Raw genomic sequence first — 57671 nt, 5'->3', positions numbered from 1 at the left:
CCGACGCCGCGCCGGTGCTGGTCGGCCGTTCGGTGGGCGCGTGGCTGGCGCTGGCGACCGCCAGGGAACTGGAACGGCGGGGGGCCCGGCCCAGCGCCGTGGTGCTGATCGACGGCTACCCCGACGACCTGCCGGGTGTGCTCACCGGCATGCTCGACGCCGGCCACCAGGTCCAGCCGGTCGACGACGACCGGCTGGTGGCCATGGGCCGTTACCTCGATCTGGCCGGCGCTCCGGAGCCCGTCACCGCGCCGGTGCTGCTGGTGGGCACCGGGAAGCGCTCGTCGCACCGGCTGTCCACCACCGCCCAGGAGGTGCTCACCGTCCCGGGCGACCACTTCACCGTACTGGAGGAGCACTCCGCGGCCACGGCGCTGGCCATCAGCACGTGGCTCCTCGACTTCAGCGGATACGGGGCCGGGTTGTCCGCACTCAGGGGAAAGGACGACGCATGATCTGGGACAACGTCTACATCGGCGGAACGGGGAGATATCTGCCGCCCCGCACGCCCGCGACGCAGGCGGTGCCGGACACCGAAACCATGCGGCGGCTGCTCGCGCTGTCGGACTTCGTGTCGTTCACCCGCTCCGACGACGTCACCGAGCACGCGATGGCCGTGCACGCGGCGATCGGAGCCCTGCGCGAGTCCGGCCTCAGCGGCGCCGACATCTCCATGGCCGCCTACGCCCAGATGGACCACCAGGACCACATGGCGTCCTCCTGCCACCTGCAGCGCGTCCTCGGCCTCGGCCACGCCCTCGTCTACGAGGTCGAGGCGACCAGCAACGGCGGCTCGGCCGCGCTGCAGTCCGCCGCCGCGCACCTGGTGGCCGACCCGGCCGCGACCGCGACCCTGGTCACGGCCACCGCCCGGTTCCTGCCGCCGCGGTGGGAACGCTGGCAGCCCTCCATCGGGATCTTCCTGGCCGACGGTGCGGTCGCGGCCGTGCTCAACCGCGAGGGCGGCCGGGCGCGGCTGGTCGCGACCGCCAACAGCTCCGCGACCCAGATGGAGGTCCTCGCCACCCCGACCATCCCGGACCCCGAGGGCCACCGCAACCGTACGCCGATCGAGGTCACCGGCCTGGCCCCGTATCTGACGCTGATGAGCGGGGCACTGGTCACCGCGGTCGAGCAGGCCGCCAAGGAGGCCGGCGTCAGCGTCGCCGACATCACCCGGTTCGTCGTCACCGGTCTGGGCCTGGCCCAACTGGAGGTCGTCGTGCTGGAGCCGCTCGGCATCGACCTGGGCCGCACCACCTGGCCGATGCTGCGCGAGCTCGGCCACGTCGGGCCGTGCGACCAACTGCTCGGCATGGACCACCTGCTGCACGACGAGACCCTCAAGCCCGGCGACACCATCATGTCGATCGGCCTCGGCATGGGCTCGCGGTTCACCGCGTCCCTGCTGGAGGTCACCGAGCCGCCCAAGCCCCGTACGACCACCACCTTCACCGAGCCGGTGCGCGCACAGGCCCCGCCCACCGACGCGTATGTCATCGACCCCTCGGGCGGCGACATCTTCGGCGAGGCCGCTGCCTTGCGCGAGCGCGGCCCGGCCACGCCCGTCGAACTGCCCGGTGGCGTGTCGGCCTGGGCCGTCACCGGGCACGACCTGGCGAAGAAGCTGCTGCTCGACCCGAGGGTCTCCAAGGACGCGAACAGGCACTGGCCCATGTGGCGCGACGGCGACGTCCCACCGGACTGGCCGCTGATCATGTGGGTCGCGATGCAGAACATGTTCACCGCCTACGGGGCCGACCACACCAGGCTGCGCAGCCTGGTGGCCAAGGCGTTCACCCCGCGCCGTATCGAAGTGATGCGGCCGCGCGTCGAGGAGATCACGGCCGGTCTGATCGCCGACCTGGCCGCGGTGCCGCCGGGACAGACGGTCGACCTGCGCGCACGGTTCGCGTTCCCGCTGCCGATCCAGGTCATCACCGGACTGTTCGGGGTGACCGCACAGACGGGCGCGGACCTGCGGCGGCTGGTGGACGCGGTGTTCAGCCTCGACGCGGACCCGGCGGGCGTGCACGCCGCCTCCGGCGAGCTGTACATGCTGCTCAAGGACCTCGTGGCCGCCAAACGGCGCGACCCCGGCGACGACATGACCAGCGACCTGATCACCGCGCGGGAGGCGGACGGCTCACGACTGTCCGAGCGGGAACTGCTGGACACCCTGCTCCTGACCATATCCGCCGGCTTCGAGACGACGGTCAACCTGCTCGACCACGCCGTCCACGCGCTGGCCACGCACCCGTCTCAGCTCGCCCTGGTCCGGTCCGGGACCAGCACGTGGGAGGACGTGGTGGACGAGACCCTGCGCTGGCAGGCGCCGGTGCCGAACCTGCCGCTGCGGTACGCCGTGGAGGACATCTCCGTGGACGGCGTGCGGATCCGCAAGGGCGAGGCGATCCTGCTGTCCTACGGCGCGGCCGGCCGCGACCCGGCGCAGCACGGGGCCGACGCCGAGGACTTCTCCGTCACCCGGCCGTCGCGGGCCGACCACCTCACCTTCGGACACGGCGTGCACTACTGCCTCGGCAGCCCCCTGGCGAAGCTGGAGGCGACGACGGCGCTGTCCGCGCTGTTCTCCCGGTTCCCCCGGCTGCGGCTGGCCGTCCCGTCGTCCGAACTCAAGCCGCTGGGTTCCTTCTTCACCAATGGACACAAGACCCTGCCGGTCGTCCTGGAGGAGAGCTGATGGCCCATTTCGCCTTCGTGAGCGCGCCCGCGTCCGGTCATGTGAACCCGACCCTGCCGCTGGTCGAAGAGCTGGTCCGGCGCGGTCACCGGGTCAGCTACGCCACGGGACCGGCCACCATGGACGGCCCCGTCGACGCCGGGGCGTCGCCGGTGACCCTGCCCTCGCAGCTGCCACCCGACATGGCGGCGCGGGGCGAGTTCACGGCGGAACAGCTCGCCGTGACGATGGAGTACTACCTCGACGACGCGCGTGCCTCCTTCCCCGTCCTGGCCGAGCACTTCTCGGCCGACCCGCCGGACGCGGTGTGCTACGACTCGGTGACCTTCACCGGGAGGATGCTGGCGAACCTGCTCAAGGTGCGGGAGATCTCCCTGGTGCCGACCTTCGCGGAGAACGAGTCCTTCTCGGCGGCGCAGGTGTACTTACCGGCCGGCTTCGACCACACCGACCCCCGGCTGGTGGCGGCGATCCAGGACATGGGGAAGTTCGCGCAGGGCCACACCTTCCTGGAGGACCCGAACCTGATGTTCGGCCACGTGGCCCCGACGAGCCTGGTGTTCATCCCCCGCGAGTTCCAGATGTCGGGGGAGACCTTCGACGAGCGCTTCCACTTCGTCGGGCCGTCGCTGAGCAGCCGGCAGACCACTGAGGAGTGGAGCCCCCGGTCGCAGGCCCCGGTGCTGCTGATATCGCTGGGAACCGTCTTCAACGACCGGCCCGAGTTCTACCGGACCTGCGTCGAGGCGTTCGGGGACAGCGACTGGCAGGTCGTCATGGCGGTGGGTGGGCTGGACCAGGAGTCGCTGGGCCCCATCCCGGCGAATGTCGAGGTGCACGCACATGTGCCGCAGGTGGCGGTGCTGCGGCACACCGAGGTGTTCCTGAGCCACGCCGGGATGAACTCGGCGATGGAGTCCCTCTACCACGGGGTGCCCTTCGTGGCGGTGCCGCAGATCCCGGAACAGCGGGCGATCGCCCGGCGGGCGGAGGAGCTGCGGGTCGGCAGGACGCTCGCCGAGCCGACCGTGCAGGGCCTGCGCGACGCCGTCCAGGACGTCCGGTCCTGCCGCCCCGGGGCGGCGGCCCTGAGCCGGATCGTGCGCGGGGCGGGCGGCGCGTCGAAGGGCGCGGACGTCCTGGAGAAGCTGCTGACGCGGTAGCGGCCGGACTCCACCGGGCAGCCCGCAGCCGCACCCCGCCCGGTGGAGCCCTTACCGCGTGAGAGCGCACGCTCCTAGCGAAAAGCCTTCTCGGCGTCTTCTGGTTCCTCGTGTGCCGGTCCGGCGGCATAGGCCAGCGGGGGTGCGATTGCTTGGGCGTCGGCCTCCTCGCCGACCCACAGCCCGATGAAGAGCGCGGCGGTCGCTTCCAGGAGTCCCGCTCGTTCGAGACCACCGCCGGCCACGGGCTCGCAGCCGGCCTGCCGCACCAACTGGTGTACGAGCGCGAGGGCCGTCTCGTCGTCTCCGCAGACCGGAACGGCCAGTGACCGCCCGTCGAAGACGGGCGGTGTCATGCGCCACACGTCCTCATGGCAGAGATTGAACGCCTTGACCACATGAGTTCCCGGTGCCGCCGCAGCCAGTTGCTGTGCGGCCGAGGGGCCGCCCTGTGTCAGCAGCAGGAAGCCCGGACCGACCGGATTGGAACAGTCGATCAGCACCTTGCCGTCCAGGGCCGTCCGCAGTTCCCGCGCCACGCTCGCCCCCGCGCCGAAGGGCAGCGCGGCCAGCACCACCTGACCGAACTCGGCCGCCGCACGCAGACTGCCCGGCTTCGCGCTGCCCCCGAGGCGCGTGGCGAGCCGCTCCGCCTTGTGCACGTCCCGTCCTCCGACGACCACGTCGTGCCCGGCCCGTACCCAGTGGGTGGCGAGCGCATCCGCCATGTTGCCCGTGCCCAGTACACCGATTCTCATCACGCTTTCCCTCCCAGGACCTGCTCGGACCGTTCGCAGCGACACTAGAGGGCCTGTCGGGCACCATTTGGTACGTGACGACCGACGCCTTCCTCGCCGACTGCCGTGCCCGCCTCGCCTTCGACCTCCTGTCCAACACTTGGAACGCCGTTGTGCTCTGGGCACTGCGCGACGGCCCCGGACGCCCGGTCGAACTGCGCCGTCAGATCGGGGGGATCAGTTCCAAGGTCCTCACCGAGACGCTGCGGCGCTTGCAGTCCAACGGCCTGGTGGAGCGGCAGGCACACCCCGGAGCACCACCGCGCGTCGAGTACCGACTCACCGCCCTGGGGCGGACTTTGCTGGCACCCATCGACGCTGTCGGAGCGTGGGCCTTCGAGCATGGCGACGAGCTCATGGCCGCCCAGGAAGCCGAATGCACCACTACCCTCCAGTCCTCCTCAGAGGGCGGTTCGTGAGTCCTTGAGATGCCAGTGGGCCTGTCTCCCGTACGACCTGCCGCAGTCTGCGCCGCCGCGTGAGCCGGGACCCCGCTCTGCTCGCAGGGAGTAGCACGAGCCGTGGGTCGCGGCCCCGGCGTCACGTTGCCCTGAGTGTCACTTCAGGTAGGGGCCGGTGCCGGTTCCGGATGCTGCTCGTCCTGGACGGTTCGGGCGCCTGCCCGCCGGCCGAAGCCCTCCTCGCGCAGCAGGTCCCCGACCGTGTCCACGCCGGCCCTGCGCCCCTGCCGAGTGACCCGGCCGCGGGTTCCAGGTCGACTCCACCGTCCAATGCGGCGGCGACAAGACGCAGGTCAGGGGTGCGTGTGGTGGGGCAACATAGTTCGGGGCTTGCCTATGCGTGCGGCCACTATGCCGGTCCGCGGAAGGGGCGTTGAGGAGCACGAAGACGGTCGGAACGAGTGCTGTCCGTGACGCGAAGTCGGGGAACACCAGTGCCATCTGACCTCTTGTCAGCACGTTCGGCTCCTCCCTACCTTTGTGCGGCGAGTCCTCGGCCCAGCGGGTCCACCGGCCCGGGCCGGCCGTTCCTGTTCCTCAGTGCCGGACAGACAATGGAGGCGTCACATGCCCGTAGCCGTGCCGGATCTTCTGAAGACCGACGGTTTCCGCGACGCGGGTCCGCTGGAGATCGACGACGAGACCATCCCGTTCGAGGACGACGACCGCGAGGACCGCGAGCACACGGCGTGTCTCTCCGATCCGTGGGTGACCGCCACCACCCGCTTCGCCTGCGACCTGAACTCGTAGCGGTGGCCGTTTCCATCGTCGGCCGCAGTGGCTGGTCGGACGACACGTGGTCGTACCTGAACGATCCACGCATGCCGGCGATGGAACACGGCTGGAAACTGCACGTGTCGGCGCGTTCCGCCGAGCTGGACACCGTGACCCGGCTCGTCCTGCCGGTGCTGTCCCGGCACGTCTGCCACGCGAAGTTCGCCCGCGACCCCGGCACGCTGCGCCGCCTCAACTCCGGTGCGGTGAGCGCGGGGGCCGTCGGCAAGGCGATCACCGTCTACCCGCTCGCCGGTACCGTGGTCGAGATCGCCCGGGAACTCGTCGCCGTACTGCGTGACCGGGAGGGCCCGCGGGTCGTCAGCGACCGGCGCGTCGACCCGAGGGCCCCGGTCTACTACCGCTACGGCCCCTTCACGGGCGACTACCGGACCGGCCGCAGCGGGCGGCTCGAATCCGTCATGACCGGGCCGGACGGCAGGCTCTTCGACGGCCTTGCCGTCGGCCGCTACCGTTGCCCGCCCTGGGCCGAGGACCCGTTCACAGCCGGCCGCGGACATGCGGACGGACCCTCCGCGGCCGGCTTCGGCGGCGGACGCTACGCGATCACCGCCGGCATCACGCGCTCACCCCGCGGCAACGTCTACCGCGCGGTCGACCGCACCACCGGGCGACCGGTGGTCGTCAAGCAGGCCAGGGCCTTCGTCGGCGAGGACGAGTCCGGTACGGACGTCCGCCACCGGCTGCGCAACGAGCGGACCGTCCTCACCGTGCTCGACGGCGTACCGGGGGTGCCCCGCGCACTCGACTACTTCGCCCACGAGTCGGACGAGTACCTGGTGACGAGCAGCTGCGGCGACCGCGACCTGCGCAGGGAGGTCCTGCGCGACGGCCCCTACCGGGACGACGGCACCCGGCCGGCGCGCGCCCTGTCCGTCCTCGCCTGCCGGCTGCTGCGGATCCTGGACGCGGTCCACGGCCGGAACGTGGTCGTCCGCGACCTCAAGCCCGACAACGTGGTGCTCGACGACTCCGGCCCCGGCCACTGCCACCTGATCGACTTCGGGATCAGCGAGCGGGACGGCGCCGGCCCGGGCGGGGCGACCCCGGGATACAGCGAGCCGGTCCTGCCCGCGACGGGACCGGCCACCCCCGCCGACGACCACTACGCCCTCGGCGCGACCCTCTTCTTCGCCGCCACCGGCCTGGACCCGGTGATCGTCGACACCGACCACCGGGTCAACCGGGACCGGACCCTGGCCTGCCTGGCATGGGCCCTGCCCGGGCGCGCCCACCGGGAGATCCGGTCGTCGATCACCGGCCTCCTGAGTTTCGACCCGGCCGACAGGGCCGCGGCCGCTGACCGCCTGCGCACCGGCACCGCCGGCCCCGCACACCGGCCCGCCCGCCCCCGGATCGGCAGCGACCTGCTGGACGAGATCATCGAGCACACGACCGCGTACTGCGTGGGGGAAGCGGACGCGATCGTGGACCCGGTACGGGCCGCACGGCTCAACGTCCCCACCCCGATCGACGTCTACGGCGGCAGTTCGGGACTCGGTCTGGAACTCCTCCACCACGCGCACCGGCCCCACGTACGGTCCACCGTCACCGCCTTGGCGCGGTGGACGGCCGAACAGTCCAGGAACCTGCCAGCCGGTTTCTACACGGGGCGCACCGGTGTCGAACTCTTCCTCGCCGAGGCGGGGCCGGACGCGGGAAGAGTGCCGGGGACGGACGCCGGCGCCGCGTCCGCGTACCCCGTCCTGCCGGACCGCGCGCCGGACGGCGGAGCGCCGGAGGCGGACCTGATCGCGGGCGCCGCCGGCATCGGCCTGGGCCGGCTGCTCCTCGCCCGGCACGCCCTCCGGTCCGGTGACCGGCACACGGCGGACCGGCACCTTGCCGTCGCCGCCGACTGCGACCGGATGCTGGCGTCCGGCACCGCCCGGCTGACCCCGGCCGGTCCGGACACGGCGGGCAGCGCCGCCCTGCGCGAGGGCGCCGCGCACGGCGAGGCGGGCGTCGTCCTGTTCCTGCTCGAACACGGCGGCGTGACCGGCGACCCGGACGTGATCAGCCGCTCCGCGAAGGCGGCCGCGCATCTGGCCGCCGTCACCCCGGACATCATCGCGGCGGCCGCCGAGCCGGGGGCCACACGCCGCTACGGCTCCTGGTGCCGGGGCCTGGCCGGGATCGGGACCGTACTGGCCCGCGCCGCCGTGCGCCTCGACGAACCCGGGTACCTCGGCCTCGCCCAGCGGGCCGCACGCGCGTGCGCCGCACTGGCGCCGCGGATGCCGCTGGTCACGCAGTGCTGCGGCCTGGCCGGAGTGGGCGACCTGATGGTGGACGTCGCGGAGGCCACCGGGTCGCAGGAGTTCCAGGACGCGGCTGAGACCGTCGCCCTGCTCATCCTGAGCCGCAGCGGCGGCACCTGGTCCCGGCCCGTGTTCCCGGACACCGGGCTCGCCCGGCCCAGCGCCACCTGGGCGGGCGGCTCCGCGGGCGTCCTGGCCTTCTTCAGACGGCTGCGCCATGGGGGCGGACCGCGGCTCGGCCTCGTCACCTGACCGGCAACGGTCAGAGCACGGCGAGGCCGGTCACCGGCCAAGCGGTCGGCGTAGGTTCGCCCCCGGCGGGACTGCTCGCCGTCGCCGAACGTGTCCTTCAGCGTGTGAGTGAGCAGTTCGCCGACGAGCGTGCCTCGGCTGCACCGGCGTCGGGCAGGCGGGCGGCCGTGCGGTTGATGCTGATCCCGCCGCACGGCGGGGATGCGGTGGAGGGCCGGGGTCCCCCGCGTGGTCGCGGGGTGGCGCACACGCGCCTGGTGGGGCGTCACCGGGCCGGGGCCGGATCACCCTGGCCCGGTGGTGGGGATTCGGGGTTCTCGGCGCACAGCCGTTTCTCCCGGCGAGGCGGTTGTCAGGGCCGACGGCCTTTTGCGGGTGCCTCGTTCGAGGTGGTCACCGCGTCCGCGTCGGTGGAACGTCGCGGCGTCGCGGCGCGTTCTGCGGGCTTCGACCTCGCCAGCCACAGGGCGGTGAACACGGCGGCGGCCGACGTGACGGTGCCGGCAGCGAGGAAGGCGCTGTCGAGGCCCGTCTCGAAGGAGGCGCCGCCGGACTGCCGGGTACGGACGACGGCTCCGAGCACCGCGACGCCGAGCACCGCGCCGATCTGCCGGGTGGTGCTGCTGACGCCTGATGCGAGGCCGCCTTCCTGCGGGCTGACCGCTTGGATGGCGGCGCCTGTCAGCGGCGACATGGCCAGGGCGAAGCCGATGCCGGCGAGTCCCAGCCGCCACCACACGGTCCCGTAGCCGGTGTCGGCGTGCACCATGCCGAGCGCCAGCAGCCCCAGGCCGGCCAGGGCCAGGCCGGTGGTGACCACGATCCGGAAGCCGTACCGGGCGGCGAGCCGGCCCGCGTACGGGCTGACGAGCACCATGGCGAGGGACAGCGGCAGGGTCTGCAGCCCGGCGCGCAGGACCGAGCTGCCCTGGACGTACACGAAGAACTGGGAGAAGAAGAACGACGAGCCCATGAGCGCGAACCCCACCACGACCATCGCGGTGTTGGACACGGTGAACAGGCGCTGCCGGAACAGCCGCAGCGGCAGCATCGGAGCGGAACGACGGGCCTCGACGGTGACGAAGGCGGCGAGGAGGATCACCGCGGCGGCGAAGCTGCCCAGGATGACCGGTGAGGTCCAGCCTCGGGCACCCCCCTCGATCAGCCCGTAGGTCAGTGCACCCACCGCCAGGACGGACAGCACCGTGCCCGGGACGTCGATCGCGAGGGCGCTCGGGTTGCGGGACTCGCCGAGGCGGCGCAGGCCGAGCAGCAGCAGGACCACGCCGATGGGCAGATTGACCAGGAAGATGGCGGGCCAGCCGAAGGCTTGGGTCAGCACGCCGCCGGCCACGGGGCCTGCGGCCAGACCGATGCCGCTGAGTCCGGCCCACAGCCCGATCGCCTTGATCCGTTCTTGCGGCACGGGATGGGCGGCGGCGAGCAGGGCGAGCGAGGCGGGGCTGAGCGCCGCGGCCCCGATCCCCTGCAGCACCCGGCCGGTGACCAGCCAGCCGAGCGAGGGCGCGAGGCTGCACAGCAGCGACGCGGCGGTGAACACCGCCACGCCGGTCAGGTACACCCGCTTGCGGCCGAACCGGTCGGCGAAGACACCGCCGGACAGCAGCAGCATCGCGACGAGCAGGACGTACGCGTCGACGATCCACTGCAGTCCGGTCAGCTGGGTGTGCAGCCGGTGCTGCATGTCGGGCAGTGCCGCTCCGACGATCGTGTTGTCGAGCAGGACCATGAACTGGCCCAGGCAGGTCACCGTGAGCAGCACGGTCCGGTTCGGTCGACTGCCTGCGGTCGCATGCGGTGCGGCCATGTGATCCCCCTCGATCGTCGCGTGCGCCCGGTCGCGGCCGGCGTGGGTGGCGTTCCACCCGGGCGCCCTAAAGCAGTCGGCGACTGCGTTAGGTGACTGTAGAGACGGTTGCCTAGCAAACGCAAGTCTTGACTGCGTTAAGGTGGGGGCATGAACGAGGGACAGCGAGCCCGGCGGCCCGGCGGGCGCAGTGCCCGCGTCGGCGCGCAGGTGCACCAGGCCGTCACCGAGCTGATCGGTGAGCGCGGCTACGGCAACTTCACCGTCGGCGAGGTCGCGGCCCGCGCAGGCGTGGCCGACAGCAGCATCTACCGCCGGTGGGGCAACCTGGAAACCCTGCTCACCGACGTGGCGCTCACCCGCCTCAACGCGCGCTCGCCGATGCCCGACACCGGCAGTCTCGCCGGCGACCTGCGCACTTACGCGGCCCAAGTGGCCCGCGAGATCACCGGACCCGACGGTCCTGCGGTGCTGCACCTGGCCTTCGCCCTGTCGAGCAGCGGTCAGCAGGGCCTGCGGGCCGGTGCCCAACTCCGCGCAGAACGCACCCGGCAACTGCAGTCCATGCTCGATCGCGCCCGCGACCGTGGCGAGCCCGCACCCGACGCGTTCGACGTGCTGGACCACATCCTGGCCCCGATGTACATCCGCGTCCTGTTCGGCATGGTCCCGCTCACCCCGGACTACATCGACGGACTGGTCGACCGATTGCTGTGACCTCGACCCGGTCTCCGTGACGGGACGCGCGCACCCCGGCCCCGGGACGCGGGGCCGGGGTGCGCGCGTCCCGCGTCACGGATCCTGCGGGCGCCATTCGAAGAGCAGGATGGTCGCGTCGTCCCGTAGCTGGTTGCGCTGGTAGTCGAGGATGGCGTGGATGAGCAGCCGCAGCACCTCGGCCGGTCGCTCGCCGGCGGCGTCGGAGCGGATGATGAAGTCGGTGAACCGGCCGAGCCCGAACTCCGCACCGTTCTCGTCGCGCGCCTCCACGACACCGTCGGTGTACAGCAGGACGCAGTCACCCGGTTCCAGCTTCGTCTCGTTGATCTGCCGGGCCGTCGGGAAGAGCGGGCCGGCCAGGCCGATCGGCGGTTGCGGGGGGCTGTCCAGCGCGCCGGTGAGCACCCGCTCGTCACGGATCAACAACGGTGCGGGGTGACCGCAGTTGACCCAGCGCAGTACCCCGGTCTCCGCGTCGAGCCGGCACAGCACACCGGTGCAGAAGTGGTCGGGCAGCCACTCGGCCAACGCCCGGTCGACGGAGCCGACGACCTCGGTCAGGTCACCGCCGCGGCGGCGGGTGTTGCGCGCCGCCGCCATGGCGACCGAGGTGGTCAGGCCGGCGGTCAGATCGTGCCCCATGCCGTCGAGGATCATCGTGTGCAGCACGTGCTTGACCACCGAGTGGTCGAAGGCGTCGCCGGCGATGTCGTACGCCGGTTCCAGGACCGCGGTCGATACGCACCTGCTGCTGCCGATGGTGCGCGGGGGCAGGAAGGCCCGCAGCATCTCGGCGGGCAGCTGCATGACTGCGCTGCGCGTGCGGGCGGCGAGCCAGTCGCTGTAGGCGCGCTTGGAGGTGATCAGCATGGCGAACAGATCGGCCAGCATCCGGCTGCGGCGCATCAGCCGCCCGTCGAGCGAGGCGGTGCGCACCGCCAGCACGCCCAGCCGCTCCGCACCGTCGACGAGGGGCATCCAGACGATCAGGCCGTCATCGGCGTCGACCACCCTCGGGGCGACCGTGCGGTACGCCCAGCCTGCCGACGAGTGGTCCACGGCCAGCGATTCCACGGCCTCGTCGAGGGGAACGAGCAGCCGCTGTTGCAGGTCGGCGAGGTAGATCAGCGCGGTGCCCAGGCCCAGCGCCGAGGCGCACTGCCCGGCCAGTGCGGGCAGTTCCACCGGCAGGGCCGTCTGTGCCCGGGAGATGAGCTGTTCGAGCCGGTTCTCGTCGACGGCGGGGTCGGGATGGGGGCCGCGGTCGGTGTGGGCGTGTGGCGGATCCGGCACGGGGATCACCTCTTCCTCGCCCAGTCTCACACCGATCCCGTGCTTCCTCACGTGCGCGCCGGCCGCGCGGCACGGCCGCCCGGGCGGCGCCGTGGACGCTTCCGCGCCTCGCGGCTTCCCACCCTGTCGAACCCTCCCGACCCGGCCGGTCAGCGTCTCCAGAGGAACGCGGCGGCGCCGGTCACCGCGCTGGACACGAGTGCCAGGAACCGCACCGGGAGGCGGTCGGAGGTGGCGTGGAAGCCGCCGATGCGAAGCTCGAAATAGGGCTTGGAACGCGTGGTCTGTGGCATCTGTGTACCTCCCCGCCTGAGGGGCTGGTGATGCAGAAGCCCTGCATGATCCCATTTTGCGCTTCCAAGAGCCCTTTGCACGCACGACACAGCCCCGCGGCGCAGGAGAGTGTCCGCCACCGGACTGCACGGTGTTCCACGCCCAAAGCCCGGTCGGCGACGGCGCCTTGCCCGCCGGACCGGTCGGACGGCCGCCGAGCCCCGCGCCACCCGCCGCCCGGCGGTCCCGACCGCGCCGGCGGGCACCGCGGCGAGGGCGCTCCGGCGCGGCGCGGTACGGTGCCGCCCGCGCCGGCCGTCCCGGACCAGGACCCGACCATTCCGCCGCACCGCATCCCGGCGCGCCCGCGCAGCGGCTTCCGCGCTGTTTGCCGTCCGTGCGGGGGGAAACCCGGCCGACCATGAGTACTACGCCACGCCGTCGTTCGCGGATGCGGCAGAGCCGCCTCCTGCGCATGCTGGACCGCCTGGAGCGGGAGCCCATGGCCGACACGGTGATCGACGCGGTCCGCAAGAAGGTGCAGGCCCTGCCGCTCGGCAACGGGCGGGACCTCCTGCACGGCAGGTGGCTGGGGCACCCGGTGCACCCGCTGATGGTGCAGGTGCCGATCGGCAGCTGGCTGTCGGCGGCCGTACTGGACCTGTACCCCGGCCGCTCCCGCGAGGCGGGTCTGCTGGTCGGCGTCGGCCTCACCTCCGCCGCGCCCGCGGCCCTGGCGGGCTGGGTCGACTGGGCGGAGCTGCACCGCCAGCAGCAGCGTGTCGGACTCGCGCACGCCCTCGCCAACTCGGCGGCCGTCGGCCTGTACGCCGCCTCGCTCACCAGCCGCGTCCGGGGACGGCACGCGGCGGGCCGGGCCTACGGCTTCCTGGGGCTGACGGCGGTCGCGGTCGGCGGCATGCTGGGCGGCCACCTGGCCTACCGCCAGGCGTCCGGCGCGAACCACGCCGAAGAGGTCCCGCACGTCGTCACCCAGGGCTGGCACCGGATCGGAGCCGTGGCCGAGTTCCCGGTCGACCGGCCGGTGCGGCGCAGCGTGGACGACGTCCCGGTCCTGGTCGTCCGGGAATCCGGAGGGGCGGTCCACGCCCTGGCCGAGCGGTGCAGCCACCTCGCCGGGCCGCTCTCCGAGGGCACGGTCAGCGACGGCTGCGTCCAGTGCCCCTGGCACGGCAGTGTCTTCCGGCTCTCGGACGGCTGGAACGTCCGCGGCCCGGCCACCGCACCCCAGCCGTCCTTCGAGACCCGGATCGCCGACGGCCACGTCGAGATCCGCCTGCGTCGCCAGGGCCGGGACGGCCAGGCGCCGGACGAGGGGCAGGCGCAGCGGCGGAGCACGGGGACGGAGACCCGGCACGGCAGCTGACGGCGGGCGGCCCGGACGACCGACGGTGTTGGTCAGGGCATGGTGCTCTGGGCGAGGATCAGGTCGGTGACCGCGGGCAGGCCGCCCTGGGCGAGGGCGTCACGTTGCCGGTCCGCGCCGGTGCCGCTCTGGAGGAGCCGGTGGACCAGGGCCGTCACCTGCCGGCTGTCACCGGACGCGTCGAGGGCGGGGGCGACGTGGCGCAGCAGCTCGTACAGCATCTCGCCGGCCCGGCGCTGCCGGCCGCCGGGGTCGACCAGAGTGCCGCTCAGCCCGTGCCGGGCGGCGTGCCACATGCTCCCCTGCAGCAGTTCCTGGTCACAGTCCAGCTCGGGAGCGCCGGCGGCGGACTCCGCCAGCGCGGTCTGCACCAGAGCCCGGACGAGGCCCGTGAGCATCACCGCGTCGTCCGCGCCCAGCTGCACGTCCAGGCACCGCACCTCGATGGTGGGGTACCGCGCCGAGAGCCGCGCCTGCCAGTACAACTGCCCGGTGTCCGAGATCAGACCGCAGTCCAGCAGCCGCTGCACGCGCCGGTCGTGGTCGGCGATGTCGGCGAAGTGCGGGGGCATGCCGCTGACCGGCCACCGGCTGAAGATCACGGTGCGCCAGCTGGCGAAGCCGGTGTCGTGGCCGTCCCACAGCGGAGAGTTCGCGGACAGGGCGGTCAGGGCCGGCAGCCACACCCTGATCCGGTTCAGGATCTGCAGGGCGGTCTCCCGGCTGGGGACCCCGACGTGCACGTGCATGCCGTTGACCAGCTGCTCCGCCACGAGCTGGGGCGCCTGGGTGAGCATGGCCCGGTACCGGGCCTGGTCGGTGACGGCCACGGGGCGGCCGTGGCGCAGCGGGGGTGTCGCGCAGGCCGCGATCCGGCAGCCGTGCGTCTCGGCGGCCGCCCCGACGGCATGCCGTAGCCGGAGCAGGTGTCCGCCGACCTCCTCCAGCGTGCCGCACACCGGCGTGGCCACCTCGACCTGCGCCTGCAGCAGCTCGCACTGCACCTCATGGTCGGCCACGAGGTGCCCCAGGCCCGCGGTGGCAAGCACCTTGTCCCCGAGGGGCACCGGCAGTCCCGTGACCGGGTCGAGCAGCAGGTACTCCTCTTCCACACCGATCGTCGTCATCGATCGCCTTCTGTTCCGCCCGGCTGCGCCGCCGGACTGGCTCCCGATGCGCCTGCCCGGTGCATCGCACGGCGAGGACCTCTCCGAGGGGTCGCCCGTGGCGCCCGAGTGCCGCGCCTGATGCGCGGTAAACCATCACATGGGGTAAACCACCCCGTATCGGCTCACGGGCCCGGCAGGGGCAGCTCCGCCCAGATGATCTTGCCGTCGTGGGTGTAGCGGGTCCCCCAGCGCAGGGCGATCTGGGCCACCAGGAACAGACCGCGGCCCCCTTCCTCGCCGGCCGTGGCCCGACGCAGGTGGGGGGAGGTACTGCTGTGGTCGGACACCGCGCAGACGAGCCGGGTCTCGGTGCGGATGAGGCGGAGCTCGACGGGGCCGCACGCGTGCCGGATGGCGTTCGTGACCAGTTCGCTGACGATCAGTTCCGCGGAGAAGGCCAGTTCGTCCAGCTGCCACTGGGCGAGGCGCTCGTCGGTCAGCACGCGGGCCCTTCGCACGGACGTCGCCTGGAAGGCCAGGTCCCACGTGGCGACGTTCTCGGGGGCCAGCGGGCGGGGCCGGGCGACGAGGAAGGCGACGTCGTCGCGGGGGCGGTCGGGCAGCAGGACGCGCTCCACGGTGTCGCAGATGTCCTCCAGGGGACGGTCGGGGTGAGCGAGGGCGAAGCTGAGCCGCTCCAGCCCGGTGTCCGTGTCGCCGTCGGAAGCCGTCAGCAGGCCGTCGGTGTAGAGGGCCAGGACCGAGCCCGGCGGAATGTCCACTTCAGCCGACTCGAACGGCAGCCAGCCCATGCCCAGGGGCGGGCCGGCCGGAATGCCGAGGAACTCCACCGGCTGCTCCAGGTGGGCCAGAGCCGGGGGCGGCTGGCCCGCGCGGGCGAAGGTGGCACGGCGGGTGACGGGGTCGTAGACGCCGTACAGGCAGGTGGCGCCGACCACGCCCTCGACTCCCGACGGATGCGCTTCCTCCGCCTCGTCGGCCAGGCGGCTGACCAGGTCGTCGAGGTGGGAGAGCAGTTCCTCCGGCGCCGGGTCGAGGTCGGCCAGGGTGTGCACCGCGGTACGCAGGCGTCCCATGGTGGCCGCGGCACGGATGCCGTGGCCGACGACGTCGCCGACGACCAGGCCCACGCGGCCGCAGGCAAGGGGCAGCACATCGAACCAGTCGCCGCCCACGCCCGCCTCGGTGTCCGCGGGCAGGTACCGGTAGGCCGCCTCCACCGCCGAATGCGCGGGCAGCCTGGACGGCAGCAGGCTTCGCTGCAGGGTGAGTGCGGACCTGTGCTCGCGGTGGAACCGGCGTGCGTTGTCGATGCAGATGGCGGCACGTCCCGCCAGTTCCTCCACGAGCAGCAGGTCTTCGGGGACGAAGGCGAGCGGATCACGCCAGCGCATGAGGGTGGCCACGCCCATGGTGACTCCCCGGGCCCGGAGCGGAACCACCATGTGGGAATGGATGCCCAGCTTGTGCATGCGCGCACTGCGTACGGGGTCGTCGAGCAGCCAGGGGCCGGCCGACTTGAGCGCGGCGTTCAGTACCGGCGCCCCGGTCGCCAGGCACTGCCACTGCGGTGAGCCTTCGGGGTAGTCGGCCCGTTCCCCCGGTACGACGACGGCTTCGGGCAGGTCCTCCCGGACCGAGCGGTGCACGACCCGGCGCAGGTCGCCGGATCTGCCGGGGCCCCCGGTGTCGGGTTCCCTGCCGGCCAGTACGGCGCCCATCAGGTCCACGGCGATGAAGTCGGCGACCCGTGGCACCAGGACCTCGGCCAGTTCCCACACCGTGTGTTCGAGGTCCAGCGTGCTGCCGATCACGGAACCGGCCTCGTTCAGCAGGTCCAGCCGCCGCTGGGCCCGGTACAGGTCGGTGACGTCCACGGATTCCTCGCAGACCCCCAGCGGCCGTCCCTCCTCGTCCTGCAGCCGGTAGTAGGAGAGCGACCACACGTGTTCCCGGCCGGGATCCGACGGGGGGCAGCCCCGGTAGTGCAGGTCCACGACGGTCCGCCCCGTGTCGAGCACTTTGCGCATCACCTGGGTGACGGAGGGCGGGTGCAGTGCGGAGAGCACCTGGCTACCCGGGTACAGCTCGTCCTCGCGGCGTCCCAGATACTGCGCGAAGGGCCCGGGCAGCTCCTGCCGGGCCGCGTGGTTGGCCCATGCGACGCGCAGATCGGTGTCGTAGATCGTCAGGCCGACGGGAGACTGCGTCGCCATGCCGTGCAGCATCGCCTGCTGCAGCTGCCACTCCGCGAGTAGCTCGGCATCCGTCAGCAGCAGCAGGGTCGCCGGGCCCGCGACCGTGTCGGGAAGGCCGCGGCACTCGGCGGCCACCCGCACCAGACGCCCGGAACGGTGACGCAGGGTGACCTCACGGACGCGAGGGGAGGGATTGTGCGGGCTGAGCCAACCTTCGTCCTCATCCGAGGCGGCCCGCGCCGACACGGCGTCGACCGGACGGCCGAGCATCTCCTGCGCCCGGTAGCCGAGCAGCCGATCGGCCTCCGGACTCCAGCCGGTCACCACTCCGCGGTGATCCAGTATGACGGTGGCGGCCCGGGTGACCCTCAACGGGTCGACAAGGCCATCGGCCCTGGGCCCGTTCGATGGTGTCTTCATCTCACGTCCGTTCTCGCGAGCCCCGGTGCCTGGCACACGCCCTCCCCTTCCTCAAGAATCAACCCGCAGCGAGTGCGGCACAACCGCCCCGGCACGGGGCGGCCGTGCCGGAGCGGTGGTGCCGGGAACCGGGCCTGCTGCGGTGAGCCGGGCGGGACGAAGCCGATGAGGCGCTGCCGGGCCCTGTCATCCGTTCGGCGGGCCTTTGCCGGTGCGCGCGAGTGGCCAGGGATGCGTGAACGCCGCCGCGCGCCGATGCTCGGAGCCAGGGGTTCCGGGACGGATGGCGAGGGCGATGATCGTAACGGTGGTGTTGATGCCGGAGGCGACCGTCATCCGCACGGACGTCGCGGGGGCCCGGGAGCGGATGGCCGTGGAGCCCTTCCTGCTCGTCGACGTCGAGCTGCCCCGGGACGCGCCGGAGCGGAACCCACCGCTCGCCGAGCAACTGGGTCTCGACGCGGAGGAACTGGACTGGTTCGGCAGGTTCGGCGAGCCCGTGCGGGCCGACTTCCTGGGGGAGCGGGCCGGCTTCGTGGTGCCGGTGGTGCACGGCGAGGAGATCGACCACGTCCACGCGGTGGTGACCGAACGGATCCTGGTCACCGCGCACCGCGGCCAGGCGGGCCTCGCGCGGAGCGTCACCGCGGCGCTGCGGCACGACCGGCCGGCCGACGCGGTGACCATGTTCTTCCTCCTGCTCCAGGAGGCCCTGGACACCTTCCGGCAGGCCGCCGTGCACAGCCTGCTGCGGACCGAGGAGCTTGAGGACGAGATGTTCGAGGACCGCCACCCGCAGCAGATCTATCTGCTGGCGCAGCTGCGAAGGCGCTCCGCGCAGCTGCACCACGCCCTGCTGCCCTACCTCCAGGCGACCGACGCCGTCCTCACCCGCCGGATGATGAACCCTTCCTTCCCCGAGGAGCGGCAACGCTACGCCCGGGAGTTCCAGACCGCCGGACGGATGGTGCTCGCCGACATCGAGTCCTTCCAGGACGCCACCCGCCGGGCCTTCGCCAGCTACTCCTCGCTCGTCGCGGGCGAGCAGAACGGCGTGCTCAACCGGCTGGCGATCGTGTCGGTGATCTTCCTGCCGCTGTCGTTCCTCACCGGGTTCTTCGGCATGAACTTCACGTTCCTGACGAACAGGCTGGAGACCAGGGACGAATTCTGGCTGCTCGCGATCGGGCTGCAGGCCGTCGTCCTGCTGGGCTCCCTGTACCTGCTGCACCGCACCCGCATCTGGCGCCGGCTGCTGGACTGACCCCAGGAGCCGCCGGACGCGTCGGGGCAGGTGCGTCGGCGTGGCGTCAGCCGGCCGGGCTGCCCGCGACCCACTCGCTCCACGGCATGTTCCAGTCGCTGAGGCCGTTGTCCGGGGCCGGCGTGGTCGTGTCGTCGGAGTTCTTCACGGTCACGACGTCGCCGATCATCGAGTGGTCGAAGAACCACGCGGCGGGCTTCCTGGCGTCGCCGCCGCCGCGGACGTCCTTCAGGCCCACGCAGCCGTGGCTGGTGTTGGCCTTGCCGAAGACGGAGTCGGCACCCCAGTAGTTGCCGTGGATGAAGGTGCCCGAGTCGGTCAGGCGCATGGCGTGCGGTACGGCCTTGATGTCGTAGGAGGGCTTGCCGTCCTTCTCCGTGAGGCCGACGCTCGCACCGTTCATGTGGATCTGCCGGAACTTCTCGGAGATCACCATCCGCCCGTTGTACGTCGGGTGCTCGCTGCTGCCCGACGAGATCGGGATGTTCTTGATCGTCTTGCCGTCCCGGACGACGGTCATCCGCTTCGTCTTCGCGTCGACGGTGCTGATCTGGCTGCGGCCGATCTTGAAGGTGACCGTCTTGTGGACGCCCTGCTGTCGGCTGAGCGTGACGGTGACCGTGGAGCCGGACTTCCAGTAGGTCTCGGGACGGAAGTCCAGGCGGTGGTCGCCGAACCAGTGACCGACGACCCGCTGGCCGCTGCTGGAGCTGACCTGGATCTCCGACTCCACGGCGGCCTTGTAGGTGACCGCCTTGTCGAAGGTGACCGTCACCGGCATGCCCACGCCGACGGTCGAGCCGTTCGCGGGGGAGACGTGCCCGATGAAGTCGTTGGCCGGGGAGACCGTGGTGATCGTGGCGTTCCCGGAGGCGGAACGGCCCTTGGCGTCGTCGGCCTCGGCGGCGATCTGGTACTTGGTGGCAGGCTTCAGCCGGCCGTCCGGCTTCCAGGAGGTGCCGTCCGCGGACAGCGTGCCCGGGACCTCGGTGCCGGTCGCGACGGCGGTCATGGTCACCTGGGTGAGCTTGCCGTCGCCGACGGTGACACCGACCGGGGCGTCGGTCCCGACGCCGTAGGCGCCCTGCCCGGGCGTGATCGTTATCCGGGCGTCGGAGGCTTCCTGCGCCGCCGAGCTGTTCCCGGCCTTGTCGCCGTGGCCGTTGCCGTTGTCGGCGGCGTTGCTCGTACCGCCGAGGGCCGTGACCGAGAGGACGCCGCCGAGTACGCCGGCCGCAGCGACCAGTCCGGTGCGTCGTTTACTCCGCGTGGTCAAGTGCTTCTCCCATGTCGTCGCTGGTCGTGTGCATTCCCGCGCCGATCGCCACAGGAGTGCGACCAGCCATAAAACCACTTATAGACATACCTCTGTCCAGAAATGGGCACATTGTGGGGAACCCCACGCAAGGTCGGGTACAGGTGATTCGCCGCCTGCCGGTTGGCTAAGGTGGCGGGCGGATCACTGATGCCGGCCGGACGCGACGGGGGGCTCCCTGGTGGGGAGGAGCGGGCGGGGACTCGGAACGGTCGCGGCGCTCGCCGCGCTGATGGTCGTCGTGCTCGGAGTCCGGTACGCCGGCGACGGCATGCCCGGCAGGGTGGACGCGCGGATCGCGGCGGCGGTGGACGGTGCCGGTCCGCCGTGGCGGCACCTCGCCCTGGCCCTGGACTTCCTGGGCGAGCCCGCCGGATCGACGTTGCTCGTCGTGGCCGTCGTGACGGTCTGCCTGCTGCTACGGCGTCCTCGCGCGGCGGTGCTCGTCGTGGCCGGCGTCGGCGCCACCGTGGGGACGGCGACGCTGCTCAAACACGTGGTGGGACGCACCATCCACGGCGCCGGCAACCTGTCCTATCCGAGCGGGCACACCGCCTTCCTCACCGCGCTCGCGGTCATGGCGGCGCTCCTCGCCACGCACCGGCTCGGCCTCGGCGGGGCGGCCGGCACACTCCTGGTGCTCGCCGCGGCGCTGGTGGCCGGCGCCGCCATGGGCTGGGCGCAGGTCGCCCTGGGCGCGCACTACCCGACCGACGCGCTCGGCGGCTGGTGCACCGCGCTGGCGGTGACACCGGTGACCGCGTGGCTGGTGGACCGGACGGCCGGCCGGCTGACGGCCCGGACGGCCGACGCCCGTCGCCCGGAGCGCCGCTGACACCCCGTCACCTCACGTCTCCCCGTCACGCCAGCCGGCGGAACACCGGCTTCACCGGCCGTCCGGACAGCCACGGGGTGGGGTCGGCGGCGTCCAGTGCCTTCCGGTACACCGCGCACGCCTGGGCCACCACGTCGACGGTGTGCTCGATGTCGGCGTCGGTCAGCGCGCTGCTCACCACGAACGACGGGGCCAGCACCCCGCCCATGAGGAGCCGGCGCAGGAACAGGGTGCGGTACTGCTGCGACGGCTGCCGGTTCTCGTCGAGGGTGGCGAAGACGAGGTTGCTGGCCCGGCCCCGGACGACGAGGTGCTCGCCGACGCCCATGGCGGTCGCGGCCTGGCGGACACCGTCGGCCAGCCGCTCGCCGAGGGCGTGCAGCCGCGCGGTGACGCCCTCCTCGGTGTAGGCGGCGAACACGGCCATCGCGGCTGCCAGGGAGTGCGTCTCCGCCCCGTGGGTGGTGGACAGCAGGAAGACCCGGTCGCCGGAGTGCCGCAGCCCGCCCAGCTCCATCAGCTCGCGGCGCCCGGCCAGCGCGGACACGGCGAAGCCGTTGCCCAGCGCCTTGCCGAACGTGGAGAGGTCGGGGACGACGCCGTACAGGCCCTGGGCGCCCGCCTCCGACCAGCGGAAACCGGTGATCATCTCGTCGAAGACCAGGACGCAGCCGTGCCGGTCGGCCAGCTCGCGCAGCCCGGCGAGGTACCCGGGCGGCGGCTCGGTGTGGGTGGCGGGTTCCAGGATCAGGCAGGCGACCTCGTCCTGGTAGCGGCTGAGCAGCTCCTCCGTGGCGGCCAGGTCGCCGTAGGGGAAGGTCACGGTCAGCTCACTGGCCGACTCGGGGATCCCGGCGGACATCGGCGTGGTGCCGATGAACCAGTCGTCGACGGAGAAGAACGGGTGGTCGGCGCAGAGGGCCACCCGCGGGCGCCCGGTGGCGGCGCGGGCGAGGCGCACCGCGGCGGTGGTGGCGTCGGAGCCGTTCTTGGCGAACTTCACCATCTCGGCGGTCGGCACCGTGGCCAGGAAGCGTTCCGCGGCCTCCAGCTCCACGACGGACGGCCGGACGAAGTTGCTGCCGCGGTCGAGTTCGCGCCGCACCGCCTCGGTCACGCGGGGGTGGGCGTGGCCGAGGCTGACGGAGCGCAGGCCGGAGCCGTACTCGACGTAGCGGTTGCCGTCGACGTCCCACACGTGGGAACCGCGGCCGTGGCTGATGACCGGGGCCAGGTTCTCGGGGTACTGGTCGTCCCCCTTGGCGTAGGTGTGCGCGCCGCCGGGGACCAGGCTGTGCAGTCGTTCGTTCGCTGCCCGCGACCGGGGCAGGTGGAACTCTCCAGTGTCCAAGCCGACTTCATCCTTTCCGGTGTTCCAGGACCGCGGCGAGGCTCGGCGCCTCCCGGTCCCGCTGGGACATCGAGCTGACCGGCAGCGGCCAGGGAACGGCGAGCTGCGGGTCGTCGTAGGCGATCGTCACGTCCTCGGCCGGATCGTGCGGCCGGTCGATCCGGTAGGAGGTGTCGGCGGTGTCGGTGAGCGCCTGGAAGCCGTGCGCGCAGCCCGCCGGGATGTACAGGGTCACCTGCGTCTCGCCGGACAGTTCGAAGAAGGCCCGGCCCAGGTAGGTCGGCGAGTCCGGCCGCAGGTCCACGACGACGTCGAAGACCTTCCCGTACGAGCACCGCACCAGCTTGGCCTCGCCGGCGCCGGAGCGCAGGTGCAGGCCGCGCAGCACGCCCCGGACCGAACGGGACAGGCTGTCCTGGACGAAGGCGTCCGGGTCGAGGCCCACCGAGCGGACCACGTCGGCGTCGAAGGTGCGGCAGAAGAAGCCGCGTTCGTCGGTGTACGGCGTCGGCTCGAACAGGTAGGCCCCGTCGATCTCCGGAACCTGGATCGCCTTCATGGAGCCTCCCGCAGGGTGTGGGCGTGGCCGGCCGCCGGGAACAGGGCGGTGGTCAGGGCGGTGAACTGGTGGTCGAGTCGCCGGGCGGCGGCCCGGTTCCGCTCGGCGAGGGTCTGCCGCAGCTCGGCCGACTGCTTCTCCAGCGCCCGGAACTGCTCCAGCAGCCGGTCGGCGTCGACCTCGCGCGCCGGGTGGCAGTACGCGGCCAGCCCCATCCCGGCCATGAGCGCGTCGCTCTTCGCCGCATAGGTGACGGCGAGCGTCGGTGTGCCGGTCTTCAGCGCGCAGATCAGGTTGTGGTAGCGGATCGCCACCACGGTGTCGGCGGCCGCGGTCTCGTGCATCAGATCGGTCAGTGAGGCCGTTCCGGCGGCGGTGACCAGCGGCGAGCCGACCGCGTCGAGGATCGCGGCGACCACCGGCGCGTCACACCGGTCGCCGGTGAGCAGCCGGACCGGCCTGCCCTCCTCCACCAGCGCGCGGACGAACCGGATCGTCCCGTCGAGGTAGCGCCGGTGGATCTCCTCGGCCCGGGCGCGGTCGTCGTTGCCGCCGCGGAAGTCCATGACACCGACGCAGACCCGGCCGGGCGCATCCGAGGGGACGCCGGCCGGCGGCGTCGGCAGGGAGAACGCGAGGTCGGGGTAGACCTCGTCGCGCCTGGTGTCCACGCCCATCGCCCGCATCGCGTCGCGGGACTGGGCGTCCCGGTAGGACCGGTACGCGGCCAGCCGCGCCGACCAGCGCACCAGGGCCCGGGTCGGCCGGTTGCCGATCTCGGCGGCGCCGACGCTGACCAGCGCGACCCGGGTGCCGAACAGCCGGCCGCTCGCGCAGAGCAGGAACAGCGCGTACGGGAAGCCCCACGGCCGCAGTGGCAGCGTGGCCTCCAGGACGCCCATGCCCGGCACGATCACCACGTCGTGCCGGCGCACCCAGGCGGCGGTGCGGAAGGCGTCGACGAGCTTGCCGAGGCCCTTCGCCGCGATGGCGCCCGCACGCGACGCGGTCCGGTACTCCGCGCGGTTCCAGTGCAGCCGCGTGGCGGGGATCCCGAACCGGGCCGTGACGGCCTCGGGCCCGCCGCACAGCGCGTCCACGACCGCCTCCGGGTGCTCGGCGCGCAGGTACCCGAGCACGGCCTCCAGCGACCCGTCGTTGCCGAGGTTTCCGGAGCCCAGCAGGCCGAACACCCCCACCCGTGCCGCGGCCCTCATGCCCGCCGCCCCTCACGCCCGGCGACCAGGGCGTCCACGGACACGGTGACGCCGTCCGGGTCGACCGGGGCGCGGTCCTCGACCCGTTCCCCGGCGCCGGGCCGGACCCGGCTGGTCATCCACGCGCCCAGGTGGCGGTAGCAGGCGCGCCGGTCGGCCGGGGACAGCGGCGCCCGCCGGATCGCCGCGACGAAACCCCAGACGTACTCGGCGAGCAGCCGGGGCGTCGGGTGCAGCGGGCCCGCCCGGCGCGGGTCCAGGTTGACGCACCGGGAGCGCTTGGAGGGGTTCGCCCGCTCGGCGCGGGTGGGGTGGTCGCGCCGGAAGTACAGCAGTTCCGGCACCTGGTGGAAGGCCCCGTGCAGGGTGATCTCGGCGACGAACGTGCGGTCCGCGTGGTGGTAGCTGTCGAGCGGCTTCACCCGGCGCAGCACGTCGGCCCGCATCACCCCGTAGAAGTCGTCGCCACCGGGCTCGAACAGCAGGCTGCGGAAGCGCTCCGGCGCGTGCGGCGAGTCGGTGGCGAGCGTGTACGTGTAGGGGACCTTCACCCGGCCGGCGCCGTCGACGACCGCCTGCTCGGTGTGCGCGAGGATCACGTCGGGCCGTTCGTCCAGCGCCGCCACACAGCGCTCCAGCAGGTCGCGGCCGTACAGGTCGTCGTGCGAGGCCCACTTGAACAGCTCGCCGCGGGACTCGGCGAACACATGGTTGTGGTTCGGCGTGGCGCCGATGTTCCGAGGCAGCCGGAGGTAGCGGATGCGGGAGTCCTTCGCGGCGTACCGGCGGCAGATGTCCTCGGTCCCGTCGGTCGAGGCGTTGTCGGAGACGACCAGCTCGAAGTCCTCGTACGTCTGGCCGAGCAGGGCGTCGAAGGACTCGGCCAGGTACTCCTCGCCGTTGTACACGGGCAGGCCGATGCTCAGCCTGGGTCGGTCGGTCATGCGGTCCTCACTTCGGGAATCGGGTTCCGGCGGTGCTCGCGCAGGGCGGACCGCAGGTGCAGCCACCACACGGCCGAGCCGCTGACGGTCGCGGCGGCGACGCCCCAGGCCGAGCCGACCGCGCCGGCCGCGGCCGCCCCGCCCAGCCCGCCGCCGACGTAGCAGACGGAGGCGAACAGCTGGCAGCGCAGGCTGCGCCGGGCCGCGCCGAACGCGCGCAGCCCGGCCGCCGCCCCGGTGCCGAGGCCCGCGCCCGCGACGCCGAGGGTGATCGGCACGATGAGCTGCGAGGCGGAGTGCCAGACGTCGCCGAGCACCAGTTCGCCGAGCCGGTGCGGCAGCAGCAGCAGCGCCCCGCCCCACAGCAGCGCGGCCGCGGCCTGCCCGCCGCCCAGCAGGAGGCAGAACGAGCCGACGCGGTGCGGGGCCTGCCGCAGCACCCGTGCCGCCTCCGGGACGGTGACCAGCGACAGCCCCATCAGCACGGCGAGGAACGGACCCATCAGGAGCTCGGCGCCCCGCACCGCGCCGACCGCGCCGACCCCGACGATCGCGCCGAGACCGTACGCCCGCAGCTGGCTGGCGCCGCTGAGGCTGACGTTCTCGACCAGGTACCGGTAGCCGAGATCACGCTGCTCGCGGAGCCACCCCCGCGCCCCGGTCACCCGGGGCCGCAGGCCGGACTGGAGGCAGCCGTACGCGGCGGCCACCGCGGCGGACGCGCCCCAGGCGAGCACGAACGCGGCCACGCTGCCCGCCCGGGCCGCCAGGACCATGGCCGGGACCAGCGCGACGCCCCACACGAGGTCGTTGACGAACGCCTTGCGCCCGGCGCCGGCGGCGAAGAACGAGAACCGCCAGGCGTCCTGGAGCAGCAGCCCCGGCAGTGTGACACCGAGGCAGAGGAACGCGGGCCCCACACGGCCGCCGAGAGCCGGGCCGGCCACCAGGCAAGCCGTGCCGATGGCCGCGCCGACGCAGAGCGCGGTACCCGTCGACCGGACCACCGCCCCGCGCCAGGAGGCGTCCGGCACGCCGCTGAAACGCACCACGAGCGGGTCGGTGGCCAGCCCGCGGGAGACGTTGAGCACCACGCCGTACGTCACCCAGGCCAGGCTGAACACGCCGAACGCGGTCACCCCCAGCGAGCGGGCCACGTAGGCGCCGACCACGAAGTTGCTGATGCTGGACGCCGCCTGGTCGGCCAGTCCCCAGGAGAGCCGGCCGGCGAGGGCCCGCCGGGCGGACCCGGCCGGTGCGGTCGCCTTCTCGTCCTGGGCGGTCACCGGCGTCATGCCTTGATCAGCCCGGCGCCGTGCAGGGCGCCGGCCGCGGCGGCGACGGTGTCGAACGGCAGCCCCGACCGCTCGGCGACGTCCAGCAGACCGTGCTCGCCGTCGGAGAGGCTGAGCACCCAGAGCATGGCCATCTGGGCCTCCTTCGCGTCGCTCCGGCCGCCGAGCGAGTCGTACAGCCCGCGCCGGCCCAACTGCGGTTCGCCGTACGGGCTGAGGTTGACGTACCGCCGGTTGCGGTCGAGCACGGCGAATGCCTCGCGGCAGACGGCGAGGGTGTCCGCCATCGCCTCCGGGGAGACGAAGTCCAGGTTGTCCGCCGACGTGTGGTACTCGGGGTAGCCGGCGTACGGGGTCCGGCTGAGCGAGCCCACACCGAGATCGAAGCCGGGCGAGCAGAACTGCCGCTCGTCGTAGCCGTACGGAGTGAACTCGGTGACGCGGTGCGGGCGTTCGGAGGCGGCCAGGATGTGCCGCATCACCCGGTCGATCTCCGCGTCGCCGCGCCGGCTCTGCTTGTACGTCAGTTGACCCGGGTCCCCGGCGCAGGCCAGCACGAGCCCGTGCCGGACCCGGTCCACCCGGTCCGCGTTGCGGGCCAGCCAGGTGATCGCCCCGATGGTGCCGGGCGCGAAGATGAACCGGTAGGTGTAGTAGGGCGTCCGCTCCGCCAGCGCACGGGCCAGGTAGGTGGCCACCGCGATGCCGGCCAGGTTGTCGTTGGCCAGCGACGGGTGGCAGACGTGACAGGAGACGATCACCTCGTCCGGGACCTGCCCGGGGACCACGTGCTCGGCGTAGGTGAGGTGGCCGTCGGCGAGGGTGGAGTCGATGCGCACCTCGTACTCGCCGTCCGGCAGCGCGTCCAGGGTCTCCTGGGCCAGGCAGAATCCCCACTCCGGCTGGTAGTAGCTGGTGCGGTACGGCACCCAGGACGGGTGCTCCGGCAGCGTGTACAGGTGTGCGCGCAGCTCGGCCAGCGGCATGGTCGCCGACACCGGCACGCTGTAGCCGAGCACGTGCAGACTGGACGCGGCGAAGTCGACGACCCGCCGGCCGGCGGAGTCGGCGATGTACGCGTCCCGGATGTTCCACTCCTGCGGCACCGTCCAGTCGAGCACCTGGGTCCCGGTCGGCACCTCGTGCACCCGCAGCGGCACGTACTCGCCGACGATCTCCAGGGTGGCGCGCACACCGTCGCCGGTGATGCTCCGGCACAGCGGGTAGAGCCGCTCCACCAGTGCGTACATCTCTTCGCCGGCCGTGGTCATCGGCGCCACCGCAGGGTGCCGTCCACCGCGCCGGCGTCGGACGCGGCGCGCAGCACGGCCAGCCGGGTGAAGCGCCGGTCGAAGTCCTCCCGGGTCAGGCCGTGCGTCCGGTAGGCCTCGGCCAGTTCGACCGCGCCCTGCTTCACCGTCCACTCGCAGTCGAAGCCGGGCACCGCGGCACGGAACCGGGAGAAGTCCACCCGGTACGACCGCGGGTCGGCACCTGTCTCCCCGGTGATCACCACCTTGGAACCGGGCACCGCCTCGGCGACCTGCTCGGCGATCTCGGCGACCGTGACGTTGTTGGCCTCGCTGCCGATGTTGAACGCCCGGTCGTGCACCGCTTCCCGCGGCGCGGTCAGCGCGGCGGTGAAGGCCCGGGCGATGTCGGCGGCGTGCACCAGCGGGCGCCAGGGGGTGCCGTCGGAGAGCACCAGCACCTCTCCCGACAACAGGGCGTGGCCCACCAGGTTGTTCAGCACGATGTCGGCGCGCAGCCGGGGCGAGTAGCCGAAGGCGGTGGCGTTGCGCATGTACACCGGGCTGAAGTCGCCGTCGGCCAGCTCGTGCAGATCGTCCTCCACCCGCACCTTGGACTCCGCGTACGGCGTCACCGGGCGCAGCGGGGCGTCCTCCGCGACCAGGCCGGCGCCGCCGGCGGCGCCGTACACCGAGCACGTCGACGCGTACAGGAAGCGTCCCACCCCGGCGTCGCGGGCCAGCCGGGCCAGCCGCACGGACGCGTGGTGGTTGATGTCGTAGGTCAGCTCCGGCGCCAGCGCTCCCAGCGGGTCGTTGGACAGCGCGGCCAGGTGGATCACGGCGTCCACCCCGGCCACGTGCTCGGCCGTGACGTCGCGCAGGTCCACGCGCGGCCCCGGCGGGTCGGCGGGTGCCGGGCCGAGGACGCAGTCGGCGAACAGGCCGGCGTCCAGGCCGGCGACTTCGTGGCCGGCGGCCCTGAGGACCGGGGCCATCACGGTACCCAGATAGCCCTGGTGTCCGGTCAGCAGTACGCGCAAGGTTCAACCCCCCAGGTTGAGCGTGAGTTTGGTGACGGCGAACGCCTCGGCGTAGCGCGCGTGGCATTCGATGCCCCGGATCCGGGCCAGCCCGAGGAAGGCCTCCCGGTCGTACCAGGGCCGGTGCCGCTGCGAGGGGTAGTGCTCCTGCAGCAGCCGCACCTTCTGTTCGGCGGTCTCCGGCGACAGCGGCTGGTACGCCGCCGGACGGCCCAGATCGCCGTCCCACTTGACGATCTCGTAGCCGAGGACGAGGTGGTCGCGGAACGCGGTCGGCATCAGCCGCGCCAGGCCGCGGTGGTCCTGGTGCGCGTCGTCGGTGCGCGGCGCCAGGATCAGGTCCGGCTCGCTCCGGGCGCGCAGCTCCTCGACCGCGGCCTTGGCCTCGTCCCAGTGCACGGGCAGGCGGCCGTCCGGCAGCTTGAGCACGGTCAGCCGCAGGTCGGCACCCGGGCAGAAGGCGGCGAGCGCGGCCCGCTCCTCCTGCTCCCGTTCGCCGCCCCCGCCGGAGAGCACCAGCGCGTCGACACGGACACCCGGCCGGGCGAGGCACAGCGTCAGCAGCGTGCCGCCGGCACCGATGGCGATGTCGTCGCAGTGCGCGCCCACCGCGACGATCCGGTCCAGGGGCCCGGCCCCGAGCCGGATCACGCGGTCCTCGCCACGGCGCCGTCCCGTTCCCACACGGCCCAGGGGCGGTCGCCCCGGGCGTACGCGTCGTCGAGCGCGGCCCGTTCCTTCACGGTGTCGGTCGGCTTCCAGAAGCCGCGGTGCCGGTGCGCCACCAGCCGGCCGCGCTTGGCCAGCCGGGCGCACCCGTCGGCGACCAGGTCGCCGCCCTCCGGTATGTGGTCGAAGACCTCCTGGCGGAGCACGAAGTAGCCGCCGTTCTCCCACAGCGGCAGTTCGCTCACCGGGGTGATGCCCCCCACCAGGCCGTCCTCGCCCAGGTCCACGCAGTGGAACGAGGACTGCGGCGGCACCACCATCATCGACGCGCCGGCGTCGCGCCGGGCGAACCGGTCGATCATCTCCGGCAGCGGGGCGTCGGTGAGCACGTCGGCGTAGTTGGCGAGGAACATCTCGTCGCCGTCCAGGTGGTGGCGCACCCGGCGCAGCCGCTCCCCGATCGGCGACTCGATGCCGGTCTGCGCGAACGTGATCGTCCAGTCCGCGATGTCGGTGGACAGCAGCTCGGTCCGCCCGCCCCGCAGCACGAAGTCGTTGGACGTCGTCTCCTCGTAGCTGAGGAAGAACTCCTTGATGTGGTGCGCCCCGTAGCCGAGGCACAGGATGAACTCCGTGTGCCCGAAGTGCGCGTAGTAGCGCATGACGTGCCAGATCAGCGGCCGGGGGCCGACCATCGCCATCGGCTTGGGCACGTCGTCGGAGGCCCCGTTGCGCATCCGCATCCCGTAACCGCCGCAGAACAGAACGACCTTCATGCTGTGACCTCTTTCACGACGCGACGTCGACGACGCTCAGTTCCGGGATGGGAAAGACCAGCCGGCCGCCCCACTCGTGCACGAAGGACAGCTGCTCGACCAGCTCCGCCCTCAGGTTCCACGGCAGCACGAGGACGTAGTCCGGCCGGTCGGCGGCGATCCGCTCGGGCGACAGGATCGGGATGCGGGTGCCCGGCGTGAACCGGCCGTGCTTGTAGGGGTTGCGGTCGACCGTGTACGGGAGCAGGTCCGGCCGGATGCCGCAGTGGTTGAGCAGGGTGTTGCCCTTGCCCGGGGCGCCGTAGCCGACGACCGTCTCGCCGCGCTCGGCCGCCTCGATCAGGAACCGCAGCAGGTCCCGGCGCACCTTGGCGACCCGGGCGGAGAACTCGGTGTACCCGGCCAGCTCCTGCAGCCCGGCGGCCTTCTCCCTGGCCAGCACGTCCGCCACCCGCTGCGTCGGCTCGCCGGCCACCTCGGCGGGCCGGGCCCACAGCCGGATGGAGCCGCCGTGCGTGGGCAGCAACTCCACGTCCACCAGCGCGAGTCCGCCGCTCGCCAGCGCCCGGATCGCGGAGGCGACCGTGTAGTACTGGAAGTGCTCGTGGTAGATCGTGTCGTACTGGTTCTCCTCGATCAGGGTCAGCAGGTGCTGCACCTCGACGGAGACCCAGCCGTCGTCCGCGACCAGGGCGCGCAGCCCCTGAGTGAACCCGACCACGTCGGGGATGTGCGCGTACACGTTGTTGGCCACGACCAGGTCCGCCGGGCCGTGTTCGGCGCGGACGGCCGAGCCGGTGTCCGGGCTCAGGAACTCCGTGAGCGTGGGCACTCCCGCGTCCCGCGCCGCGGCACCGACGTTCACCGACGGCTCGATGCCGAGGCAGCGGATCCCGCGGTCCACCACGTGCCGGAGCAGGTACCCGTCGTTGCTGGCGACCTCGACCACGAAGGCGTCCGGGCCGAGACCCAGCCGCCGCACGGCGTCCGTGACGAACGTGCGCGCGTGCTCCACCCAGGAGGTCGAGTACGAGGAGAAGTACGCGTACTCCTCGAAGGTCTCCTCCGGCGTGATCAGCGGCGGGATCTGCGCCAGCCAGCAGTCCGTGCAGACCCGCAGGTGCAGCGGATACGCCGGTTCCGGCTGGTCGAGCTGGTCCGCGGCGAGAAAGCTCTCGCACGGTGGCGTCGCCCCGAGATCGACGACGCTCGCCATCGCCTCCGAGCCGCACAGTCGGCATCGTGTCATCTTCCGTCCCCATCCCCCCTGCTCGCGGGGGTGTCCCCGCCGCGAGCCAGTGCTGACCGTCCCGCGATCGCGGTGCGGTACTCCTCCACCAGGCGCTCCAGCCCGACGGCCGGGCTGAAGTCCTGTGTGTAACGGCGCCGGGCCGCCTGCCCCATCTCCCGGTTGCGGTCCGGCCCGTCCGTGATCCGGCGCAGGCACGACGCCAGCGAGGCGGCCTCGCCCGGCCGGTGCAGCAGCCCCGTCACCCCCTCCTCGACGAGTTCGACGAAGGCGCCGTGACCGGCGGCGACGACCGGGACCCCCGCCGCCATCGCCTCCACGACCACCAGGCCGAACGCCTCCAGCCATGTCGAGGGCGCCACCACGGCGACGGACCGCGCGACGGCCTGCCGGCACTGAGCGGTGTCGTACAGGCCGGCGTAGCGCACGTCGTCCCGGCCCGCCGCCCAGGCCGCCACCTCGCGCTCCAGCGGCCCCGTCCCGGCGATCACGAGCGGCACGCCGAGACCGCCGCCGGCGGCGATCTCGTCCCACGCGGCCATCAGCAGCCGCACGCCCTTGGCCTCCGCGAGCCGGCCGAGATACAGCAGGTGCTCTCCGGCGCCGGTCCGGCAGGCACCCGGCTCCGGCACGAAGTTGTGCTTCACCGCCAGCCGTTCGGCCGGCATGCCCGCCCGTACCAGGACGGCGCGCTGCGCCGCGGAGATGCAGAGGAACCGCTCCACGCCGGACCACCACCGCCGCCGGTTGACCGACAGGCTGACCGCGAGCGGCACCGTCGCCAGCCGGGAGCCGCGGTAGCAGCCGTGCCGTACGGCGGGCAACGGCGCGGACCCGACGCACTCGGTGCACGGCCGGCCGTCCCGCTGCAGCGTGCCGGGCGGACAGATCTGGGTGTAGTTGTGCAGCGTGGCGACGGTGGGCACACCGGCGTCCGCGCAGGCGGCCAGCACCGCCGGCGACAACAGCGGGAAGACGTTGTGGACGTGCACCACGTCCGGCCGTTCGGTGCGCAGCCGGGCGGCCAGCTCCGCGCGGACCGCCGGGTTCCACGGCACCAGCAGCGGCAGCGCGGCCTTGCCCAGCAGAGACCGCCCGGCGATGTCGTCGCTGCGCCGCTCGAACACCTCCACCCGGTGGCCGGCCTCGCGCAGCAGCGCCACCTCCTGGTCGACGACCTTGTTCTCCCCGCTCGGCTGCGCCGAGGCGTAGCGGTTGTGCACCACGAGGACGTGCATGCTCAGGCCACCTCCGAGGTCTGGGCCCACCGGGGGGCACGCCGCCGGCGGACTTCGGGCGCCGGCGGGGGAGCGGCCGCGGCGGGCGCCGCCAGCAGCGAGGCGGCCACGGTGAGATGCAGCAGGTACGGCGAGGCGTCGCCCAGCCCGGCCTCGGTGTACGACGCGATCGCGCAGTAGCTGATCAGGAAGATCGCACAGGCCCGTTCCAGGGACGGTGGCCGCAGCAGCGCGACACCGCCCAGCACGATGATGACCGCCGCGACGAGGCCGACACCGATCAGGCCCTGCTCGTTGTAGACGGCCAGCCAACTGTTGTCGATCGGCAGCCCGCCGAACGACTTGTCGCCCAGGCCCACGCCGAACAGCTGCTCCGTCGTCGACCGGGGCGCGGCCAGCAGGGCGTCCCAGACCTTGGCCCGGCCGGTGAGGTTGGAGAAGTTCTCCTTGCTCTGCCCGCGCAGGAACCACGCCTGGAGCGCGGAGGCGAACCCCACCCCGGCCACCACGACGCACAGCACCGCCCAGGTGAAGAACCGGCGGGCCGCGGCGCTGGTGAGGATGAGCGAGCCGATCGCCAGCGCCAGCCCGGTGAGCAGGCCGAGCGTGGCCGTACGGGTATGGGTCAGCGCGAGCAGGACGAGCGACGGCACGATGACGACCGCCGCGCCGGCCTTGTCGGTCCGGCGGCCCAGGACGAGCAGCACGGTGAGCCCGGTGATCACCGCCGCGTACTGCCCGATCTGCGGCGGCGTCAGCGGCCACAGCGCGCCGACCAGCCGCCCGCCGTAGAGGTCGGGCAGGGCCGCGCCCGGTGAGATGACCAGGCCGGCGGCCACCGACCCCAGCACCGCGAAGTACATCCGGATGTGGTGCCGTACGAACGTCGGGCTGCCGTCCCACCAGCGGCTGAGCAGCCACAGCGTGCCGACGAAGAGGGCCAGCCGGGCGCAGCGGAACAGCGCGCCGAACCCGGACTCCAGGTGCACGCTGGAGATCACGCTCAGCGCCAGCAGCAGGGTGAGCAGGAGCAGGAAGGCGCTCGCCCGGATGCGCAGCCGCAGGTTCAGGGCGAGCGCCAGCGCGAACGCGGCGACCAGCGCGCCCATGGTGACCATCTGGATGAGGGAGCGGGGCAGCGGGACGATGGTCTTCGCCCCGGCGGAACCGAGCGTGTTGAGGACCAGCAGCCCCCAGACCGTCGCGACGGTCTTCGCCGTGGGGTCCGCGCGCATCTCAACCACCGTCCCTTGCGCGGAAGGTGCTGCCCGCGTCCTGCCGGTACGGCGTGCCCTGCCACTGCCCGGAGTCCAGGACCCGGCTGGGGTCGTGGGCGACGAACTTCCACGGCCCGACGTAGACGTTGTCGTGCCAGCGGTTGTGCTGCCTGCCGGTGATCGCCGCGGCCACCCGGTCACCCTTGTACGGCGACCAGTCCGGGTAGGTGCCGTAGTTGGCCAGCACCGCCATGCGGTCGCACTTCACCGTGCAGCCGACGACCGACTTGTCCAGCACGAAGCGGTTGCCGTGGATGTCCACCCGCTGGGTCTTCCACCGGCAGTCGGAGTAGAGCGGCGGCCTGGCGATCGCCGGCTGTGCGCAGCGCTTGGTGTTCTTCACCAGCAACGTGCAGTCACCGGACGAGGTGTTGGCCGGGCTGTTGCAGAACCGGTCGGCGTTCTCCCACAGGGTGATCCCGGACCAGTTGTCCTCCAGCACGTTGCGGTAGATGTCGATCTTGTCGGTGCGGGCCCGGACCCGCGGTTCGCCGCCGGACTCGGACAGGTAGACGGTCGCGAACGGGAAGTTGTCGCCCTGGTCGGCGTACCGGCGGCCCTCCACCCAGTTGTTCCGCCGGATCGTGTTGTCCCGGATGACCGCGTTGTAGCTGGTCTCGTAGATCAGCGCGGCACCGTCGTTGGACTCCAGCACGTTGTCCTCGATGCGGAAGTCGTTGTTGTCGGTGTCCGCCCACATCCCGGCCCCGTGGTTGCCGTGCACCCAGTTGCCGCGGATGTCGGCGTCGTCGACGGCCCAGAACTTGACGCCCCCGGTGCAGCCGCAGCCCGGCCGCCGCCGCTCCCAGTCGTCCCGGTTGTTCCCCGCGATCTCGTTGCCCTCGACCACCAGACCGCGGATACGGCCGCCGGTCTTGTACGCGTTCATTCCGTACTGGCCGTTGTCGCGCAGACAGCTGGCACGGACCTGCTGGCGGGCACCGGCCATCAGCCCGGCACCGGAGTTGTCCCGGATCGTCGCGTGCTCGATCACCCACCCGTCGGCCGAGTCGTGGTTGACCACGCCCTCGTTCTGCGGCGCGACGAAACCCTGCACGGTCAGATAGCGGATGGTGACGTCGCGGGCGGTGCCCCCGAACGCGTACTGGTTCTTCCTCCGGCCGTCGAGCACCGCGCCCGGCGCGGCGAGGTAGGTGTCCCCCTTCTTGGGGATGACCTGCGCGTAGCGGTCGGGGTCGAGCCTGTGCTTGCCCGGCCGGAGCCAGAACGTGGTGTGCGGGGGCCTGCTCCTGGTCTTCGCCGCCAGGTCGCCGACCACCGAGGGGTCCACCGTCACCGCGCCCGCCGGCGCCTTCGCCGGCCCGGCCACCGGGCCGGCGCACACCTGCGCCACGGACCGGGCCGCGGACGTGGACGGCGCAGCGGCCGGCTCCGCAGCCCGGGCGCCCGGCGTGCTCTCGCAGCCGGTCACCGTCAGCAGGGCCAGCGCCAGCGGTGCCGCCGCCCGCGCCCAGTGCCGTCTGTTGATCCCCACGCGCCCCCCCTAGCCGCGGAACCCGAGCACGGTGGTGAACCCCTCCGCGCCGTCGGTGAAGCCGGTGCCGACCAGCGTGGTGGCGGGTTCCCTGCGCCCGAAGCCGGCGGAGTACCAGCCCAGTGGCGGGCCGGTCTCGCCGCGGTGCGCCCGCCAGGACAGCTGCCCGGGCAGGTCGAGCACGGCGGAGCGGTCCTCGCCGTCCCGGGTCCAGGTGAGCACGGCCCGGTGGCCCGTCAGGTCCGCGGTGACCGCGGGCCCGAGGTGGAACGCCAGCCGCGCGGCCCGGCGCGGGCCGGACACCTCGTCGACCACCCTCAGCTCCCGGCTCGCGGCCGTCAGCTCCACCCGGCGGCGGTGCACGCTGGGCGCGTAACCGTCGTGCTCGGCGCACCAGCGGGCCACGCCCGCGCCGGATGTGTCCGCGACCAGGACGCGGCTGCCGGCGTGCCGGGTCCACAGGAACGGGCCGCCGGAGACGGACTGGTCCCCGTCGTCCAGTTGCAGGGTGTTGTGGCCAAGGGTCGACCGGAAGTACCGCCGCCACTCGGGCTGCCCGTGGTAGCAGAACGTCCCCGGGTCGGCGAGCACGTCGACCCCGTCGTGCCGGACCTCGATGGACAGCGCGTCGGCATGGGCGTGCGCGGCGATGGACAGGAAGCCGTGCGGACCGCCGTCGCAGCGGCACCAGATCTCCTCCGGGCCGCGCAGGATGGTGAGCCCCGCGTCGGCGAAGTGCGCCGGCCGGCTCGCCGGGCGGGACACGGCCGGTCCGGTCCCGGTCTTCGCGTACGGCCGGACGAGCGCGGCCAGCAGCGGGGTGCGCACATCGGTGCCGGTCACCGCCGGCCACCAGGCGAGCCGGCCGAACACGGCGTCCCCGGTGGCCAGCAGCGAGCCCCAGCGGTCGGTGCCCGCGCCGTCCACGACCAGACCGTGCCCGTCGTCCGCGTCGCCCTGTCGCGGCGGCCGGAGCCGGCCGTCCACGACGGCCGCGAGCGCGTCGGTCATCCGCAGCAGCACCAGCCGGACCGACGCGGGGACCGGCACGCCCGCGGCATCCGCCTCGGCCACCGCGGCCAGGCCGAGTTCCAGCACGAGTCCGTGGTACTCGGTGGCCAGCTCGCGGTTGAGGCCCGAGGGGAAGGTGTTGCCGCGCAGGTGCCGCTCCAGCGACCGCAGCGCGTCGGCCCGCCAACGCGCCGAGGAGGGGAACCAGCCGAACGCGCAGGCCGCGGCGAACTGCCCGGCGGCCTCGGCGATGACGTGGTTGTTCGCCGAGGATCCCCGGCTGGGGAAGGCGGCCAGCCAGCGCTGGTGGTGCCAGATCTGGTGCAGCGCCACCGGGTTGTCCTCGAACAGGGCGGCCGCGCCCGGCCAGCCGTCGAGGAGCCGGCGGATCCACACCCAGGACAGCAGCCGGATGCCCAGCTCGATGCCGCTGGTCCAGTGCACCCCGCGCAGCGGCGCGTTGCCCGCCCACCAGGACCGCAGGTGCCCGGCCACGCGCTCGGCGTACCGCTCGTCCCCGGTGACGGCGTAGGCGGCCGCGAGCACGGTGAGGTACTGGTGCCGGGACAGCTCCCAGATCTGCTTGACGTCCCCGACGGCGTCCTCGTCCCGGTACGGCACGTCGAAGGCGTAACCCCCCGGGGCGCGGCGCCCGGTCTTCGGGTCGTACCACCAGTCCGGGTCGGCCAGGTCGTCGCGGACCACCCCGAAGTACTCGGCGTGCCCGGACATCAGCCGGTCCGCCTCGGCGACGAGCCGTTTGACGGCGTCCGGCGGCACCTCGGCCACCGTCCCCGCGGGCAGCGGCGTGGTGAACCGGGCGCCGGTCACGCGCGGGCGGTCCGGCCGCACCGACCGCCACCGCCGCCTGCGCACCGCGTCGCCCACCCGGCCGCCGACCTCCCGCGGTCCCATCCGGGACAGCCGCCGGAGGTACCAGCCCGCACTCCCCGCACTCACGGTCATCGGGTCCTCGCCAACGTCACCGGCGCCCCGCCGGCCAGACCGGCCTGCACGGCGAGGGTGGCCGCCGTGGTCGCGACCAGCGACTGGAGCGGCACCGGCATCGGGCCGCCGGTCCTCACGGCCTTGACGAACGCGGCCAGCTCGGCGGACTGGCCCTTGTCCCGGGCCTTGGGCAGCCGCGGACTGACCCACCGCTTGGGGCGGCCGTCGTACACGGCGGCGCGGACGAAGTCGTCCAGCCGCAGCGCCTTGCCGTCCGCGACCAGGTCCAGCGTCTCCTTGGGGAATCCGGCCGGGCCGCTGGTGACGTAGCCGATGGTGGCGGTGGACCCGTCCGGGTAGCGCAGCACGACCTGCAGGTCCTCGTTGCCGGAGGAGGAGACCGCGTACACCGAGACCGGGTCGGCGTCGAGCAGCCAGCTCGCCGTGTCGATGAAGTGTCCGCCCTCGCCGGCGAACCGCGAGCCCTCGGTGCCCTGCTGGAGGTACCAGCTGCCGTGGTCCAGCCGGCCCGCGTTGACCAGGTAGCGCAGGTTCGCCGGACCGGTCCGGGCCCCGAACCGCTGCCGGGCCTCCCGCAGCAGCGGCGCGAACCGGCGGTTGAAGCCCACCTGCAGCCGGTCGTTGCCGGACTCCTCCACCGCCGCGAGCACGCCGGCCAGCTCCTCCTCGGTGAGCGCCAGCGGCTTCTCCACGAACACCGCCTTGCCGGCCAGCAGTGCCTGCCGGGTCAGTTCGGCGTGCGAGCTGTGCCGGGTGACGACGAACACCGCGTCGACGGACTTGTCGCCGAGCACGGCGTCCAGATCGGTGGTCGCCTGCGCGAAGCCGAACTTGCGCTGCGCGTTGGCCGCGGACAGCGCCGTCGTGGTGACGACGGTCGACAACTGCACGCCGTCGCGCTGTGCCAGGTGCGGCAGCAGCATCGACGTCGCGTAGTTGCCCGCGCCGACGAACGCCAGGCGCACCGGCGTACCGGCGGCCCTGGCGGGCACCCGGGTGCCGCGCTGCGGCACCGCGGGCACGGCCACCGCCGGGGCCGCTGTCCGCACCGGTGTCTTCGCGGCCCCGGGATAGCGGAACAGCACCGCCACGGCCTTCAGGTCGCCGTCCTTCAGACGCTGGTAGGTCTCGACGGCGTCGTCGAAGTCGGCGACGTGCGAGACCAGGGGCTCCACGTCGACGCTGCCGCGGGCCAGGAGATCGAGGAAGCACGCCAGGTTGCGGCGCTCGGTCCAGCGCACGTAGCCGATCGGGTAGTCCCGTCCCTCCAGTTCGTACTCGGGGTCGTAGCGCCCGGGGCCGTAACTGCGGGAGAACCGGACGTCGAGTTCCTTCTCGTAGTACGCGTTCCACGGCAGGTCCAGGCGGCACTTGCCGATGTCGACGACCCGGCCGCGGTCCCGGCAGAGCCGGGCGGCCAGCTCGACGGGCTGGTTGCTGCCGCCGCCGGCGGCCAGGTACACCTGGTCCACGCCGTGACCGCCGGTCAGCTCGGCGACGGAGGCCTCCACGGCCGCGGACCCGGGGTCCCCGCAGGCCGTCGCGCCCAGACGCTCCGCCAGCTCGCAGCGCCCCGGGTCCGGGTCGGCCCCGACGACCCGGACGCCGGAGGCGGCCAGCAGCTGTACCACCAGCTGCCCGATCAGCCCCAGGCCGATGACCAGCGCCACTTCACCGAGCCGTGACTCGCCCTGGCGGACGCCCTGCAACGCGATCGACCCGACGGTGCCGAAGGCCGCGTGCCGCGGTGCGAGACCGTCCGGCACCCGGGCGTAGAGGTTCTTCGGCACCCAGTTCAACTCGGCGTGCAGCGCGTGCTCGTTGCCGGCGCAGGCCACCAGATCACCGACCGCCACGTCCTCGATCCCGGCGCCGACCTGCTCGACCACCCCGCACAGCGAGTAGCCGAGCGGCGTGTAGGAGTCCAGCTTGCCCATCACCTTGCGGTAGGTGGCGGGCACCCCGTTGGTGGCCACGCTCTGCACGACCTTGGCCACCTGGTCCGGCCGGGAGCGGGCCTTGCCCAGCATCGACATGCCGGCCTCGGACACCTTCATCAGCTCGGTCCCGGTGGAGATCAGCGAGTAGGCGCTGCGGACCAGCACACCTCCCGGCTTGCATCCCGGCACCGGCACGTCGAGCAGCGCCAGCTCGCCGCTCTTGTAGTTCTGCACTACCTGTTTCACCTGAAGTCCTCTGTCTCTACACCGTCGAGGGGGAGTGCTGGCCGGACCGGGAGGTCGCGCTGCGATACCAGTACTCAAGGGTCAGCACGTGCCACAGATGCTTGGAGAAGTCCCGCTGCCCGGCGGCGTCCTCGGCGACGAGCCGCGCCAGCGCGTCGCGCCGCAGGAACCCGGAACGGACCAGCTCGCCGTCCTCGACCACCTCACGCACCAGCGGAGCCAGATCCCGGCTCATCCAGGCACGCAGCGGGGCGCTGAACAGGCCCTTGGGCCGGTACACGATCTCCCGGGGCAGCACCGAGGCGGCCGCCTCCTTCAGCACCGCCTTGCCCTGCCGTCCGACGATCTTCCGGTCACCGGGCACGGCGAACGCCGCCTTGACCACCTCGACGTCCACGTACGGCACCCGCACCTCGGTCGACGCGGCCATGCTCGACCGGTCCGTGTACGCGAGGTTCAGGCCCGGCAGGAACATCCGGGCGTCGGTCAGGCACATGCGGTTGACGAAGTCGTCGAGGTCGTTGTCCCGGTAGGTGTCCGCGTGCTCGGTCAGCACGTCCTCGACCGTCCCGGCCAGGTCCGGGTCGAGCAGGTCGAGCAGCTCGCCCCGGTCGTACATGGTGTAGCTGCGCCGGAACGCGGTCTCCTCCGGCAGGTCGGCGAAGGAGAGGAACCGCTTGGCGAAGCGCACCGACCGGTACCCCCGGCGGCTCGTGGCGACCGGCAGCCGGTCCACGGCCGCGGACACCCCGCGCCGCAGGGGCCGCGGGACGCGCTGGTAGCGCAGCGCGATCAGATTGGCCAGGTGCTTGCGGTAGCCGGCGAACAGCTCGTCGGCGCCCATCCCCGAGAGCATCACCTTGACCCCGGCCTCCCGGGCGGCCGAGCAGATCAGGAACGTGTTGATCGCGGCCGGGTCACCGATCGGCTCGTCCAGGTGGTACGTCATCCGCGGCAGCAGGTCGAGCACGTCCGGGGCGATCTCGATCTCGTGCAGGTCGACGCCGAACCGCTCGGCCACCTGCCGGGCGTAGCGCAGGTCGTCCGGCATCGCCTCGAATTTGGCGTCCTCGGCGCGGAACCCGATCGTGTAGGCGGAGATCCCCGGTTGCCGGCGGGCCGCCAGCGCGGTCAGGTAGCTGGAGTCGAGGCCGCCCGACAGGAAGGTCGCCACGGGGACGTCGGAGAGCAGGTGACGCCGCGTCGAATCCGCCACGACGGCGGTGATGTCCGGCTGTTCGCCGGCCCGCGCCCGCTCCCGGCCCTCGGCGGCGACGTCCTTCAGGTTCCAGAACCGGCCGCGTTCCACCCGCCCGTCGGGCCGGCACCGCAGCCAGCTCCCCGGCGGCAGCTTCTCCGCCTCGCGGTACGCGCACCGGGTGTCCGGCACCCAGTAGTACAGCAGCGAGGCCACCAGCGCCGCATGGTCCACCTCCAGCGACCCGCCGGTCACGGCGGCGAGCGCCTTGAGCTCGGAGGCGAACACCAGGCCCCCGCCGCGCCGGAGCAGGAACAGCGGCTTGATGCCGAGCTGGTCGCGTGCGAGCACCAGCTCACCGGTGCGCTCGTCGAAGATGCCGAACGCGAACATGCCGCGCAGCCGGGGCAGGCAGTCCGTGCCCCAGCGCCGCCAGGCCTCCAGCAGCACCTCGGTGTCGGAGGTGCCGCGGAAGCGCACCCCGGCGGCGGCCAGTTCGGCACGCAGCTCGGGCGCGTTGTACAGCTCCCCGTTGTACGTCAGGACGAGCCCGTCCGAGGCCATCGGCTGGGCGCCGGTCCCGGACAGGTCGATGATGGCCAGCCGGCGGTGCCCGAGCTGCACCTCGCCGTCACCGGCGGGGTGGCTGTACCGGCCCGCCCCGTCCGGACCGCGGTGGGCGAGTATGCCGGTGAGCCGGTCGGTCACGGCCTTGCCGTCCGGCCACCGGTACGTGCCTGCGATGCCACACATGTGCTACCGCGCCTCCTGGTCGCTGTCCGGGACCCGTGCCGCCCGGATCGGCAGCCGCTCCATCCGATGCCGGCCTTCTCCGACTGCCTGAACGGCGTGGGAGGTGCCCCCACCGCTCTGCTGGACCGGCAGCTCGTGCCGGCCGCGCGGCGCGCCGCGCGGCCCGTCCCACAGCGTGCCGTCGGTCCGGTCCCGCGGATCGGGGTCGATGAGCACCACACCGGTCACCGCGATGCGCTGGTCGGCGAGCTGCCGCGCCACGGTGTGCAGCCAGGCGGCGCTGCCGTGCCCGGCACGCACGACGAGCACCGTCCGGGTGCCGAGGTAGCGGAGGTCGGTCCAGGCCGTGCCGGGTGCCACCGAGCCGACGCCGATCCGGGACTCCTCGGGCGACAGGGCCGCGGCCCGCTCGCCACCGACCACCACCGGATCTCCCGGCTTCGGGCGGCGGCCCGAGAGCCGTGACCCGGGCAGGCCGTCCACGACGACCACCGGCCCCTCGGCCGCCAGCTGTCTGGCGAGGTCGAGGGCGATCACGGCCGTGCTGCGCGCACAGCCCAGTTCCAGCAGCGACACCGGTTCCGCCGAACCGCGCACGGTGCGGACCAGGGACGCGGTGAGCCGTGCCCGTGCCGCCCGGATCCGCCGGCGCCGCCACAGCAGGGGCGACTGGCGGGGCAGCTCCGCGACGACCGAGGCAGCGAGGTTCGCCGCGATCTCCCGGCGCAGCACGGGGCGGTCGGCCACCACCGCGCCGACCGCGGCCACCGCGAGCCCCAGGACGAGCCCGAGGACGAGTCCGATCACGGCGTCGGTGGCGGCGGTCTTCGCCAGGGAGTGCCGCACCGCGTGCGGGGCGTCCACGACCTGCGTGCCGGCGATGAGCTGGGGCGTGCCGACGCGTGCCTCGGCGGCGCGCTGGGTGAAGTCCGCTATCCGCGAGGTGAGTTCGGCGCGGCGGGCGAAGAGCGACTCCAGGTCCGCCGCCGCCTTGGGCCCGCCCTGCGGCGATCCGTCTCCTATCGCCTTGTTCACCAGGGTGAGTTCGCGCTGCAGCCGGTCACGCTGGTCGAGCAGGCTCTTGGCCTCGGCGTCCGCGGCCGACCGCATCCGCTTCACGTGGTCCGCGACGAACGCGTCGGCCAGCGCCTCGGCGCGGGCCACCGCTTCCGCGTCGCTGTCACCCGACGCCGTGATCTGGAGCAGGTTGTTGGTCAGGCCGACGCCCCCGTACTCCTGCATGAAGTCCTCCGGTTTCGCGGGGGACCCGAGGGACTTCAGGGCCGCACCGGCGATGCGCGTGGTGTGCAGCAGCGCGACGTCGGTACGGATCAGCGTTCCGGGGTCGTTCGGCTGGTCCGCCTGGTGCGCGACCAGCACCTTGGTCACCGCGCTCGGCCGCGGCGGCAGCAGGACCGCCACCGCCACGCCGACGAGCAGCCCCAGCAGCGCCGCGGAGCACCACAGACGGCGCCGCCTGCGCACCGCCACCACCAGCGCCTGCAGGTCCAGCAGCGGAGCGGCGGGCGCCGGCTCCTGCGTCGTACTCGTCGTCACCTCGCACCCCCGCTCGCGTCGGCACCCACCGCGAGTGGCGGCTCGGCGGCATCCCGGGGACGGTCGGCGGTCCGCGTCGGACCGACCCGGACCGTACCGGCGAGGACGATGCCGACGACCTTGTGCCCGGCGTCCGCGCACGCCCCGGTGACGCCGGCGAGCTCGCCCGCGGTCCAGCTGCCCGGGCTGAACACGAGCAGGACACCGGACTCGTGTTCACGGTCCGCTACCAACGGTTCGGACACCGGGACCCCCACCACCCGCAGCAGCGGATCGCTCCCGGCGTCGGCGGCGAGCTGCTCGGCGGCTCGCCGGGCGGTCGCGTCGCCGTCCGGGACGACGGCCAGCAGCCGCCTGGGGGCGGGCAGCCGGTCCCGGACGCGGGCGCACACCCGCCGGTTGCGCAGCTGCCTGCCGGCCTCGTCGACCGTCGGCGGGGTGCGTGCGTCCCACCGGACGTCGACGCCCAGCAGGCGGCGGATCCGGGCCCGCGGGCCACCGCCGCCCGGCCGTTCAGCCGGTACGTCGACGCTACCGAGCACCACCGAGCCCAGTGCCGCGGCGATCTCCGCTTCGGTGCGCAGCCGGCGGCTCATCCGCGCGGCGGTGAGATGGCCGATGACCGTGAGCAGGAAGGCCAGCAGCGCCCCGCCGACGGCGAGCTGCGTCCTCGTCGGCGGTGCCTCGCCGGCCGGCCGGGGCGCCGGCCCCATGACGACCATGCCGGCCTTGTTGGCGGCCGGGTCGGCCTGGTCCAGCTTGTTGATGGCTTCCTGCATGGTGGTGCGCAGCTTCTCCAGGTCGGTGCGGGCCTGCACGCTCTCCACGGACTGTCCCGGATCGGCCGCGCCGGCCAGCTCGGTGATGCGGCGGCTGGTCTGCTTCACCGCCTGCCGCAGCGCGTCGAGCTGCGCCGCCGCTTCGGGGTCGGTGTTGTCGCCCACGATCTGCGTGGCGAACGTGACGAACTGCCGGGCCACCTGGTCGGCGAGCTGCTGCGCGCGCCTCGGGGTGTCGGCGGTGCCCGAGATCTCGATGATGTTCCCGTCGGAGGCCTGGGCCTTCACCCGGCCCCGCAGCTCCCGGCCGCCGACCCCGGACCAGCCGAGCGTGGCGGCCGCGCGGTCGAGCACCACCGAACTGGTGGCGATCTCCGTCTGCGTCAGCAGTTCGCGTTCCTCCCACGCGCCCGGCAGCAGCACCGACGCCGACGTCGTGTACCGCGGCGGGAACAGCAACGAGGTGCCGCAGCCGACGAGCGCGCCCAGTAGGGCGAGGACGAGCAGGAGCCGCCGGCGCCGACGGAATATCCGCCCGATCGTGGCCAGGCGTATGGTGTCGTCGCTCAACTGCGCTGCCTCTTCCCTGCCCGGTCCGGTTCGCCCGCCGGCACCGGAGAGTGGTCACCACAGGCAGCGGCGTAGGCGGCGAGCAGCGATGCTTGCGAGTTGCGCCAGGAGAGCGGCCCGCCGACCCGCTCCCGGCCGGTCTCGCCCATCCGGGCCCGCTTCTCCGGATCGTCCAGCAGCAGCGCGACGAGCTTGGCGAACTCGGCCTCGTCGTTCGCCGGCGCGTAGACGGCGGCGTCACCGGCGGAGACGCGCGCCTCCTTCAGGTCGAAGGAGACGATCGGCCGGCCCATCACCATGTACTCCAGGACCTTGTTCATGGTCGACACGTCGTTGAGCGGATTGCGCGGGTCGGGGGAGAGGCACACGTCCGCGGTGGACAGGTAGCGCACCAGGTCGGCGTCCGGGATGCGCCCCGTGAACTCCACCTGCTCCGCGAGCCCCAGCCGCCGGGACAGCTCCACCATCGCGTCGAAGGTGTCGCCGGCGCCGACGAACACCGCGTGCCAGTCGGTCCGCCCGAACTCGGCGCGCAGCTTCGCGAGGGCCCGCAAGGCGTAGTCGACGCCGTCCTGCGGGCCCATCACGCCGAGGTAGCACAGCAGATGGGGCTTGCCCCGCTTCAGCTCCGGCTCGGCCGGTACGGGACGGAACCGGTCGGTGTCGGGAGCGCTGCGCACCACGAACACGTCCTCCGGACGCCGGCCGCCCCGGCGCACCGCGACGTCCCGGTAGCTCTCGTTCGTGGCCAGCACGACGTCCGCGGCCCGGTAGGTGAGGCGTTCCAGCGCGCACACGGCGCGGTACAGCAGGTCCTCGCCCCGGCCGAACCGGGACAGGTACAGCTCGGGCACCAGGTCGTGCTGGTCGAAGACGAACCGCGCTCCGCGCCGCTTCAGCCACAGGGCCGGCAGGAACAGCAGGTCGGGCGGGTTGCAGGCGTGGACCACGTCGACCGGGCCGACCTTGCGGGCCAGCCGGGCCGTGTGCCACAACGCCGAGCCGTACTCCCGCAGATAGCCGGCCGGCCCTCCGGTGGCCGCGTGCAACGGGTAGCGGTGGATCCGCACCCCGTCGATCACCGCCTCCGGCTCCGTGTCCCGCTTCGTCCCCCGGGGGCAGATGACGTGCACCTCCCAGTCCGCGTCGCGCAGCGTCGTGCATTCCTGCCACACCCGCCGGTCGAACGGCACCGACAGGTTCTCCACCAGGACCAGCGCGCGCCGGGCCGGCCGGTCACCGCCGTTTCTGTCACCAAGCAAGGCCTATGTACCCCGGTTCGGCCCGGCGCGCGTCGGCGTCGGGAAGGCGGATGAGGTCGACGATCACCGGTGCGCTGCCGTGGGGGAGCGCCGACAGCACGGCCGGGTCCCTGGTCCCGACCAGGCACACCTCGGCGTGCTCCAGCACCTCCTCGACGGACCCCGCGAGGAGCTGCGCGAGGTGCGGCAGCCGGGTCTCGATGTACTCGCGGTTCGCGCCGAGCAGCCGGGAGAGGCTCACGTTGGCGTCGTAGATCTTCAGGTCGTACCCCTTGCCGAACAGCCGCTCCGCCAGTTCGACGAGCGGGCTCTCGCGGAGGTCGTCGGTGCCGGGTTTGAACGACAGCCCGAACAGGCCCACCCGGCGCCTGCCCGTGCGCTCGACCAGCTCCACCGCCCGTTGCAGGTGGTCGGAGTTGGAGGGGAGCACGTGGGCGAGGATGGGTACCGAGACGTCGGCCCGCTGTGCCGCGTGGACCAGGCTGCGCAGGTCCTTGGGCAGGCACGAGCCGCCGAAGGCGAAGCCGGGCCGCAGGTAGGCCGGGCTGATGTTCAGCTTGCGGTCGGCCAGGAACACGTCCATGACCTGGTGCGAGTCCACGCCGAGCGCCTGGCACACCGCGCCCAGCTCGTTGGCGAAGCCGATCTTGAGGCCGTGGAACGCGTTGTCCGCGTACTTGATCGCCTCGGCCGTCGGGATCGGCACCCGGAACACCTCGCCGGGCAGGCCGTCGTAGAGCGCCGCCACCGCGTCACCGCTTAACGGGTCCAGCTCGCCGATCACGGTCTTGGGCGGGTCGAAGAAGTCCCGCACGCTCGTGCCCTCGCGCAGGAACTCCGGGTTGACCGCGATCCCGATGTCCACGCCGGCCGTGCCGCCGACGTACTTCTCCAGGATCGGGACCAGCAGGTCCAGACAGGTGCCCGGCAGCATGGTGCTGCGGAAGACGACGGTGTGCCGCCCGCCGCGCTCGGCCAGCGCGGCGCCGATCTGTTCGGTGACCCGTTCCAGGTACGTGGTGCACAGGCTGCCGTTGGCCTCCGACGGCGTGCCCACGCAGACCAGCGACACCTCGCTGCCCGTGATCGCCTCGCGGACGTCGCGGGTGGCGCGCAGGGCACCGCTGTGCACGACGTCGGCGACGAGCTGGCCGATGCGCTCTTCGACCACCGGGGCCTTGCCGTCGTTGACCAGGTCGACCTTCACCTGGTTGACGTCCACCCCGATGACCTCGTGTCCCATGCTGGCCAGGCACGCGGCCGACACGCAGCCCACGTAGCCGAGCCCGAAAACGCTGACCTTCATGACTCGTTCCTCCCCCCAGGCAGGCCTCCTGGCCTGCGGTTCGCGCGCCGGGCCGGACGACGGCCCCCGCACATCAGTAGGCGCCCTGCCCGTGGAGCACCGCACGCAGCGTCTTCCACAAGATCACTGTGTCCAGGGCGAGCGACCAGTCCTCCACGTACCGCAGGTCCAGCCGGACCGCCTCCTCCCACGACAGGTCGCTGCGTCCGCTGATCTGCCACAGGCCGGTGAGCCCGGGCTTGACCAGCAGCCGCCGCCGGATGTCGGGGTCGTACGCGGCGCACTCCTCCGGCAGCGGGGGCCGGGGGCCGACGAGCGACATCGACCCGGTGAGCACGTTGAGCAGCTGCGGGAGTTCGTCGACCGAGTACCGGCGCAGCACCGCTCCCACCCGGGTCACCCGCGGATCCCGGCGGAGCTTGAACAGCGGGCCCGCGCCCTCGTTGCGCTCGGCCAGCCCGGCACGTGCCCGGTCCGCGTCGGCGACCATGGTGCGGAACTTGAGGATGGTGAACTCGCGGCCGTCCTTGCCGACCCTGCGCTGGCGGTAGAACGCCCCGCCCCGGCTGTCCAGCAGTATGAGCAGGCCGACGAACGCCATCAGCGGCGCGAACAGCACCAGCAGGACGGCCGCGCCCGTCCGGTCGACGACTCCCTTGACCGCCCGGCGGCCCCCGGTGAAGGTCGGCATGCTGACCCGAAGCAGCGGTATTCCGAGCACCGCGTCGACGTGCAGCCGGGGGCCGGCCACCTCCATCAGCACGGGGGCCACCACCATCTCGGCCTCGCTGCCTTCGAGGTTCCAGGCCAGCCGCTGCAACCGGTCCGGTGACCAGTGCGGGTCCGGTGTGACCGCGACGACGCGGTAGCCGTCGTGACGGACGTGCTTGGCGACGTCCGTCAGCCGGCCGACGACCGGCACCCCGTCCAGTTGGTCACCGTCGAGCCCGCGCCCGTCCGTCGTGCACACCGCCTCCACCCGCCAGCCGAGGTGCGGGAACTTGCGGGTACGGGTGATCAGGTCGCACACGGTGGCCGGGCTGCCGGCGGCGAGCACCGGTCTCAGGCACCGTCCTTCCTTGCGCTGTTTGTGCAGCCACAGCCGCAGCAGATAGCGCGCGGTCATGGTGACGAGCGCGATCGCGGGAATCGCCACGAAGATCCAGAGTTTGATGTTGCGCGAGGTGAGGGCGATTCCGCCGAGCGCCAGTACGACGGTCGCCGCGAACAGTGCGCGACCGAGCCGGCGGAATTCCTCGGCGCCCTGGCCGAGCACGGCCGGAGCCCAGGAGCGGCTCACCGCGAGTGCCCCCAGCACCAGCAGTTCGGTGCCGAAAGCGAGAATTCCCCACTTCTCGTGCCAGTTGGCCGCGTCCCGCGCGCCGAAGAAGTTGCCGATGGCCGCCACCACGAAGGCGGTGGCCGAGGTATCGCTGATGATCACGGTACGGCGGTACCGCTGCTCCCATTCGACCGCTGGCCGGTTGATCGCCCCGTTCTCCGGACGCTCGCGCGCCGCCGGAACCGAGCTGACAAGTCCCCCTTGCCGCACAGAACCCCCCAGGTTCCCAGTGATTCGACGTTTTCGCCCAACACTGTTTGCTCCCCTCGGGAGGCCCCCGCCTCCCGCGCTGCGCCGTTCCTCCCCTCGGGAGCCCCCCGCCCCCTTGGCGCATGACATCCAGGGCTATTTCAAAAATGCCGGGTGCTCCCCGCACCCAAGCGCTTCTCATGGCACCAGAAATGGATCGACCCCCGAAGATCATTACTGGTCGCCTCGCCTCCCCACTGCTGAAGCACGGTCAATCTAGACCATCGGGGCCGGTATGGAGAGGGGATGTGTGTAATTTGTGTTCAAGGTTCGAGGCTTGATCAACTGAACGGTCGCGCCTATGGGCGCCTTCGCGCCAGCGCGCGCTCCGGCGCCCCGCCCGGCGGAACCCGGCCGGAGGCCGCGCATTCGAGCCACCGTGTGATCTGACCTGGTGTAGCGTCCACCGGCACGACAATGATCACAAGGGAGTGGGAGGGGCCTGCTGGTGATCGAATTGAAGATCCCGGATGTCTACCGGGACGACGAGAAGTCCGTGCGCTTGTTGATCGAATACTTCAAGGGGAGACGCTCGAGCGGTGATCTGTTCTATTCCGGCGCCCACTTCGAACGCCTGGGCGGGGGAGGGGATTGCGAGCACGTCGCGGACCGGTTCGACAGCAACGACCTGGTGGCCCTCACCATGCTCGGTGTGTCCTTGAAACCGCACGGGGCGATCGACCTGCTGACCGACCCCGACGGCCACTGGAACCGTCTGCTGTCACTCATCCCCCGTGACGCACGTCTGGAGGATCTTCGCAGCGATGCGCTCATCGCGCGGGGCGGACCCGCGTGGGAGTTGTGGGAACGCCTGGCCGGAAACAAGCAGTACGCCGGAAAGCCCGACGGCAGTGGTCCGGTTGTCGCAGGCAAATTGCTGGCCCGTAAGCGTCCCCACCTCATTCCTGTCTACGACAGCCGCATCAAGCAACTGTTCGGGCGGCCGAAGCGGGACCACTCCTTCTGGGCCGCGCTGGCCGCGGCCCTGCGGGCGGACGGCGGTGCCCTCCACGACCGGTTGCTCCGCCTCCGCGACAAGGCGGGCATCGGTGAGGACATCGGTGTCCTGCGGGTGTTCGACGTCATCGCCTGGATGCACCAGGGCGCGACGGAGCCGGACGGCGAGCGCTGACCGTCAGCGGGGCGCCGCGCCCTCGTCGGCCGGCAGGGCGACGGGCCGGGCGGCCGGGACGGCGCCGTCCTTCCCGTTCGCGGGCCGCGTCCGGCCGGCCCGGTGCAGGCCCAGGTGGAGCGCCGGGATCAGCACGCAGGTGACCGCGGCGCTGTGCCACAGCAACGCGTCCAGCCGGCCCGCCGCCAGATAGGCACCGGCGGCCACCGCGGCCAGCGCGCACACGGCACGGTCCACGATGCTCTCCACCGACAACAGCGTGGCACGCGGCGCGTGCGCGGGAACGGCGTCGTTGACGAGCTTGCGCTGCACCGGATAAACGAACCCGGTGATCGCGGCGAACGCGCACAGCAGGGCGACGACGGTCCACGGACCGCCCACCGCGGTACCGGCCAGGGCCGCGGCCAGCGCCACGCTCAGCAGGGACACCCAGACGACAGGCGGCACCCGGCGGCTCAGCCACTGCGGGCGGGCCGACGCCACCGCCTCGGCGACCGTCATGGCCGCGAGCACACCGCCGTGCGCGTTCTCCCCGATGCCGTGTTCCAGGAGCACCGGCTGGAACAGGTTGACCTGGCAGATCCGCGACAGCGTGAACACGGCCACGCCCTGGACCATCAGCAGGGCCAGCCACGGCGAGGACCACACGGCGCGCAGCGCGGCGCCCGTGTCCCGCAGGAAGCTGCCACCGGGCCGCGCCGGGGACCTCGGTCGCGCGCCGGTCCCGGGCGCGGCGAGCCGCGGCAGGGCGAGGGCGCAGCCGAGGGAACCGGCCGCGCTCGCCGCGCTCAGCACGTACGGTGTCTGCGGCGCCAGTGTCATCAGCGGCCCCACGAGCGGCCAGCAGACCACCTTGGCGGCGAGCCCGAGTGCGCGTGCCGTGCCCTCGGCCCTCAGGTAGTGGGCGTCGGCCCGCTCCGCGCGCAGCCCGTCGTAGAGATAAGCGCTCGCCGCACCCGACGTCAGGGAGCGTCCGGCCGCGATGGCCAGGAAGTGCGCGAGGAATCCGGTGTACGTCGGTGCCAGCGCCGGCAGCAGGTTCGCCGCCGTCATGACCACCGCCCCCGCGCGCAGGCAGTTGCGGGCGCCGATCCGGTCCGCGACGATTCCGGTCGGTATCTCGAACAGGCAGAAGGCGATGTAGTAGATGCTCTGGATGCCGAAGATCTGGCCGTCGGACAGGCCCGCGTCACGCTGGTACGCGTAGAACACGGGCATCCACCACAGCAGGTTGAACAGCAGCTGGAACCCGTTGTTCAGGCGGATGATCCGGCGCGCGGCCGGGGAGGGCGCCGGCGCGGGGGAGGAGGACCGCAGGAGGGACATACGGCGCCTCACCGGGCGTAGGGGCGGACCTGGACCAGGTGGAAGGTCCCCTCGGCGGTCATGAGCCACTCGATGTCCAGGGCGTCGTCGCAGTCGTCCTCGCTGAAGTGGGACTGCAACAGGCGCCCGGCCAGCGCGAGATGGGCCAGCGACGCCCGCGTCGCCGCCGGGAGGTCCTCGCGCGAGGAGCCCAGGTCGACCGTGCGCCCGCCGCCCTCGACGGTGTTGTACAGGTACTGCTGCGGCAGGATGGTCCCGTCGACCACCCGCTCGGGCGAGCCGGGGGTGCAGTTGAGGTACACGTTGCGGAAGTCCTCGGGCCGGGTCGGATCACAGGTCACCAGCACTCCCCCCAGATCGGCGGGCGTGTACTCCTGGACGATCACTCCCATGTAGGTGTCGTCCAGGGGGATGCCGGCCTGGTGCCGCAGGCGCACGCTGCGCGGCGACAGCAGCGACGCCCACACCTGCCGCACCGCGTCCATGAGCTGCTCCGTGCCGTGCACCGTGGTGACGGAGTCGTAGATCCCGGCGGCGGAGAAGCCGGGCAGGTCCTCGGCGTTGGACGAGGAGCGCACCACCAGCCGGCGCCCGTCCGCGGTCAGCTCCGCCACGGAGGCGGTGATCGCCCGCGCCACGTCCTCCGGCACCGGTGTGCCGCACGTCAGACGCTGCAGGTGCAGCGACAGCGAGTCGACCACGTCCAGTGCGTCGAGCTCCAGCGCCATCTTCAGCCTGCCGATGCCCTGTTGCAGCGCGGGAGAGGAGGTGAGGAACAGATGGTGCAGCCGGAACGGCAGGGCCACCCCCCGGGGCGCGCGCACCGTCTCGGCCACGCGTTCCGCCGCGGCGGCCCGCAGCCGCTGCGGCGACGCCCCCGACTCGCCCAGCCGGGCCGCGAGGTGGCCGAGGAGATCGGGCCGCGGCGGACGCGGGCGGGCGTAGAACCGCGTCAGGTCCGCGGTGCGGCTGTCCAGGACGTGGTGCAGCTCCCCGAGGTTGGCCGCCTTGGTGCCGTAGCCGTCCCGGTCGGTGCGCCGCAGCCGGTGCAGCGCCAGGATCGGGGCCTGCCGGAGCAGCGGTGTCTCGATGCGGATGCGCTGCCGGTGCCAGGCGGGCCGTTCCAGGGCCGGTGCGCCGGGCAGCCGTTCCAGGGTGACGGCGTCCTCGCGCACGCGGTAGCGCACCCACGCGCCGTCGAGGCCCTCCCGCCGGACCACGGCGTCGAGGTCGCGGACGATCGCGTTGGGAATGCCCCAGCCCGCGGCCAGCACGTTGGTGTGCGAAAGCGGCGTGGTGGGGGCCGTGTTGACGAACCCGGCGGCGCGGGGCACGTCGTCGGGCAGGCGGGGCATGGCGATGATGTCCGGCCAGCCGAGGTCCGCCGCCGCGCTCGCGTACTCGGCGGTGGTGCGGAAGTAGCGCAGCCGCCCCTCGGCCTCGCCCGGGTTGAGGCAGGTGCGCATCCGGTTGCCGAACAGTTCATGGCTGAGGATGCGCGGCACCCGTGCCTCGCCGACCGCGGCCAGTTCCTGTTCCTGACCGTGGTTGGCGGGCTTCAGCAGCAGCGGCAGGCGGCCGTCCACCCGTCCGCGCACATAGTGGTAGAACTCCTCCAGCAGCGGCCCGGGCATGGTGTCCGCCTCGGTGGTCTCCAGGACGAGGAAGGGCCGCTCGGAGCCGCCGGCCTCCTCCTCGGTGTGCAGGGACAGTACGCCGAGCAGGAACCGGCGTCCGGGGTCCATGTACACCGAGGCGTTGAACGCGTCGAGGTTCGCGTCGAGTTCGTCCAGCGTCATGCCGAGGACGCGGGTCGCGATGTAGTCGACGTGGAAGGGGTGCACCCGGGTGTCGAGCAGGTGCCAGGTGTCCCGGGCACGGTCCACGACCACCTTGAGGTACGGGTGCCCGGCCAGCACGCCGGACAGCGCGCGGAACAGCGGCAGCGACAGGTTGGCGCCGACGGCGGTGCGGTCGCCCGCGGCGTCGGGCACGCCGGTCTCGTGCAGGGTGCCGGTCATGCCCGCACCGCCTCGGTGACGGACGTGGGCAGGATCCGCGGCAGGGCGTCCACCACCGCGGTGAAGTCGTCCACGACGGTCTGCGGCCGGTCGGCCGACAACAGGCACACCGCCGCCATGGTGTTGGCGCCGCCGGCCGGGTCGTACACCGGTACGAGGGAGCCGTCCGGCAGGGAACTCTCGGCCACGACGGACAGCGTGCTGCCGGGGCCGACCGGGGCGGAGCGGACGACCGCCCCGGAGTCCCACAGATGGCGACGGGCCCACGGCGAGCCGTCCCGGTTCACGGCGAGCACCACCAGGGAGCCCGCCGCGCCGTCGGCGTCGTCCGGGGTCAGTGCCCGCGCGGGCCAGGCGGGGGAGCCGCCGAGCAGCTGGTCGGTGAACATGCCGACCAGGTCGAGCCCGAAGACCTGCTCGATCTGCGGCACCGTCATCGCGCCGCCGAACCGCGCGGCCGTCTCGATCAGCCACATACGGCCGTGGGCGCCCAGCTTGATCTCCGTGTGCGTGCCGCAGTCCTCCAGGCCCAGGGCGTCCACGGCCCGCCGGGCCAGCTCCACGATCCCGGCCTGCGCGGCGCTCCCGAGGGCCGCCGGGGTGATGCCGGCGCGCTCCGTGAACGGCGCCACCGTGGGCATCCGTCCGCTCACACAGACCGGGCGGAAGACGCCGTCGACCACCACGCCCTCGACACTGACGTAGTCACCCCAGCCGGAGCCGCCGAACCAGTCCCCGGCGCACCCGCTGACGATCTCCTCCACGATGAAGTCCTCGCCGGCCCCGGCCACGTGGAGCTCCGCGAAGCCGAGCAGCGCCGACTCCGCCATCACCGCGCGGGACCGCTGCCATGCCTCGCGCAGGTCCCCGGGCGTCGCGATGACCTGGTGGGCGGTGGAACCGGCGCTCCACGCGGCCTTCAGCAGCAGCGGGAACGTCAACTCGTCCGCCGCCCGCTCCAGTTGCCCGGTCGTGGCGACCGAGCGGAACCGGGGCTGCGGCAGGCCCCGGCGCTCCCAGGCCGCGCGCATCAGCCGCTTGTCCCGGGCGAGGGCGGCGGTGGGCCCGGCACCCCGCAGCCCGAGCCGCCGGGACGCCTCGGCGACCGCCACCACCGCGTACTCCGAGAAGGTGACGACCGCGTCCGCGCCCACCTCGCGGGCCCGGGCGGTGATGAGCCCGACGAGATCGCGCTGTTCCGCGGCGGCGTGGGTGACGGCCGAGTCGCACAGCATGGCGGCCTCCGCCGCGACGCCGGCGGGCAGCTCGCTGAGCGCCAGCAGGTGCACCGCCGACCTCGCGGCCACCCGCCTCAGGGCGTACCCCGCCGGGGGCCCGCCCTTGGCATGCACGTACAGCACCTTGCTCACGAGGAATCCAACTCCCTTGATCGTCCCGACGTCCCGGGCACGGGCCGCGCCCGAAACGGCTGCGGCGGCCGGCGACGCGCTGCCGGTGCGAAGTCCGCCGCGCCGCCTCTCCTTCCAGCGAACCAGCCCCAACTCACGTGAAACGCACCGGAATCAGCGAGGCGTTCAGGCAAATGCCGTAGTGCCGGGACCGCGCATGACCGGTGCGCTACGGGATACGCATGAGATGTCACTCACCGTGACATGGTGGACAATTGAAGGAGTTGGGCCGTGGACGAGGCCGATTTCAAGACGCTGCTCGCCCCCCTTCCGGTGTCCTGGTGGGAAGCCGACGGCGGGCAGAAGGTGGTCGACAGCGGAGGCGGCGCGTTCGCCGACGAGCGCACCGCCCGCCGCTTCCTGGAAGCCCTGCGCGCCGACCGCGACGGCTCGTCCGGTGCGCCGGAGGGGGGTCCCTACCAGGCCTGCTTCGAGGGCCGCACCTTCGACGTCAACTGGGCCGCCCGGCACGCCGGCAGCGGCCGGCAGTGCAGCAGGGGAGTGGCGGTCGAGGTGAGCGGCCGGCCCGGGGAGAACCCGTACGCCGCGTTCGCCGACCTCACCCCGGCCGCGGCGTTCGTGCGCGACGCGACCGGCCGCTACCTGTGGGCCAACCACGCGTACGCCCACCTGTACGGCACCACGCGCGACGCCGTGATCGGCCGCCACCTCGCCGACGTCGACGAACCCGCAGACGTCACCCGGTTCCTCGCCCTGGACCGGGAGGTCCTGACCGGCGGCAGGCCCGTCCGGCACACCCTCGCCTACCGGCGCCCCGACGGCTCCTCCGGCCAGGCCGCCGGGTACCGCTTCCCCGTCCGCTGGGCCGGCCGCCGCTGTGTGGCCGGCATCTACGTCGACGTCACCGACTCCGTCCGCGCCCTGGAGCAACGGCGCCGGGCCGAGGAGGACTTACGGACCCTGCGCGACCACAGCGGCCTGCTCTGCGTCCGCCTCTCCGCGGACGGACGGGTCGGGGAGGCCGGCACCGCCGTCGCCGACCTCCTGCGCATCCGGCTCCCCGAGCTCATCGGGGTGCCCGCCGACAGCCTCCTGGCGAGGACACCCGAACGCGGCGCCCTGCACCGGATCTGGGACGACCTCGCGGGCGGCCGGCGCAGGAGCGCCCGTGCCGCCGCGGTCCTCGTCGACAAGGACAGCGGGCTGCGCCGCGTCCGTGTCCACCTGAGCGCGGTGCCGGGTGCCTCGGAACGCGTGTCCGGGGTGTGGGCCGTCATGACACACGTCGGACTGCGCCAGGAGGCGCAGCCACCGCTCACGGCCACCCAGGTGCGCATCCTCGCCCTGCTGGCCGCCGGGCGCAGCAACGCGGACATCGCGGGCACGCTGCACCTGTCACGGCAGACGGTCGACTACCACCTCAGCCGCCTGCGCGACCGCCTGGGCGCCGCCACCCGCCCCGCCCTGGTCGCCCGCGCCTACGTGCTCGGCATCCTCTCCCCCCAGGCCTGGCCGCCCCGGTCCGCCACGGCGGCACATCCGCTCAGCCCCGTCTGAGCCGGCGGACGCCCTGTCCGCGAGGGCCGGGAAAAAGACCGGGGACAGCCCCTCGGGGATGTGGTTATGATGCGCGGGATGAAGAACAACTCCTCGTACGGATTGGGGGAATCGTTCCTGCAAGGTGAGTGCTGATGGCACCTCACTTCGCGGACGACTTCCCGTCCCGCCTGTTGATGTGGCAGCGCGTACGCGAGTACGCCGTGCCACCGTCCATGATCGACACCGCGACCGCACGGCGTGCGGTCGGCGACTGGTCGGGGGCCTGCGCCGCCGCCCGCGTCGACACCGATATCGACCTGCGCGCCGTGCGCGACCGCCACGGCACCGAGGTCGCCGCCCGCCTCCGTGCGGACCTGCGCCGGCTGGCACCCGATCTGCTCCGCTGGCACATGCCCCGCAGCGCGCCCGACGGGCGGCTGCGGCCCGGCCTCACCGTCTGCCTGGCAGGTTACGGCAGCCCGGCCGCACGTCCGGTGCAGCTGGTGGTGCGCACACCGCCCCCCTGGGCCGATGCCGGCCAGCGGATGTCGCTTTCGCTGTGGGAGGGGTCCGCGGCCGGCGCCCAGCGGCACCACCCGCACCCGCATCCCGACCGGCGTTTCCGGCTCGACCTGCACCGGCACCTCTGGGACGCCGGACGCAGCGGCGAACTCGCACGGCGAAGCGGGGCGGACGCGGCACCGCCCGGCCGGCCCCACGCAACCGCTCTTCCGCCGGGACTTGCGGACCGGCCCGCCTCCGACGACGCGTCGTGGGCGGTGGCCCGGTGGGCCGCCGAGGCGGAGTTGCTGTTCCGGGCCGAGGGGTGCCCTCGCGGGGCCTTCACCGTGCGGCTCGGCGCGCGCAGCCGAGCCGTCCTCGAACTCGTCGCCCCCGACGACAGCCATGCCCCGGCGTTCCGGCCGCTGCGGGACGTGCCCCCGCCCCGGCAGGCCGCTGCGCTTCCGGTGCTCCCCGAGGCCGCGGCCCGGGTCCTCCCGGATCTGGAGCTGCTGCGGGCCGGGCTCGTCGCGGCCGGCCGGCTGCATCCGCTCGTCGCCGCCGCACTGGCGGAGCCGGGCCCGGCACCAGCGGCCGTACCCACGCCCGCGCCCGGTGATCCGCACCGGGTGGAGTGCCGGGGCGCCGTCCACCGGATCGCGCTGCGGGACGGCGTGCTCACGGCGATCGACCACGACCCGGCCGAACTCGGGCGCGAGGAACTGCTGGTGGCCCTCGGCGGTCCGGCGCTGCCCTGCGTGCGGGCGATCGACGCGGTCCACCGTGACCCGGAGGCACTGCCCGCGGTCCGGGAGCGGCTGCTCCACGGCGACATCGCCGGGGCGCTGGCCGTGGTGGAGGGGCTGCTCGGTCCCGGCGCCGTCCTGCCCGACGGGCCGTTGCGGCAGGAACTGCAGTCGGCCGCGGCCCGCCGCGTCGACCACGGTCGCTTCCGCTCGGGACTGGTCACCGTGCACCCCGCCGCCGCGGCCGTCCCGGACGCCGGACACGCGGACGTGCACCACCGCCCCCGGCTCGACCGCCATGTGCCCCACGACCTGCAACGCAAGCACACCAGCCGGGACCGGCCACGCAACGTCCTGATGCGCTGACCCGCCTCCCGCCCCCGCCTTCCAGCTTC

At 72.9% G+C, this 57671-nt stretch carries 44 protein-coding genes (1 of these 44 running past the window's edge); 13 read left to right on the top strand and 31 right to left on the bottom strand.

Going from position 1 to position 57671, the window contains the following annotated elements; all coding sequences use genetic code 11:
• The 3 genes in view from IG05_RS0137505 to IG05_RS0137495 are tightly spaced (each overlapping or abutting the next) and all read left to right on the top strand, a layout consistent with a single transcriptional unit that may run on beyond the window.
• Positions 1 to 455 carry the end of a type I polyketide synthase gene (locus IG05_RS0137505; RefSeq protein ID WP_051790663.1) on the top strand. Its footprint begins 2740 nt before the window's first position, so only the last 455 of its 3195 coding nucleotides appear in the window; its start codon lies off the left edge, out of view; its stop codon occupies positions 453 to 455.
• Positions 452 to 2704 carry a cytochrome P450 gene (locus IG05_RS50360; protein WP_158839101.1) on the top strand — a complete coding sequence of 751 codons (2253 nt, stop codon included), beginning with the start codon at positions 452 to 454 and terminating at the stop codon, positions 2702 to 2704. The genes IG05_RS0137505 and IG05_RS50360 overlap by 4 nt, the downstream gene beginning before the upstream one ends.
• Complete coding sequence (locus tag IG05_RS0137495) at positions 2704 to 3867, top strand: macrolide family glycosyltransferase (RefSeq protein WP_030348591.1); 1164 nt, start codon at positions 2704 to 2706, stop codon at positions 3865 to 3867. The genes IG05_RS50360 and IG05_RS0137495 overlap by 1 nt, the downstream gene beginning before the upstream one ends.
• 74 nt (positions 3868 to 3941) lie before the next feature.
• Here IG05_RS0137495 and IG05_RS0137490 read toward each other — a convergent pair whose 3' ends face one another.
• Entirely contained in the window at positions 3942 to 4625 is a 684-nt protein-coding gene (locus tag IG05_RS0137490) for an NADPH-dependent F420 reductase (RefSeq protein ID WP_037815468.1), read from the bottom strand.
• A gap of 74 nt (positions 4626 to 4699) precedes the next feature.
• On the opposite strand from IG05_RS0137490, the gene IG05_RS0137485 reads away from it, so the two are divergent.
• The 3 genes from IG05_RS0137485 (at position 4700) to lanL (ending at position 8433) form a co-directional block, all read left to right on the top strand.
• On the top strand, positions 4700 to 5083 hold the full coding sequence (locus IG05_RS0137485; protein ID WP_030348589.1) for a winged helix-turn-helix transcriptional regulator: 384 nt from the start codon (positions 4700 to 4702) through the stop codon (positions 5081 to 5083).
• Positions 5084 to 5692: 609 nt separating this feature from the next.
• Positions 5693 to 5875 carry an SflA family class IV lanthipeptide gene (locus tag IG05_RS0137480; protein ID WP_030348588.1) on the top strand — a complete coding sequence of 61 codons (183 nt, stop codon included), beginning with the start codon at positions 5693 to 5695 and terminating at the stop codon, positions 5873 to 5875.
• Between the two features lie 2 nt (positions 5876 to 5877).
• Positions 5878 to 8433, top strand: coding sequence for a class IV lanthionine synthetase LanL (gene lanL / locus IG05_RS0137475; RefSeq protein WP_030348587.1), 2556 nt, complete (start codon positions 5878 to 5880; stop codon positions 8431 to 8433).
• Positions 8434 to 8785: 352 nt separating this feature from the next.
• Here the strand turns inward: lanL and IG05_RS0137470 are convergent, their stop codons facing one another.
• Entirely contained in the window at positions 8786 to 10261 is a 1476-nt protein-coding gene (locus IG05_RS0137470; protein WP_030348586.1) for an MFS transporter, read from the bottom strand.
• A gap of 150 nt (positions 10262 to 10411) precedes the next feature.
• Between IG05_RS0137470 and IG05_RS0137465 the strand changes: the two genes are divergently transcribed.
• Positions 10412 to 10978 carry a TetR/AcrR family transcriptional regulator gene (locus IG05_RS0137465; RefSeq protein ID WP_030348585.1) on the top strand — a complete coding sequence of 189 codons (567 nt, stop codon included), beginning with the start codon at positions 10412 to 10414 and terminating at the stop codon, positions 10976 to 10978.
• A 75-nt stretch (positions 10979 to 11053) separates the two neighbouring features.
• Here the strand turns inward: IG05_RS0137465 and IG05_RS0137460 are convergent, their stop codons facing one another.
• Together IG05_RS0137460 and IG05_RS48095 are read right to left on the bottom strand one after the other, a co-directional pair.
• A complete protein-coding gene (locus tag IG05_RS0137460; protein ID WP_234336183.1) occupies positions 11054 to 12274 on the bottom strand; it encodes a PP2C family protein-serine/threonine phosphatase in 1221 nt (406 codons plus the stop codon).
• Positions 12275 to 12423: 149 nt separating this feature from the next.
• Entirely contained in the window at positions 12424 to 12567 is a 144-nt protein-coding gene (locus IG05_RS48095) for a hypothetical protein (protein ID WP_158839093.1), read from the bottom strand.
• 431 nt (positions 12568 to 12998) lie between these two features.
• Here IG05_RS48095 and IG05_RS0137450 point away from each other — a divergent pair, with 431 nt between their 5' ends.
• Positions 12999 to 13934, top strand: a complete 936-nt coding sequence (locus IG05_RS0137450) for a Rieske 2Fe-2S domain-containing protein (protein WP_030348583.1) — start codon at positions 12999 to 13001, stop codon at positions 13932 to 13934.
• A gap of 32 nt (positions 13935 to 13966) precedes the next feature.
• On the opposite strand, the gene IG05_RS0137445 is transcribed toward IG05_RS0137450, so the two are convergent.
• Both IG05_RS0137445 and IG05_RS0137440 read right to left on the bottom strand, forming a co-directional pair.
• Positions 13967 to 15061, bottom strand: a complete 1095-nt coding sequence (locus tag IG05_RS0137445) for a carboxylate-amine ligase (protein ID WP_030348582.1) — start codon at positions 15059 to 15061, stop codon at positions 13967 to 13969.
• Positions 15062 to 15225: 164 nt separating this feature from the next.
• Positions 15226 to 17682, bottom strand: a complete 2457-nt coding sequence (locus tag IG05_RS0137440; protein ID WP_051790661.1) for a SpoIIE family protein phosphatase — start codon at positions 17680 to 17682, stop codon at positions 15226 to 15228.
• Between the two features lie 316 nt (positions 17683 to 17998).
• Here IG05_RS0137440 and IG05_RS0137435 point away from each other — a divergent pair, with 316 nt between their 5' ends.
• On the top strand, positions 17999 to 18946 hold the full coding sequence (locus IG05_RS0137435) for a CorA family divalent cation transporter (protein ID WP_030348580.1): 948 nt from the start codon (positions 17999 to 18001) through the stop codon (positions 18944 to 18946).
• 46 nt (positions 18947 to 18992) lie between these two features.
• Here the strand turns inward: IG05_RS0137435 and IG05_RS0137430 are convergent, their stop codons facing one another.
• Positions 18993 to 20222: a L,D-transpeptidase gene (locus tag IG05_RS0137430; protein ID WP_030348579.1), complete on the bottom strand. Its 1230-nt coding sequence runs from the start codon at positions 20220 to 20222 to the stop codon at positions 18993 to 18995.
• 271 nt (positions 20223 to 20493) lie between these two features.
• On the opposite strand from IG05_RS0137430, the gene IG05_RS0137425 reads away from it, so the two are divergent.
• Positions 20494 to 21096: a phosphatase PAP2 family protein gene (locus IG05_RS0137425; protein WP_078894773.1), complete on the top strand. Its 603-nt coding sequence runs from the start codon at positions 20494 to 20496 to the stop codon at positions 21094 to 21096.
• A 25-nt stretch (positions 21097 to 21121) separates the two neighbouring features.
• On the opposite strand, the gene IG05_RS0137420 is transcribed toward IG05_RS0137425, so the two are convergent.
• The 21 genes from IG05_RS0137420 to IG05_RS0137320 all read right to left on the bottom strand — a co-directional run bounded on the left by IG05_RS0137420 (position 21122) and on the right by IG05_RS0137320 (position 48602).
• A complete protein-coding gene (locus tag IG05_RS0137420; RefSeq protein ID WP_030348577.1) occupies positions 21122 to 22447 on the bottom strand; it encodes a glutamate-1-semialdehyde 2,1-aminomutase in 1326 nt (441 codons plus the stop codon).
• A gap of 7 nt (positions 22448 to 22454) precedes the next feature.
• The gene (gene rfbC / locus IG05_RS0137415; RefSeq protein WP_030348576.1) at positions 22455 to 23006 is read right to left on the bottom strand and encodes a dTDP-4-dehydrorhamnose 3,5-epimerase; all 552 of its coding nucleotides are present in this window, start codon (positions 23004 to 23006) and stop codon (positions 22455 to 22457) included.
• Positions 23003 to 24223 (bottom strand): polysaccharide pyruvyl transferase family protein, encoded by a 1221-nt coding sequence (locus IG05_RS0137410; protein ID WP_030348575.1) that lies wholly within the window; start codon positions 24221 to 24223, stop codon positions 23003 to 23005. Before IG05_RS0137410 ends, rfbC begins: the two co-directional genes overlap by 4 nt.
• The gene (locus IG05_RS0137405) at positions 24220 to 25167 is read right to left on the bottom strand and encodes a glycosyltransferase family 2 protein (RefSeq protein ID WP_030348574.1); all 948 of its coding nucleotides are present in this window, start codon (positions 25165 to 25167) and stop codon (positions 24220 to 24222) included. Before IG05_RS0137405 ends, IG05_RS0137410 begins: the two co-directional genes overlap by 4 nt.
• Entirely contained in the window at positions 25164 to 26462 is a 1299-nt protein-coding gene (locus IG05_RS0137400; RefSeq protein ID WP_030348573.1) for a membrane protein, read from the bottom strand. The genes IG05_RS0137405 and IG05_RS0137400 overlap by 4 nt, the downstream gene beginning before the upstream one ends.
• Positions 26459 to 27742, bottom strand: a complete 1284-nt coding sequence (locus IG05_RS0137395; protein WP_030348572.1) for a DUF4910 domain-containing protein — start codon at positions 27740 to 27742, stop codon at positions 26459 to 26461. Before IG05_RS0137395 ends, IG05_RS0137400 begins: the two co-directional genes overlap by 4 nt.
• On the bottom strand, positions 27730 to 28755 hold the full coding sequence (locus IG05_RS0137390) for an NAD-dependent epimerase/dehydratase family protein (protein ID WP_030348571.1): 1026 nt from the start codon (positions 28753 to 28755) through the stop codon (positions 27730 to 27732). Before IG05_RS0137390 ends, IG05_RS0137395 begins: the two co-directional genes overlap by 13 nt.
• Positions 28756 to 28758: 3 nt before the next feature.
• Positions 28759 to 29406, bottom strand: coding sequence for a PIG-L deacetylase family protein (locus IG05_RS0137385; RefSeq protein WP_030348570.1), 648 nt, complete (start codon positions 29404 to 29406; stop codon positions 28759 to 28761).
• Positions 29403 to 30200: a glucose-1-phosphate cytidylyltransferase gene (locus tag IG05_RS0137380; RefSeq protein WP_030348569.1), complete on the bottom strand. Its 798-nt coding sequence runs from the start codon at positions 30198 to 30200 to the stop codon at positions 29403 to 29405. The genes IG05_RS0137385 and IG05_RS0137380 overlap by 4 nt, the downstream gene beginning before the upstream one ends.
• A 13-nt stretch (positions 30201 to 30213) precedes the next feature.
• Positions 30214 to 31449 (bottom strand): class I SAM-dependent methyltransferase, encoded by a 1236-nt coding sequence (locus IG05_RS0137375; RefSeq protein WP_030348568.1) that lies wholly within the window; start codon positions 31447 to 31449, stop codon positions 30214 to 30216.
• Positions 31446 to 32687, bottom strand: coding sequence for a glycosyltransferase (locus IG05_RS0137370; protein WP_030348567.1), 1242 nt, complete (start codon positions 32685 to 32687; stop codon positions 31446 to 31448). The genes IG05_RS0137375 and IG05_RS0137370 overlap by 4 nt, the downstream gene beginning before the upstream one ends.
• Positions 32688 to 32689: 2 nt before the next feature.
• Positions 32690 to 33922 (bottom strand): membrane protein, encoded by a 1233-nt coding sequence (locus IG05_RS0137365; protein ID WP_030348566.1) that lies wholly within the window; start codon positions 33920 to 33922, stop codon positions 32690 to 32692.
• Position 33923: 1 nt separating this feature from the next.
• On the bottom strand, positions 33924 to 35459 hold the full coding sequence (locus tag IG05_RS0137360) for a right-handed parallel beta-helix repeat-containing protein (protein ID WP_030348565.1): 1536 nt from the start codon (positions 35457 to 35459) through the stop codon (positions 33924 to 33926).
• Between the two features lie 9 nt (positions 35460 to 35468).
• A complete protein-coding gene (locus tag IG05_RS0137355) occupies positions 35469 to 37436 on the bottom strand; it encodes an alginate lyase family protein (RefSeq protein WP_030348564.1) in 1968 nt (655 codons plus the stop codon).
• Positions 37433 to 39625 (bottom strand): bi-domain-containing oxidoreductase, encoded by a 2193-nt coding sequence (locus IG05_RS0137350; protein ID WP_030348563.1) that lies wholly within the window; start codon positions 39623 to 39625, stop codon positions 37433 to 37435. Before IG05_RS0137350 ends, IG05_RS0137355 begins: the two co-directional genes overlap by 4 nt.
• A 16-nt stretch (positions 39626 to 39641) precedes the next feature.
• The gene (gene asnB / locus IG05_RS0137345) at positions 39642 to 41576 is read right to left on the bottom strand and encodes an asparagine synthase (glutamine-hydrolyzing) (RefSeq protein ID WP_030348562.1); all 1935 of its coding nucleotides are present in this window, start codon (positions 41574 to 41576) and stop codon (positions 39642 to 39644) included.
• 3 nt (positions 41577 to 41579) lie between these two features.
• Positions 41580 to 43133 carry a Wzz/FepE/Etk N-terminal domain-containing protein gene (locus tag IG05_RS0137340; RefSeq protein WP_030348561.1) on the bottom strand — a complete coding sequence of 518 codons (1554 nt, stop codon included), beginning with the start codon at positions 43131 to 43133 and terminating at the stop codon, positions 41580 to 41582.
• Entirely contained in the window at positions 43130 to 44482 is a 1353-nt protein-coding gene (locus IG05_RS0137335) for a membrane-bound polysaccharide biosynthesis protein (protein ID WP_030348560.1), read from the bottom strand. Before IG05_RS0137335 ends, IG05_RS0137340 begins: the two co-directional genes overlap by 4 nt.
• Positions 44479 to 45744, bottom strand: a complete 1266-nt coding sequence (locus IG05_RS0137330) for a glycosyltransferase family 4 protein (RefSeq protein WP_030348559.1) — start codon at positions 45742 to 45744, stop codon at positions 44479 to 44481. Before IG05_RS0137330 ends, IG05_RS0137335 begins: the two co-directional genes overlap by 4 nt.
• Positions 45734 to 47050, bottom strand: a complete 1317-nt coding sequence (locus IG05_RS0137325) for a nucleotide sugar dehydrogenase (protein ID WP_030348558.1) — start codon at positions 47048 to 47050, stop codon at positions 45734 to 45736. Before IG05_RS0137325 ends, IG05_RS0137330 begins: the two co-directional genes overlap by 11 nt.
• Positions 47051 to 47123: 73 nt before the next feature.
• Positions 47124 to 48602 carry a sugar transferase gene (locus IG05_RS0137320; protein ID WP_030348557.1) on the bottom strand — a complete coding sequence of 493 codons (1479 nt, stop codon included), beginning with the start codon at positions 48600 to 48602 and terminating at the stop codon, positions 47124 to 47126.
• A gap of 487 nt (positions 48603 to 49089) precedes the next feature.
• Between IG05_RS0137320 and IG05_RS0137315 the strand changes: the two genes are divergently transcribed.
• Complete coding sequence (locus IG05_RS0137315) at positions 49090 to 49773, top strand: DUF6308 family protein (RefSeq protein WP_030348556.1); 684 nt, start codon at positions 49090 to 49092, stop codon at positions 49771 to 49773.
• A 3-nt stretch (positions 49774 to 49776) separates the two neighbouring features.
• Here the strand turns inward: IG05_RS0137315 and IG05_RS0137310 are convergent, their stop codons facing one another.
• The 3 genes from IG05_RS0137310 to IG05_RS0137300 are packed head-to-tail and all read right to left on the bottom strand — an operon-like array spanning position 49777 to position 54490.
• Entirely contained in the window at positions 49777 to 51099 is a 1323-nt protein-coding gene (locus IG05_RS0137310; protein WP_078894771.1) for an MFS transporter, read from the bottom strand.
• A gap of 8 nt (positions 51100 to 51107) precedes the next feature.
• The gene (locus IG05_RS0137305; RefSeq protein ID WP_030348554.1) at positions 51108 to 53120 is read right to left on the bottom strand and encodes a PEP/pyruvate-binding domain-containing protein; all 2013 of its coding nucleotides are present in this window, start codon (positions 53118 to 53120) and stop codon (positions 51108 to 51110) included.
• Positions 53117 to 54490, bottom strand: coding sequence for an ATP-grasp domain-containing protein (locus IG05_RS0137300; RefSeq protein ID WP_030348553.1), 1374 nt, complete (start codon positions 54488 to 54490; stop codon positions 53117 to 53119). The genes IG05_RS0137305 and IG05_RS0137300 overlap by 4 nt, the downstream gene beginning before the upstream one ends.
• A 270-nt stretch (positions 54491 to 54760) precedes the next feature.
• Between IG05_RS0137300 and IG05_RS0137295 the strand changes: the two genes are divergently transcribed.
• The gene (locus IG05_RS0137295) at positions 54761 to 56047 is read left to right on the top strand and encodes a PAS domain-containing protein (RefSeq protein WP_030348552.1); all 1287 of its coding nucleotides are present in this window, start codon (positions 54761 to 54763) and stop codon (positions 56045 to 56047) included.
• Positions 56048 to 56181: 134 nt separating this feature from the next.
• Positions 56182 to 57642 (top strand): hypothetical protein, encoded by a 1461-nt coding sequence (locus IG05_RS0137290; RefSeq protein WP_030348551.1) that lies wholly within the window; start codon positions 56182 to 56184, stop codon positions 57640 to 57642.
• The last annotated feature ends 29 nt before the right edge of the window (positions 57643 to 57671 follow it).

This window comes from Streptomyces sp. NRRL S-1022, assembly GCF_000720135.1.
Lineage (GTDB): Bacteria > Actinomycetota > Actinomycetes > Streptomycetales > Streptomycetaceae > Streptomyces.
Note: the sequence above shows the minus strand (reverse complement) of the source record. Positions and strands in the feature narration are given on the sequence as shown.

Excerpts from the sequence above, each read along its gene's own strand:
- IG05_RS0137365 (WP_030348566.1), bottom strand. The coding sequence starts at position 33,922 with ATGCGCGCGGACCCCACGGCGAAGACCGTCGCGACGGTCTGGGGGCTG.
- IG05_RS0137355 (WP_030348564.1), bottom strand. The coding sequence starts at position 37,436 with ATGACCGTGAGTGCGGGGAGTGCGGGCTGGTACCTCCGGCGGCTGTCC.
- IG05_RS0137400 (WP_030348573.1), bottom strand. The coding sequence starts at position 26,462 with ATGACGCCGGTGACCGCCCAGGACGAGAAGGCGACCGCACCGGCCGGG.
- IG05_RS0137325 (WP_030348558.1), bottom strand. The coding sequence starts at position 47,050 with ATGAAGGTCAGCGTTTTCGGGCTCGGCTACGTGGGCTGCGTGTCGGCC.
- IG05_RS48095 (WP_158839093.1), bottom strand. The coding sequence starts at position 12,567 with ATGCCACAGACCACGCGTTCCAAGCCCTATTTCGAGCTTCGCATCGGC.
- IG05_RS0137370 (WP_030348567.1), bottom strand. The coding sequence starts at position 32,687 with ATGCACGTCCTCGTGGTGCACAACCGCTACGCCTCGGCGCAGCCGAGC.
- IG05_RS0137435 (WP_030348580.1), top strand. The coding sequence starts at position 17,999 with ATGCCGGAGGCGACCGTCATCCGCACGGACGTCGCGGGGGCCCGGGAG.
- IG05_RS0137410 (WP_030348575.1), bottom strand. The coding sequence starts at position 24,223 with ATGAGGGCCGCGGCACGGGTGGGGGTGTTCGGCCTGCTGGGCTCCGGA.
- IG05_RS0137290 (WP_030348551.1), top strand. The coding sequence starts at position 56,182 with ATGGCACCTCACTTCGCGGACGACTTCCCGTCCCGCCTGTTGATGTGG.
- IG05_RS0137405 (WP_030348574.1), bottom strand. The coding sequence starts at position 25,167 with ATGACCGACCGACCCAGGCTGAGCATCGGCCTGCCCGTGTACAACGGC.
- IG05_RS0137375 (WP_030348568.1), bottom strand. The coding sequence starts at position 31,449 with ATGACACGATGCCGACTGTGCGGCTCGGAGGCGATGGCGAGCGTCGTC.
- IG05_RS0137305 (WP_030348554.1), bottom strand. The coding sequence starts at position 53,120 with ATGACCGGCACCCTGCACGAGACCGGCGTGCCCGACGCCGCGGGCGAC.
- IG05_RS0137495 (WP_030348591.1), top strand. The coding sequence starts at position 2,704 with ATGGCCCATTTCGCCTTCGTGAGCGCGCCCGCGTCCGGTCATGTGAAC.
- IG05_RS0137425 (WP_078894773.1), top strand. The coding sequence starts at position 20,494 with ATGGTCGTCGTGCTCGGAGTCCGGTACGCCGGCGACGGCATGCCCGGC.
- IG05_RS0137440 (WP_051790661.1), bottom strand. The coding sequence starts at position 17,682 with ATGAAGACACCATCGAACGGGCCCAGGGCCGATGGCCTTGTCGACCCG.
- IG05_RS0137445 (WP_030348582.1), bottom strand. The coding sequence starts at position 15,061 with ATGACGACGATCGGTGTGGAAGAGGAGTACCTGCTGCTCGACCCGGTC.
- rfbC (WP_030348576.1), bottom strand. The coding sequence starts at position 23,006 with ATGAAGGCGATCCAGGTTCCGGAGATCGACGGGGCCTACCTGTTCGAG.
- IG05_RS50360 (WP_158839101.1), top strand. The coding sequence starts at position 452 with ATGATCTGGGACAACGTCTACATCGGCGGAACGGGGAGATATCTGCCG.
- IG05_RS0137480 (WP_030348588.1), top strand. The coding sequence starts at position 5,693 with ATGCCCGTAGCCGTGCCGGATCTTCTGAAGACCGACGGTTTCCGCGAC.
- IG05_RS0137450 (WP_030348583.1), top strand. The coding sequence starts at position 12,999 with ATGCGGCAGAGCCGCCTCCTGCGCATGCTGGACCGCCTGGAGCGGGAG.
- IG05_RS0137380 (WP_030348569.1), bottom strand. The coding sequence starts at position 30,200 with ATGAAGGTCGTTCTGTTCTGCGGCGGTTACGGGATGCGGATGCGCAAC.
- IG05_RS0137465 (WP_030348585.1), top strand. The coding sequence starts at position 10,412 with ATGAACGAGGGACAGCGAGCCCGGCGGCCCGGCGGGCGCAGTGCCCGC.
- IG05_RS0137310 (WP_078894771.1), bottom strand. The coding sequence starts at position 51,099 with ATGTCCCTCCTGCGGTCCTCCTCCCCCGCGCCGGCGCCCTCCCCGGCC.
- asnB (WP_030348562.1), bottom strand. The coding sequence starts at position 41,576 with ATGTGTGGCATCGCAGGCACGTACCGGTGGCCGGACGGCAAGGCCGTG.
- IG05_RS0137470 (WP_030348586.1), bottom strand. The coding sequence starts at position 10,261 with ATGGCCGCACCGCATGCGACCGCAGGCAGTCGACCGAACCGGACCGTG.
- IG05_RS0137490 (WP_037815468.1), bottom strand. The coding sequence starts at position 4,625 with ATGAGAATCGGTGTACTGGGCACGGGCAACATGGCGGATGCGCTCGCC.